The organism is Halorubrum aquaticum (genome assembly GCF_900113615.1).
Lineage (GTDB): Archaea > Halobacteriota > Halobacteria > Halobacteriales > Haloferacaceae > Halorubrum > Halorubrum aquaticum.
Genome location: NZ_FOPZ01000001.1, coordinates 333,590 through 388,333, shown reverse-complemented (window position 1 = coordinate 388,333; position 54,744 = coordinate 333,590). Strand labels below are relative to the sequence as shown.

Below are 54,744 nucleotides of genomic sequence, written 5' to 3'. Positions count from 1 at the left end.
TGCCACCAGGTGTCGACGACGGGCGCGTCTCCGCCGCCGACGTGCTCGCGGTACCACCGCCACGCCTTCGGCGTGATCGACTCGCCGACGGTCCCCAGGAGGCGGATCGACGAGAGGTCGTGGGCGGCGGGGTACTCCGCGCCCCACTTCATGAACGAGCGGATCGCGGTCGGGGAGGTGTAGAAGACGCTGACCGCGTTGCGCTCGATCAGGTCCCACACGCGGTCGCGGTCGGGGTAGTCGGGCGACCCCTCGTAGAGCACCGTCGTCGTCCCGGTCGCGAGCGGCCCGTACACCCCGTAGGAGTGGCCGGTGATCCAGCCGATGTCGGCGGCACACCAGTAGGTGTCGTCGGGGCGCACGTCGAGGACGTTCCGGGTCGTCCACGCGACGTGCGCGAGGTACCCCCCCGTGGCGTGTTCGACGCCCTTCGGCCGGCCGGTGGTCCCCGAGGTGTACATCACGAACAGCAGGTCGGTCGCGTCGCGCGCGACGGGGTCGACGCGCTCGCCGTCGTGTGCGTCCACCAGCGTCCCGTAGTCGTGCTCGTCCGCGCCGAGGGGGGTCTCGAGGGCGTCGCCGAGGCGGTCGACGACGACCGTCGCCTCGAGGTCGGCGTCGGCCTTGAGGCGGGCGTTGTCCGCGCGCGACTTCTGGTTGAACGCGTCCTCCCGGCGGTAGTAGCCGTCACACGTGACGAGGTACGCCGAGTCGGCCGCGTCGATCCGGGTCGCGAGCGCCTCCGCCGACAGCCCGGCGAAGACGACGTTGTGGGGCGCGCCGATCCGCGCACACGCCAGCATCGTGATCGGCAACTCCGGGATCATCGGGAGGTAGATCGTGACCACGTCGTCCTCGCCGACGCCCAGCTCCCGGAGCCCCGCCGCGGCCGCGTTCACCTCGCGGTGGAGGTCCGCGTACGTGTACGACCGGCGCTCGCCGCGTTTTCCGAACCAGCGGATCGCGAGCTGGTTGCGCCGGTCCGCGAGGTGTCGGTCGAGGCAGTTGGCCGCGGCGTTGAGTCGCCCGTCCGGGAACCACTCGTAGAAGGGCGGGTCGTCGTCGTCGAGCACCGTCTCGGGGTAGCGGTCCCACTCGAGTAAGTCGGCGGCCGCCCGCCACGCGTCGGGCCCGTCGGCCGCGAACGAGTCGTACACGTCCGGATCGGCGACGGCGGCCGACTCGCGGAACTCCTCCGGCGGATCGATCGACTCCTCGCCGCCGGACGCGCCCCCCGCGTGCCGGCCGTCGGCCCCGGCGTCGTCCATACGGGTACTCCAGACCGGAGGAAGGTATACTTTGTCCGACCGGCAGGCGATGGCCCGTCGCCGTCCGGGGGAAACCGGGATCCCGACGGACGATCGTGTACTGATTGTGCTTTCGTCCCTAACATTTATTGCCGGATTCTTCGTGTGTTACCACGTGATGAAACGGAGCGGCGAGTACGTCGTCGTCAGGGCGAGGAACGACCACGACGCGATGACCGTCCTGGAGCCCTCCCGGAACAGGACGTTTCACGTGGTCGAGTGCGGCGGCGACGAACTCGCGCGAGTGCTCGACGAGGTCGAACGGGGCGATCCCGTCCGCCTCGAGTTACGGCGGACCGGTCGCCGGGGGAACGCCTGGCGCGTGGAGAGCGCGGACACGGTCACCGAGGGCGAGGACGCGAACTCGGTCGTCGGGCGTCGATAGGCCGGTCGCTCCGAACCGCGTGACCCCCGTGGTGCGGCTCAGATCCCTTCGGTGCTCCGGAGGACGCTCCGAACGTCGCCGGGGGTCGCGTACGGACCGCCCTCGACGCGGTGGTCCGGGAGGATCACCGGGAGCGGGTTCTCGCGCAGGGCCCGCGTCACCAGTTCGAGGTCTTCCGCGTCGTCGTCGTCGAGCCCGACCAGCCGCGTGAGACGGCTCACGGACGCGGACTCGCCGACGGGTAGCTCGCGAAGTGCCTCGAGGACGCGCCGTTGGTCGGTGGGCACGGTGAGCCCGACCTCGACGTCGTCGAACGACTCCGGCTCGCCGTCGAGGGCGTCGCCGATCCGGTCGAGCAGGTCGTGGTCGCTCGACGCGTCGTCCGGAACCGTCCCCGGAAACGACACGGCGATCGCCCGCCCGCCGGCGAAGCCGACCTCGACCGCCCGGCCGATCGCGTCGTACTCGCGCGCGAAGACTCCCGAAGTACCGCTCGTGGCCATACGGTCCGATGCGTCTCCGTGACGGATAAACCGACCGAGGGACCGGTCCGATCGCGGACTCGCTCCCCGCCGATGGCTCCACCCCCCGCAAGTCTTATGTACAGATACGTTCATTAGTGTACAGTAATGGACGACACAGCGGAACTGGATCCGGCGGTACGGTCGATCCTGGCCGCGGCCCGCGATCGAGCGGGGACGGGCGGGCGAGAAACGGACGAGACGGCGGCTTCAGACCGCTCATCCGTCGATCCGCGCGACCTCCGCGCCGCCTTCGAGCGTGCGGAGGCCGACGGCCGCGTTCCCGTGATCGCGGAGGTCAAACCCACCAGTCCGACCACGGAAGGGACCCGCGAGGACGACCCGGTCGAACTGGCCGAGTCGATGGTCGCGGGCGGCGCGGCCGCGCTGAGCGTGCTCACCGAACCGGAACACTTCGGCGGGAGCACGGAAACGCTCGAGCGCGTGCGCGAGGCCGTCGACGTGCCGGTCCTCCGCAAGGACTTCATCGTGGGAGCGTCCCAGCTCGACGCCGTCGAGAGCGACGTCGTCCTGCTCATCGCGCGGTTCGTCGGCGACGATCTCCCCGAGTTGCTCGCAGCCGCCCGCGACCGGGAGTTCCAGGTCCTCGTCGAGGTCCACGACCGCGAGGAGCTCGCCGCCGCCGTCGACGCGGGCGCGACGCTGATCGGCGTGAACAACCGCGACCTCGCCGAACTGGAGGTCGACCTCGGGACCTTCGAGTCGGTCGCGCCGGCGGTTCCCGACGACGCGACGCTGATCGCCGAGAGCGGGATCGCGACGCCCGCGGACGCCCGCCGGATGCGGGCGGCCGGCGCGGACGCGCTGCTCGTCGGCAGCGCGATCATGGACGGCGACGTCGAGGCGAACACGCGGGCGCTGACCCGGGCGGAAACCGACACTCACTCCACCGACGACGCCCCGGAGACACGTATATGAGCGAGACGGGATCCACGACGAACGACGCATCGAAACCCTCGCGGCGGCCGGGTCGCGAGCGCGGCCGCGAGAACGGGAAGTTCGGCCGCTACGGCGGCCAGTACGTCCCCGAGGCGCTGATGCCCGCGATCGAGGAGCTGACCGACGCCTACGAGCGCTACGTCCTCGACAACGAGGACGGGTTCATGGACGAGTTCCGCGAGCGACTGGCCGACTTCGGCGGCCGACCGACGCCGCTCCAGCGCGCGGAGCGGCTCTCCGAGCGCTACGACCGCGAGGTCTACCTCAAACGCGAGGACTTGCTTCACGGCGGCGCACACAAGCTGAACAACGCCCTCGGCCAGGTGCTGTTGGCGAAGTACATGGGGAAGGAGCGCATCGTCGCGGAGACGGGCGCGGGCCAACACGGCACCGCGACCGCGATGGCGGCCGCGCACCTCGACATGCCCTGTGAGATCTACATGGGCGAGCGCGACATCAACCGCCAGCGCCCCAACGTCTTCCGGATGAAGCTCAACGGTGCGGAGGTGAACCCCGTGACCGCCGGCCGCGGGACGCTGAAGGAGGCCATCTCGGAGACGATGCGCGACTGGGCGACCACCGTCGAGAACACCCACTACGTGATCGGGTCGGTGGTGGGGCCGCACCCGTTCCCGGTGATGGTCCGGGACTTCCAGGCGGTCATCTCCGAGGAGGCCCGTGAACAGGCGATCGAGAAGACGGGCGAGTTGCCGACCGACGTGGTCGCCTGCGCGGGCGGCGGCTCCAACACGATGGGGTCGTTCGCGGGGTTCGTCGACGACGAGTCGGTCGCGCTCCACGCGATCGAGGCGGGCGGATCCACCCTCGAGGTCGACGAGGAGGCGGGCGTCGCGCCCAACTCCGCGTCGCTCTACGCCGGCGAGGAGGGGGTGCTCCACGGCGCGCGCACCAAGCTGCTCCAGGACTCCGACGGCCAGATCATGGAGAGCCACTCGGTCTCCTCCGGGCTCGATTACGCCGGCGTCGGCCCCGAACTCGCCTACCTCGTCGACGAGGGCCGGGTCACGCCGGTCGCGGTCGACGACGACGCCGCCCTCGAGGGCTTCCACCGCCTCTCGAACACCGAGGGGATCATCCCGGCGCTGGAGACCGCCCACGCGTTCGGCTACCTCGAGGAGCACGCCGGGGACCTCGGCGAGCGGGTGATAGTGACCGTCTCCGGCCGCGGCGACAAGGACCTCGAGTCCGTGATCGAGGAGACCGACGGCCGCGACGTCGCGGGCGCGCCGGACATGTCGATGTTCACGGGGGGGATCTGAATGTCCGAACGAACGGCGGCGACCGGCAACAGCGAGGCCATCGCCGACGCCTTCGCGGGCGGGCCCGCCTACATCCCGTACCTCGCGGTCGGCGACCCCGACTACGACGCCTCGCTCGCGTACGTCGAGGCGCTCGACCGCGGCGGCGCGGACGTCATCGAACTGGGCCTGCCCTTCTCCGAGCCGATCGCCGAGGGGCCGACGATCCAGGGGGCGGTCGTGCGCTCGCTCGAGGCCGGGATGACGCCCGACCGCTTCTTCGAGTTCGTCGAGGAGCTCGACGTGGACGCGCCGCTCGTGTGTATGACGTACTACAACCTGATCTACCAGTTCGGAGGTAGCGACGGCCCCCGCGCCTTCGTCGAGAAGGCCGCCGAGGTGGGCTTGGAGGGGTTCGTCGTCCCCGACCTCCCCGCCGAGGAGGCCGACCCGTTGCGGGAGGCCTGCGACGAGTTCGGGCTGGACCTGGTGTTCATCGTCGCGCCGACGACGACGGGTGACCGGCTCGAGCGCATTATGAGCCGGGTCTCGGGATACGTCTACGTCCAGGCCCGGCTGGGAACGACCGGCGCGAAGAGCGACGTGGCCGACAGCACGACCGAGAGCCTCGACCGGCTCCGGGAGTACGACGTGCCGAAGGCCGTCGGGTTCGGGATCTCGACGGGCGAGCACGCCGAGCGCATCGTCGCGGGCGGGGCCGACGGGATCATCGTCGGGTCGGCGCTCGTCGACATCGTCGCCGACGGCGTCGAGAACGACCTGTCGACCGACGCGGTCGCCGACCGGCTCGAGTCGCTCTCGCGGGAGCTGAAGGAGGGCGCCGAACGCGGGTACGCGGCGCGGACCGGGGCGGCGGAGTCGCGCTGATCCGCGTCGTCGTGGTGCGAATCGGGGCTGTCGAGTCGCACCGCTCCGTGCCACGGAACCGCGCCGCTCCCCGGCGGGAATGGGAGCCAATACGTCCCGGAACGAAACCGACTTACCTCCCTTTGACACAGGGTCACATAAGACCGATCCACAATGACAGCAGGACTCTCAGCACGACTCGACCGGATCTCCACGAACGATCGATACCTCATCGTCCCGATGGACCACGGGATCACGATGGGCGCGGTAAAGGGACTCGTCGACATCGAGTCGACGATAGACGGCGTCACGAGCGGCGGCGCGGACGCGGTGCTCACCCAGCGGGGGATCGCCCCGCGCGTCCACGACAACAAGAACGGCGCGGGCTACATCGTCCACGCCAACGCCTCGACGACGATCGGCCCGGACGAACAGGACAAACGCGTCACCGCCAGCGCGGAGGCGGCCGTCCGCGCCGGCGCGGACGCGGTCTCCTTCCACATCAACGTCGGGTCGGACTACGAGCCCGATCAGATCGAGGAGCTGGCGGAGCTCTCGGAGGACGCCTCGCGGCTCGGGCTTCCCGTGCTCGCGATGGCGTACGCGCGCGGACCGGGCGTCGACAGCACGGACCCCGAGTCGCTCGGGCACGCGGTCCGGCTCGCCGAGGAGCTCGGCGCGGACGTGGTGAAGACCGGCTACTCCGGCGACGGCGACACCTTCGGGCGGGTCACGGAGTCGACCCGGCTTCCGGTCGTCATCGCCGGCGGGTCGAAGGGGACGGACCGCGAGACCGTCGAGATGGTCCGCGGCGCGATGGACGGCGGCGCGGCGGGCGTCTCGATGGGTCGGTCGATCTTCCAGCACGACGACCCGCAGGGGATCGCGAGCGCGGTGTCCGCGGTCGTCCACGACGACGCCGACGTGGAGACGGCGCTCGACGCCGGCGGGTTCCTCGAGGCCTGAGCGTCCGGGCGCGAGCGATATCGATCGCGGCGTCGACATCACTACCCGCATGTCCCTTCCGCAGTTTTCAAGCACCGCCCCCGTGAGGTTCCGGTAATGACACGCACGGTCTGGGTCAAAGCCGACGGCGCGGTCGGCGACTGGGAGACGCGGAAGCGACGGATCACGGCCGCCATCGAGGCGGGCGCGGACTGGGTACTCGTCGACGAGACGGACGTCGCGCGCGTCAGGGAACTCGGCGACGTGAACGTCGCGGCGTTCCTCGCGGACGCCGACGTCGTCGACGGCGACGACGAGAACGCGGAGGCGGACGCCTACTTCGTCGGGAAGGGCGGCGAGGGCGACGGCACCATCGACCTCCCCGAGGACTTCTCGGGGTCGGCCGACCTCACGACCCTCCGGCGGCGCGACGACCGCGCGCAGGGCGCGTACGTCCGCGTGCTCGGCACGGAGTACGAGGCGTTCGCCGAGGAGGCGGCCGAGGCGGCCGACTTCACGGTGATCGTCGGCGAGGACTGGTCGATCATTCCCCTCGAGAACCTGATCGCCCGCGTCGGCGAGGAGACCCACCTTATCGCGGGCGCGACCACCGCGGCGGAGGCCCGGACCGCCTTCGAGACGCTGGAGATCGGCGCGGACGGCGTCCTGTTGGACGCCGACTCCCCCGACGAGATCCGCGGGGCGGTCGAGGCCCGGGACGCGGCCGACCGCGAGACGCTCGACCTCCGATACGCCGAGGTGACCGCGGTGGAACAGACCGGGATGGCCGACCGGGTCTGTATCGACACCGGCTCGCTGATGGACGACGCCGAGGGGATGTTGGTCGGGTCGATGTCCCGCGGCCTCTTCTTCGTCCACGCGGAGACCGCGGAGTCGCCGTACGTCGAGTCGCGTCCGTTTCGCGTGAACGCGGGCGCGGTCCACGCCTACGTGCGGAACCCCGAGGGCGGCACGAACTACCTCGCGGAGCTGTCGAGCGGCGACGAGGTCCAAGTCGTCGACACCCAGGGGCACACCCGCGAGGCGATCGTCGGCCGCGTGAAGATCGAGAAGCGCCCCATGTTCCGGGTGCAGGCGGAACTCGAGACCGACGACGGGATCGACCGGATCGAGACGCTCATCCAGAACGCCGAGACCGTGAAGGTCGCCACGAGCGAGGGGCGCAAGGCGATCACCGACCTCGAGGTCGGCGACGAGGCGCTCGTCTACTACGAGGACGTCGCGCGTCACTTCGGCGAGGCCGTCGAGGAGAGCATCATCGAGAAGTGAACCCGCGCCGATCCGCCGGGGCGACCGATATCAAAGGTTAATTGTCGGGGGTCCCAGGAACTCCCAGAAGACGAATGGACGCCTCCCCTCCGCCCATCGAATCCGACGACTTCTACCGGACGCTCGTCGAGAACGCCTCGGAGGGGATGTTGACGATCGACGCCGAAAGCGAGATCGTCTACGCCAACCCGGCGGTCGAGGACATCCTCGGATACGCGCCCGACGAGCTGATCGGCAGCTCGAAGATGAAGGTCATCCCGGAGCGACTCCAGCCGGTTCACATGGCCGCGCTCGCGTCGTACGTCGAGACGGGCGATCGGAACATCGACTGGAACGGGATCGAACTGCCCGCCGAACACAAGGAGGGCCACGAGGTCCCCACGCTCATCAGCCTCCGGGAACACGAGTACGACGGCGAGCAGTACTTCACGGGGATCATCCGCGACATCACCGAACGGAAACGACAGGAGGAACGGCTCCGCGACCAGAAGGACCGGCTCGACGAGTTCGCGGACATCCTCGCACACGACATCCGCAACCCGCTCTCGGTCGCGATCGGGTACGCCGACATCGCCCGGGAGGAACACGACCTCCCCGAACTCGAGAGCATCGCGGAGTCGCTCTCGCGGATCGACGACCTCGTCGACGACGTGCTCGCGCTCTCCAAGGAGGGCCGGTCGATCGGCGAGACCGAACCCGTCGACGTCGAGGAGGTCGTCCGCGAGTCGTGGCGGAACGTGGAGACGGGCGCGGCCACGCTGGTGATCGACTCGACCCTCGGGACGGTCGAGGCCGACGCGAGCCGGTTCCGAGAACTCCTCGAGAACCTCTTTCGAAACGCGGCCGACCACGGCGGCAGCGACGTGACGGTCCGGGTCGGCAGAACGGCCGAGGGAGGAGCGCTATACGTCTCAGACGACGGTCCCGGGATCCCCGAGGACGTCCGAATGGAGGTGTTCGAGTACGGCTACTCGACGAGCGAGGACGGAACGGGCTACGGCCTCTCGATCGTGGCGCGGATCGCGGAGGGGCACGGCTGGGACGTCTCGGTGATCGGGAGCGAGGAGGGGGGCGCACGGTTCGAGATCGCGTTCTGAGCCCGGCAACCGTTCCGCCCCCGGCAACGGTTATCCCTCCGCGGCCGCATCGTGTACACATCGATGACCACGATCGGCATCGTCGGCGCGGGCGCGGCCGCGGCGGCGGCGACGCACGTCCTCGACACCGCCGTTCCGGACGCGGAGGTGACCGTTCTCGAGAAGTCGGGCGGGCTCTGCGGCCGGGCCGCGACCCGCCGGAACGACGACCGGGACCTCGTGTACGACTACGGCGCGAACTACCTCAAGTCCGACGACGAGCGCGTCGTCGAACTCGTGACCGGGACGCTCGACGACGAGGGGATGGTCGACGCGACCGAGCCGGTCTACACCTTCGAGGAGTCCGGCGAGGTGTCGCCCGGCCGCGACGCCGACGGACACAAGTGGAGCTACCGCATGGGACTCACCCAGATCGCGAAGCGGCTCTTCGGGGGAACCGACGCGACGGTCCACCGGCGGACCCGGATCGAGACGATCCGGCGGGAGGGGGGCGACTCGGGCGACGGGCGAGGAGGCGACGGGAACGACGACCGCGACGCCGCCTGGACCCTCGTCGACACCGACGGCGAGGAGTGGGGACCCTTCGACGTGCTCCTCGTGAACCCGCCGGCCCCCCAGACCGCCGAGCTCCTCGCCGACGCCGAGTGGGAGTCGCCGGCCCGCGAGGCGCTCCGGGAGGCCGCCGCCGACGTGCCCTATCGCACGGTCTGGACCGCGGTCCTCCACTACTCGTTCCCGCTCGACCGGCCGTACTACGGGCTCGTGAACACGGACAAGGAACACGAGGTCGGCTGGGTCTCCCGCGAGGAGTGTAAGGCGGGCCACGTCCCCGACGGCGAGTCCCTGCTCGTCGTCCAGGCGGGCGGCGAGTGGTCCGCCGAGCGCTACGACGCCGACCCCGCCGACAACGTCGCCGAACTGGCCGGCCACGCCGCCGAGATCGTGGGCGACGACCGGCTTCTCGACCCCGACTGGACGGACCACCAGGGGTGGCGCTACGCGATCCCCGAGGGGGAAGCGGATCAGGGGGCCGTCGACGCGGCCGCGAGCGAGGGGCTGTACGTCCTCGGCGACTGGGTCGCCGGCGAGGGACGGCTCCACGCCGCGCTCGCGAACGGGCTCGACGTGGGCGAGCGGGTCGCTCGGGAGGTCTGAGTCGGCCGCGAACGCTCATTCGGAGCCGCGACGGCTCCGACTAGAGGTCGTACAGCTCGCCGTACTTGCCCTCGACGTACTCGAGGAACGCGTCCGCGGAGAAGTCCCCGCCGGTCGCCCGCTTCACCAGTTCGTTCGTCTCGTAGCGTGAGCCGTGTCGGTGGACGTTCTCGCCGAGCCACTCGCGGAGCGGGTCGAAGTCGCCGTCGGCGATCGACCCCTCGAGGTCGTCGATCTCGCTCTCGGCGGCCGCGTACAGCTGGGCGGCCATGACGGAGCCGAGCGAGTACGTCGGGAAGTAGCCGAAGTTGCCGTGGCTCCAGTGGATGTCCTGGAGACACCCCTCGGCGTCCGTGTCGGGGCGGATCCCGAGGTACTCCTCGTACTTGTCGTTCCAGACCTCGGGCACGTCCTCGACCGCGAGGTCGCCGCGGACAAGGTCGCGTTCGATCTCGAACCGGACGACGATGTGGAGGTGGTAGGTGAGCTCGTCGGCCTCGACGCGGACGAGGTTGTCCTCGTACACCTGGTTCGCGGCCTCGTAGGCGTCCTCGACGGTCGCGTCGGCGGTCCCCGGGAACCGCTCTTTGAACGTCGGGAGGAACAGCTCCCAGAACGCCCGGCTCCGGCCGACGTGGTTCTCCCAGAGCCGCGACTGCGACTCGTGGACCGAGAGGTCACGCGACTCGCCGAGGGGCGTCCCCCAGTGCTCCTGGGGGAGCCCGAGGTTGTACTGGGCGTGGCCGAACTCGTGGATCGTCGAGCCGATCGCGCCGAGCGGGTCGGACTCGTCGAACCGCGTGGTCACCCGACAGTCGAACTGGTTGCCGGCGGTGAACGGGTGCGAGGAGACGTCGAGCCGGCCGCGGTCGAAGTCGTAGCCGACGAGTTCGAGCGCCTCCCGCGCGAGCGCCTCCTGTTCGTCCTCGGGGAAACTCCCCTCGAAGGTGTCGACGGCGAGGTCGCGGTCGGACTCGCGGATCTCGTCGATCATCGGGACGAGTGCCTCCCGGAGCTCGTCGAGAACGGACTCGGCGCGCTCGATGGAGAGGCATGGCTCATACTCCTCGAAGAGGACCTCGTAGGGGTCGCGGTCGGGATCGACGTGTTCGGCGTACTCGCGTTTGAGTTCGACCTGCCGCTCCAGGTGCGGCGCGAACGCCTCGAAATCGTCCTCGGCTCTCGCCTCCTCCCAGGCCGCGAGCGCCTCCGAGCTCGCCTCGGAGATCTCCTCGACGAGTTCGACGGGGACCGCGTCGGCGCGCTCGTGCTCCCGACGGACCTCGCGGACGACCGCGGACCGCTCGTCGGTCAGGTCGGCGTCCGAGAGCTCCGCGAGGAGGTCGGCGGTCTCGTCGTCGGTCAGCATGTCGTGGCGGACCGACGAGAGCGCGGAGAGCTGTTTCGAGCGGGCGGGGGTGCCGCCCTCGGGCATCATCACCTGCTGGTCCCAGCCGAGCACGCCGGCGGCGCTGCCGACCGCGTTCCAGCGTTTCGCTCGTTCGAGGAGGGCGTCGTACGCGTCCGGCGCGTCGGACCCGTCGTCGGATGCGGCTTCCGTTGCCATGTCGCGTGAAACGGTCGGGCGCGTTAAGAAGGACGCGCTCGCGGAACGTCGATTCCGGGCTTCCGAGAGCGCGAGCTATTTGACGCCGGCCGCGAAACGGCGGCACAAGGATGTCCACGGACGAGTTCATCGACATGCGGTCCGACACCGTCACGAAGCCCTCGGAAGCGATGCGGGACGCGGCTCGGGACGCGGAGGTCGGCGACGACGTGTACCGCGACGACCCGACGGTCAACGAACTGGAGCGCCGCGCGGCCGAGGCCGTCGGCATGGAGGCCGCCCTCTACACCCCGAGCGGGACCATGGCCAACCAGATCGCGATCAACGTCCACACCGAGCCCGGCCAGGAGGTCCTCCTCGAGCGGGAGTCGCACGTCTACCGCTGGGAGCTCGCGGGCGCGTCGGCGCTCTCGGGGCTCCAGACCCGGACGATCGACGCCGGCGAGCGGTGCGTCCCGACTCCGGAGGAGGTCGAGCGGGAGATAATCGAGGAGGACCTCCACCGACCGGGGACCGGCCTCCTGACGCTCGAGAACACCCACAACTATCGCGGGGGAGTCGCCGTGCCGAAGGCGCGGCTCGACGCGGCCGCGGCCGCCGCGAGCGACGCGGGCGTCCCGGTCCACCTCGACGGCGCGCGCGTGTTCAACGCGAGCGTCGCGCTCGACACGCCCGCGCCCTCGTTGCTCGAGGAGATCGACAGCGTCACCTTCTGTCTCTCGAAGGGGCTCGGCGCGCCCGTTGGGTCGATCCTCGCCGGCGACGAGACATTCATCGACGAGGCACGGCGGGTCCGCAAGCTGTTCGGCGGCGGGATGCGACAGGCCGGGATGATCGCCGCGCCCGGCCTGCTCGCGCTGGAGAACGTCGAGCGTCTCGCGGAGGACCACGCGAACGCCGCCGCCCTCGCCGCCGGCCTCGATTCGCTCTCCGGCGTCTCGGTTCCGGAGCCCGACACGAACATCGTCGTCGCCGACACCGAGGCGGCCGGTATCGAGGCGAGCGACTTCGTCGGGGCCTGTACCGACGCCGGCGTCGGCTGCGGCGAGTTCGACACGTACACGACGCGGTTCACGACGAACCTCGGGATCGACGCGGACGACGTCGACGACGCGGTCGACCGGGTGAGCGAGGTCGTCGAGGAGCTGTCGGCGTAGACCCGGTCCTTCCTTCGTTCACGTCGTTCCCGTCGCTCGGCGCCCTTGAAATCCTCTTCTTCGGACATGTTCTCGTCCGAAACGGCCGGTCGCTGATGAGTGCGAACTGTTCCGTGAGGAAACTACTAGATGAGAATAATATCTGTATTGGTATACAAGATAGAATGCGTGTATTCAGCATTGAGATCGGACTCCCGACTGCGCCAGTATCCTCTCAATGAATAAGATTATGTTGTATGTTATTGTACCACACATATGGAGTACTTCGTTACGGGAGCCACGGGCTTCATCGGGACGCATCTGGTCGAGCGGCTCGCTGCCGACGGACACCAGGTGACAGCCCTGACGCGTGACCGATCGAATGCCACGCACCTGCCTGAATCGGTGTCCGTCATTGAGGGAGACATCACCGAGAAAGCGAGCATGCGAGCGGAGATAGAGGGCGTCGATGGGATTTTTCATCTCGCCGCTTGGTTTCAGATCGGCCCCGGCCCTTGGAACAGCAAAACGGCCGAGCGAATCAATGTCGATGGTACGCGAAACGTCTTGGAACTGATGGACGACCTTGATATCCCGAAGGGCGTCTACGTGAGTACGGTCGGCGTCTATGGAGACACGGGAAGTGAGTACGTTGATGAATCCTATCGTGCTCCAAACGACTTCCCCTCGGTCTATCAACGAACGAAGTGGCAGGCCCACTACGAGGTTGCCGAACCGATGATCGACGACGGCCTCCCGCTGGTAATCACCACCCTTGGAGCCGTATTCGGGCCGGGTGATCGGGATTACGACGGCACGCCTCGAACCGGGTTCACGGGCCATCTCAACGGTGATCTCCCCATGATACCGAACGAGTTCGTCCTTCCGTGGGATTACGTCGAAGATACCGCCGCAAACATCACGTCTGCAATGGAACACGGTGAACCGGGCGAGGAGTACATCATCGCAAACGAGCCACGGAATATCGTAGAGGTGTTTGATATGGTTGAAGAGTTCACGGGTATTTCTCGCCCACGCGCAGTTCCGAGCGCCCTGTTCACGATACTTGGCTACGGAATGCTGATCGCTGAGCAGTTCACGAAACCTCCAGAGGGGCTCGAAAGCGAACTACTCCGGTTCTTTGCGTCCGGGCGGGTTCTCGTCGATAATTCAAAAGCCGAACGTGACCTTGAAATTGAACATCGACCGCTTGACGAGAGCCTACGCACATATTTGGACTGGGAGCTGACTCAACAGGGACTCGAATCCACAACCCGTCAACTCGTGTAGCGACCGACACCCGCAGTTCATCGACGAACCACCCACCCGTTCCATCCGAACCACCGGACAGCAGATTCCTCCGCGCGCTGAACACACGCTCTGCGTGTTTCACCGACTTTATGATGGGTTCTGGATAGTTTTTCACTCGTTGCGATATGTGTACACCCTGTACCGAGCGGAATCCGTTCCGAACATGTCATCTGCCGAGGATCTCGTGGCGTCCGTCGCTCACGTCGCGATCCACATCAGCCGGACGTTCGATCCCGTGAGATAGAGCCCGACGGCGGTCAGAAGGACGGGCGGGAAGTAGTACAGGAGCCCGTCGCCCTCGCGGGCGCCGAGGACGCTGATCCACAGCATGACGAGGTACACCACGATCTTGAGCCCCACGAGACCGGCGAGCCCGAAGGAGTCGAGCGCGAAGGCGACGATCGGATTCGCCTCCTCGACCGCGGGGACGTACGCGAGGAAGGCGATCGTCGAGACGATGTCGCCGACGCCGTAGGTCGACGTGGCGGCGATCCAGAGGGTGTAGAACTCCTCGGGCCGCCGGAGGTACGCCGGGTGTCGTCGGGTCCGATCGCGGGAGCGTGACACGTCGGCTCGTGGCCGGGACGGAACCTGAAACTGTCGCTCCGCCGCCGCTTCCGGATCGCTTTATGCCGGCCGGCGAGTGTGACGCGTATGGGAACGCCGCTCGAAACGCGGGAGGCACAGGTCGAGGAGGTCCTCGAGAGGCTCTACGAGGAGTACCCCGACTCCACCATCTCGCTCGACTACTCGAACCGGCTGGAGCTTCTGATCGCCGTGATCCTCTCCGCGCAGTGTACCGACGAGCGCGTCAACTCGGTCTGTGCGGAGCTGTTCGAGACCTATGAGACGCCCGAAGAATACGCGAACGCGCCGCAGGAGGAGCTGGCCGAGGCGATAAACTCGATCACCTACTACAACAACAAGGCGAAGTACATCCGCTCGGCGTGTGCGGACATCGCGGAGGAACACGACGGCGAGGTCCCCGACACCATGTCCGAACTCACCGACCTCGCGGGCGTGGGGAGAAAGACGGCGAACGTCGTCCTCCAGCACGGCCACGACGTCGTCGAGGGGATCGTCGTCGACACGCACGTCCAGCGGCTCACGAGGCGGCTGGGGATCACGGAGGAGGAGCGGCCCGAGGCGATCGAGGAGGACCTCCTCGGGATCGTTCCGGAGACGGACTGGCAGCAGTTCACTCACCTCATGATCGACCACGGGCGCGCGACGTGTACCGCGATCAACCCGGACTGTGCCGACTGCGTGCTCGCGGACGTCTGTCCCTCCGCGAAACCCGACGCCGACGTCGACCTCGGGAGCGGCGAGGAGTGGTAGACCGATCGGAAGCGGAACCCGCCCGCGGCCCCGGATATTTATAAAGACCCCGTCGATCGGGGGAGACGGCGATCCCCTTCCCCGCAACGTGGAACGCCCTTCCCCCCTTATGTGTTCACCCGGCGTATCCGTAACTGGAGAGAGACACTATGTCCACCAAAACCACCAACGAGTTCGGCGGGGAGTTCGGCGGGATAACGCTGCTGGGGAAGGCGCACTCGCTGTCGGCGCTGTTCATCGTCCTGCTCCGGGCGCTCATCGGCGGGATGATCCTGTTCGCGGGCCTCGGGAAGGTGAGCGAGTGGCCGTTCGACGCGGCCGGATACCTCGCGAACGTCGACCCCGCGAGCCCGGTCAGCGGCCTCTACGCCGCGATGGCGTCGATGCCGGCGCTCATGGAGATCGTCAACGTCGTCGTTCCGGTCACGCAGGTGCTCATCGGCGTGGCGCTCATCGCCGGAGCGTTCGTCCGGCTGGCCGCCCTCGGCGGGGCCATCCAGATGACGATGTTCTACCTCGGCGGCTGGGCGGGCGAGTTCCTCGCGCTGTTCGACTCGACGCTCATCTACGCGGCCGTGTTCCTCACGGTCGCCGCCTTCGGCGCGGGCCGGATCCTCGGCCTCGACGCCTACATCGAGCGGATCGAGGTCGGCGGGATGCCCCTCATCGAGCGGTTCCCCGCCGCCCGCTACCTCCTCGGCTGAGCCGGGGACGCGCGTACACCGAACCCTCGGGCCGACTCGTTTTCCGGCGGATCGCCTCCTTCTCGTGACTTCCGTTTCCTCGGATGGCGTCGATACCGCCGCAGTCGGGACGTTTTCGAAGCATCATGCTCCCGTCACGAAGTGATTTCCCCCATCCAATCCTTATAATAACGCACGGGCTAATCGCCTCGTAATGGAACTCGGTTCGCGGGACGCGTTCACCCGAACGGGGACGCTCGGCATCGAGGAGGAGTTCTTCATCGTGGACGCCGACGGTCGTCCGACCTCCGGAACCGACGACCTCGTGTACGGCCGCGATCCGCCCGCGGCGGTCCCCGACGGGTTCGACCACGAGCTGTTCAAGTGTACGATCGAGGCACAGACGCCGCTCATCGAGGACCCGGACCGAGCGGAGGAGGCGCTCCGATCGGTTCGGGACGCGCTCGTCGATCACGCCGCCGCCGACGGCTACCGGATCGCGGCCGCGGGACTACATCCGGCCGCGCGGTGGCGCGAGCTGGACCACGCCGAGAAGCCACGGTACCGCTCACAGCTCGACCGGATCCGGTATCCTCAACACCGGAACACGACGGCGGGCCTCCACGTCCACGTCGGCGTCGACGACGCGGACAAGGCGGTGTGGATCGCGAACCGTCTCCGCTGGTACTGTCCGGTGATCCTCGCGCTGTCGGCGAACTCCCCGTTCTGGAACGGCTACGACACGGGGCTGGCGTCGGCGCGTGCGAAGATATTCGAGAACCTCCCGAACACGGGGATCCCCTCGGCGTTCGCGGACTTCGAGGCGTTCGACCGGTTCGAGCGTCGGATGGTCGAACAGGGGTCGATCGAGGACCGCGGCGAGCTCTGGTTCGACGTGCGCCCGCACACCGGCCACGGCACCGTCGAGGTGCGCGCGCCGGACGCCCAGCGCGACCCCGAGCGGACGCTGGCGTTCGTCGAGTTCGTCCACGCGCTCGTCGTCGACCTCGCGGAGCGGTACGACGACGGGGAACCCGGATCAGAACCCGCCCTTCGACGCGAGCTACTGGACGAGAACAAGTGGCGCGCGATCCGACACGGCCACGACGCGTCGTTCGTCACGCGCGACGGCGACGGGACGGTCTCGCTCGGCGAGGTCGTCGCGGAGGAGTGCGACCGACTGGGGATCGACGGGATCCGGGACGTCTACGCGGACGAGAGCGGCACGGAGCACCAACGGCGGATCCGCGAGGAGGGCGGTCCCGACGCGCTCCGTGCGGACCTCGTGTTGGACGACGCCTGAGTTCCGTCGGAACGAAAGCGACGAGAAACCCTTTTCAGCGCGCGGAGCGAGGTTTCGGGCATGACTACGGACGACGACGCCGAACACGGGGACGACACCATCGGCGACGATATCATCGACGACGACATCGTCGGTAACGACGACGGATCGCCGACGGAACGGACCAAAGAGGAGCTCCGAAGGACGCGCGAGCGACTCGGCGAGGGTGCCGACAAGGCCGTCAAGGGCTTCGACGACAACGTCGTGGACCTGCTCGCGTGGCTGCTCGACACCGAGACGCGGGCACGGATATACGTCTACCTCCGGGAGAACCCGGAGAGCACCAGCGACGAGGTCGCCGACGGGACCGGCCTCTACCCGAGCACCGTCCGAGAGGCGCTCGCGGAGCTCCACGACGAGGGAACCGTCTCGCGTGGGAAACGCGAGTCCGACGGCGCGGGGAACAACCCCTACGAGTACGAGGCGATCGCGCCGAGCGAGCTGGTCCGGGGGGTCGTCGGCGACGTCCAGGCCGAGCTCAACGCCGTCTTCAACCTCGACCGGCGGCTGGGCGGGAAGTCGGCCGAGGGGGACGACGAGCCGGTTCAGATCTCCGTGGCCGGAGCGGAGGAGGACGCGGAGGAAGCGACCGACGAGGGCGATCGGAGCGACGACGGGAGCGACCAGGGTGACGACGAGGGCGATCGGAGCGACGACGAGGCCGACGACGACGGACGGTGACCGGAGCGACCGCGACCGAACCGATCGACGCCCCCGCGGTCGGTTCGGGATGATTTAAGTTCCGCCCGCGCAACTCACGGACATGAACGTCGCGCTCGGCGGCACGTTCGACCCCGTCCACGACGGCCACCGGAAGCTGTTCGAACGGGCGTTCGAGCTGGGTGACGTGACCGTCGGCTTGACCTCCGACGAGCTCGCCCCGAAGACCCGACACGTCGAGCGGTACGTCCGTCCCTACGAGGGGCGGAAACGCGACCTGGAGGCCGAACTCGAACCCCTCGCGGCGGAGCACGGACGCGAGTTCGCGGTCAGGAAGCTCGAGGAGCCGACGGGGATCGCCGTCGAGCCACAGTTCGACGCGCTGATCGTCTCGCCCGAGACGAAGGAGGGAGGGAAACGGATCAACGAGATCCGCGAGTCCCGCGGCCACGACCCGCTGGAGATCGTCGTCGTCGACCACGTTCCCGCCGACGACGGCGAGCGGATCTCCTCGACGCGCATCGTCGCCGGCGAGATCGACGAGCACGGAAACATCACTCCCGACCGGGAGGGCCGGGGCGCGACGCGACCCGAATGACGCGACTCGCGCGGACCCTCCTCGGCGAGGTGGGATTCGAGCGCGCCGCCGTCTGGAGCGTGACCGGGTTCGCGCTCACGCTCGTCGCCGTTCGGTCGGCCGGATCGGTTGGGACGGACCCGGTCGCGGTCGCGGCCGCCTGCGCGGTCGTCGCCGCGGTCGGCGTCGCGGGCTTCGCACGGGTCGGCGGCGGACTCCTCCCGAGCGCCCTCCTCGCGTACGGACCGGTTGCGGCGGTCCTCCTCGAACTCGTCGGCCCCCGGATCCGCCTCGTCGCCGGCGGCGGGATCGCGGTCGACGTGGGCGGTGACGCGCCGATCCCCGGCGCGACCGGTGACGCGCTCGCGACCCTCCTCGCGGTGATGGAGCCCCTCGCGCTCGCGGTCGCCGGCACGGTCGTGCTCGCGCTCGTCGGCTTCCTCGTCGGTCGCGGACTGACGGCGGCGACCGGCGGGGACGCGGGGAACGACGATGCGAACTCGAAGGACGACGACGGGTCCCCGACCGCCGACGTCGACGACTGACCCTTCTCACTCCTCGAGCGAGCCGTTCAACACCTTCGCCGCGACCAGCATCGGGTCCCAGACCGGACTGAACGGCGGCGCGTACGCCAGATCGAGGCGTTCGAGTTCGGGAACCGTGAGGTCCGCCTCCAGCGCGGTCGCGAGGGTGTTCACCCGGACGGCCGCGCGGTCGGGTCCGACGATGCTCCCGCCGATCAGCCGCTTCGTGTCGCGGTCGGCCACGAGCGTCACGTCGGTCTCGGCCGCACCGGGGTAGTACCCCGAGCGCGACCCCGCGGTGATCGTCTCGCTCACGGGGTCGAATCCGGCCTCGACTGCCGCCCCCTCCTCGAGAAGTCCGACGCGGCCGCACTCCTGATCGAACGCCTTGACGACGGCCGTCCCGGCGATCTCGCCGACCGGCGTCGGGTCGCCGGCGACCGTCGCTCCGATCGCACGGCCGGAACGGTTCGCCGTGAGTCCGAGGGGCATCCAGGCCTCCTCGCCGGTGACGGCGTGGATCGCCGTCGCACAGTCGCCGGCGGCGTACACGTCCGGCAGGTTCGTCCGACCGTACTCGTCGGTCCGGACCGCGCCGCCCTCGCCGAGTTCGACGCCCGTTCCGGAGAGCAGCTCCGCGTTCGGCTCGATCCCGACGCCGACGACCGCGAGGTCGACGGCGAGTCGCTCGCCGTCGAACGCGACCGCCTCGATCCGGTCGTCGCCGACGAGTCGCCCCACCGGACTCCCCGTGTGGACGGTCACGCCCCGGCCTTCGAGTTCCGTCTCGACCCGCTCGCCGACCGCCTCGCCGAACGGCGGGAGGAGGCGTTCGGAGCGCTGAAAGAGGTGGACGTCGAGTCCACGACCCGAAAGCGCCTCCGCCATCTCGACGCCGACGTATCCCCCGCCGACGATCGCGGCGGTCTCGGGAGCGGGCATGGCCGCGTTGCGGTCGACGCGATCGCGGTCGACCGCCGACACGTCGGCCCGGCCGGGGTCGTACGCGTCGGGCTCGGCGACGTACGCGTCGATCGCCGCCGCGGCGTCCATGTCGTGGAGGGTGAACGCGCCGTCGATCCCCCGCACGTCGAACGGGCCGGTGACGGCGCGGCCGCCGGTCGCGACGAGCAGGTCAGAATACGCCCGCTCGAACGTCTCCCCCTCCGCGGTCCGTACCGAGACGCGCTTCTCCTCGGCGTCGACCCCGACGACCTCGTGGCCGCGTCTGAGGTCGATACCGCGGCCCTCGACCTCGCTCGGCGACAGCGAGAGCAGATTCGAGAGGCGGTCGATCCGCCCCTCGATGAAGTACGGCATCCCGCAGTACGCGAAGGAGATCCAGCGTCCCTTCTCGAAGACGACGACGTCGTGGTCGGGGGCCTCCCGGCGGAACTTGCTGGCGGCGCTCAGTCCGGCTGCGTCGGCACCGACGACGACGAACGGGTCGGTCATGCGAGAGGAGTCGCCGACCGCGGATAAAAAGCCGTCCCCGGCGTGTATCGGCGGCGCATCGCGCCGTTCGGAAGTCGGGTTCCTTCCTTTCCCTTCCCTTAGTTCCCTTACGACCCGTTCCCGCCCTCGGCCGCTCCCTCGACGCCCAATGCGTCGAACAGCTTCCGGCGAACCGCCTCCTCGGTGAGGTGGAGGAGCGTGTCGCGGTTCCCCCCGCTCGCCTCGATCCCGGTGAAGATGCCGAGCGGGATCTCGACGGAGCCCTGCGTCGAGTGGCCGGCGGCGTCGCCCATCTCGGCGAACGCCTCCTGGAGGACGTTCCCGATGTTGAGCCGGATGTCCTTCGAGCGGGCCGCGAGGTAGATGTTGTCGTCGGCGATCCCGAGGACGGCCGTCGTCGTGATCCCCTCCAGGTTCAGGAGGTGTTGGGCGGCCTGTGCGAGCGCCTCGCGGTCGCGGATGAACCCGGCCGTCGAGAAGAGGTGGCTCCCCTGGACCTGCCGGTTCTGGATCGCTTCGGCCAGGACGTCGAGCGTCTCGGGACTCATCGACGGCGACTCCACCTGCTCGAGGGTGTCGTGGTTGGCGAACGGGTGGAGGTACGCGGCCGCGGTGAGGTCCGCCGGCGTCGTGTCGCGTTTGAAGTCCAGCGTCTCCGCGCGGATCCCGTACAGCAGCGCGGTCGCGACCGCCTCGGTCGGCGACTGGTCGAACTCCTGGAGGTACTTCGTGAGGATCGTCGACGTCGAGGAGACGTTGGTCCGCACGTCGACGAACCGGGCGTCCGGCGGCGCGTCCGACTCGAGGTGGTCGATGTAGACGTCGATCCCGGTCTCGAAGTCCATCTCGTCCTCGGCGGACTTCGCGAGGTCGACGGCGGCGACCGTGTCGTACTCCGAGAGCGGCGGCGCGTCCGCTCGCGAGAGCAGGTCGATCCCGAGGAGGTTCACGAACGCCCGGTTCTCCTGATGGCCGACGTCGCCGGAGTAGAGGATGTCGGCCTCGACGCCGAACGCGTCCGCGATCGCCTGGAGTGCGGTCGCCGACGCGATCGAGTCCGGCTCGGGATTGTCGTGGGTGAGGATCGCCATCCGGCCGCCGCCGCCCTCGATGATCTCCGCGAGCTGGCGGGCCATGTACTCCAGTTCGCCGGTCTCGAGCGACTGGAGGGCGCTATCGGCGATCACCGTCGACGGGTTGATCACCACGTCCGCGCCGCGCTCGCGCAGTTCGTCCTCGCTGACCGGATCGGACGCGCGCACGACGACGTACTGGTCGCCGTCGACCTCGCGGATCGCGGAGACGGCCGCCTTGTTGGCCTCGACGTCCGAGGCGAGGATCAACACGATGTCCCGGTCGTCGAGCGCGTCGACGACGTCGGGCTCCGCGATGTCCTGGACGCGGGCGTTGAGGTCCTGGTCCCGCAGCGCCTCGACGCGGCTCTCGTCGCGGTCGAGGATGAGCACGTCCTTGCCGCGATGGGAGAGCGACTCCGCGACCGCGTGGCCGACGCTCCCGCAGCCGAGGATCGCGTATCGCGTGCGTGCCGAGCCGGATGCGCCACTACTCATTGGGACTGGTTTCCGCGGGACGACACTTAACGAGTGCGCTCTCGTCGCGGCCGTTCAGGCGGCCGAAACGCCGGTTTCGACGGGTTCGTGCGGCTCTCCGAACGATCCGGGACGGTTCGTCCGAGAGGAACGCGGATCGTCGTCACCGCCGCGGTGCCCGGCGAATGAAAAGGCCTTTTACCGTGACTCGGATACGGGAGGTCGAGGGCCGGTAGCTCAGTTAGGGAGAGCGACGGACTCTTAATCCGTCGGTCGCGTGTTCAAATCGCGCCCGGCCCGTTCCGTTAATAAAGGATAGAGGCCTCCTAGATGTATTTTTCGGTCGATCCGGAGGTCACTCGGAGGTGGCGTCATGAGCAGCGTCGAGCGGCAGATCGATGTCGATCTCGACACCGACGAGAACGCAGCGAGCGCCGTCGTCGAAGAGCGTCGTGAACTGAACATCTCGGAGCTGTTCAACGCGAACGGTGAGCTTCGTCTCTGGCAGGACAGCGCCGGCTGGAGCGGCTACATTCGCGAGATCGTCGACGACGAGACGCGGTACTACGCGGTGAACACGCGGTTCGACGAAGACGAGTGGATTTCGAAGATCCGCTGCGGTGAGCAGGCGGTTCACGACGCGATCCGACAGCACATCGAGGACAGGCACGCGGGTGGCGTCGGGAACTTCGTGAAGAGGTGTTCGCCGCCATGAGGTACTGTCCGGACTGCGGAGCGAAGCTGACGCGAACCTCGAAGCCCGGCAGCGCGATCCCCTACGACGCGTGTCCCGAGTGTAGCTACGGGGGTGCGCTATGAACGCCGAGACCGCAGTCGACGAACAGCGCGAGGAGATCGCGAACCGTCTCGGCGAACCCGACCAGCTCCAGTTCCCGGATGGATGGACCACGTCCTCCAGCTGGCGGCGCGCACAGGCCGCACGGTCGACGATCGGAGCTGTGAACCCTGCCGAGTTCGACGTGCTGCTCGGCCGTGAGGACGACGAGACGGCGCTCTCACGGCACCGTGTGCTGTTCGCGGTCTACGAGGGTGACCTCGTCGCCGAATGCGACTGCGACGGCTACCGCTTCCGCGGCTGGTGCGCTCACGTTGCGCTACTCTGGTGGCACTGGAGTCGTGACGACCTCGGCGTCACCGACCTCGACACCGGTCGGACGCACCTCTCGCCGCCGTGGTGGCTCACCGTCGACGATGTCGAACACGATCGCGTCGACGCCGAGACGAGTCAGCCGGTCGCGGCCGACGGGGGTGTCGACCGATGACCTCCGTTTCCACTGTTTCGTGTGGAACAACTGGAGCGTACGAGTCGTACGACTCCGCGACCCCGTCGTACGACACCGATTCAGCGATTATTCCGGCCTTCAAGCCGTCTCGAACCGGATTTAGAAAGTCGTACGAGGGTACGGGGGTGCGTCGAAATCGCTGCCCACGTGACGCATCCGTGCGACGGCGCGCGGACTTTATGCGGCGCGCGCGCCGCCGCGCATTATGCGGCCGTGGGCCCGCTCGCAGGCGTTGGGGGGTGGACCGATGAGCGCCGGTGCGACCTACCGGCTTTGGGGAGGGATCTTCGGTCTTCGGAGCGACTGTACCGACTGCGGCCGGTCGAATCCCGCTGAAGCTCCGTGTTGCTGGCGGTGTGGCGGTAGTCTGGAGGTGTCGGCATGAGCCGTTTCGAGTGGCCGGCGGGCTTCGAGCGGACACCGGAAGCGGAGCGCGAGCCGAACCGGAGCTTCGAGGCGTCGCTCGCGACCACGACGCAGGACCTCTCGACGGAGATGGGACGGATGGACGTCGAGAACTGGCGGGCGTCCATCGCGAACGCTCACACGAAGTCGAACGGACTGCCGCTCCACAACGCGAACCCGGACGATCCGGGATTCGTCCTTCGATGGACTGACGACGGCGAGTCGTTCGCGGTGGCCTGCGACGCGTCGCCACGGCTTCGAGACAACGTCCGGACCGTCTACAAGTGGGTCCATGAGACCCGGATGCGGGGGACCCGTCCGGTTCGAACGGGCGACTCCGAATTCGCCGCAGCACGACTTCCGCCGGGCGACGCGAGCGATGGTGATGTCGTCGCAGAGAGTAGTTCGGCAACGCCGGCTCACGAAGTGCTCGATGTCTCTCCGGACGCGCCGGATACAGTGGTGAAAGCGGCCGCACGGTCGCTGAAAGCGAAGAATCACCCGGACAACGGAGGGAGCCGGAAGGCGTTTCAAGAAGTCATTGAGGCGGAGGAGGTGATGCTCAATGAGTGAGTCACGAGTCGCGAAGGCGACGATCCGTGACGAGGGGCTTCTCGCCGCTCTCGAGGAGGCCGAAGAAGAACACGGGTCGCTGGCCGACGCACTGCGGCACGCGGTCGCGACGACGTACGCCGGAGACGACGATGTCGAGACAGTCTACGACAGCGGCCTGCCGGTGAAGGCGGAGGAAGGCCATCGAAAGCTCGTTGAGTGGACCGGAGTCGGCGGCCGGATCGAACTCGGAACGGCCGAGTCGATTCTCGCAAACCATCTGAACATCCAGAAGGAGGCGGTTCGGAAAGTGGTGATCCAGCCGCTGAAGCGCGAGGACGTGATCGCGCTCCACCAAGGGATCCACCACGTCTCGATCGTCGTCGGAAAGAACGACGACGAACCGACCGAGACGGAAAGTCCGGTCGAACCCTCGGCGTCGAAAGAAGCCGTCGCTGACGGCGGCGAGGCACGCGAGCGACTCGACGAGCTGGCGGCGGCCGGGATGGAGGTGGCCGATGGCGACGAGTGATCCGACGCCGGAGACGGCGGCGACGGAACATCCGGCGGTCCTCGACATCGACGTTGTCGGTGACCGGGCACTGGCGAGCGTGGAGAAGGGCGATGTCTCGATTCTCGTCGAAGCGCCGGCGGGGATCTCCGCTGCCGAGTTGGAGCAGACGCTGCGTGGCGTGCCGGAGAGCATCGAGCGGACGACTGAGCGATTCGCGGAGACACCGGCCATGAGTGACGATACTACCAAGAGCGACGAGAGTACCGAGGGCGAAGACGCGACCGACGACGACCTCGGAGGTGGTGTCTGATGGCGGCCGCTGACGCTGAAGACGCGGTTGGAGACGGCGACGCGGCGACCGCAGGAACGGAAACGGAAGCAGTCGACAGTCTGACGGTCGTTATCCGCGCGGAAGTGCTCCAGCAGGTGGTCGACCAACTGCTGACGGTCGTCGACGAGGCGATCTTCCGGATCGGTTACGAGGGGCTGTCGGTCGCAGCCGTCGATCCCGCGAACGTCGGCATGGTCGACGTTGAGGTCGAACCTGGTGCGTTCGAATCAGTGGGTGACGGGATGTTCCCGATCGGGCTGAATCTCCAGCGGCTCGACGACTACATCGGCAGCGCAAGCGGGGATGACCCGGTAACGTTCACGTACCGACCCGAGACGCGGTCGATCGAGATCGATCACACGAACGTCGAAGTCGAGATGTCGGGGATCGACCCGAAGACGATCCGTGACGAACCCGATATCCCGGATATCGATCACTCGGTGGAGTTCACAGCCGATGCGGGTGTGATCACTGACGCAGTGGAGAATGCGGAACTCGTCAGCGACCATGTCAAGTTCGAATCGATGGTCGACGAGGAGGCGTTGGCCGTTCGCGGCCACGGAGATACCGACGAGATTCAGACGGTTCTCGGAGCGGACGAACTGCCGAACGCGACGTTCGACGCGGACGCAGTAGGAATGTACTCGCTTCCGTACCTGGTCGGCGGCTCGACGAGCGGCAGCAAGTACGCGGGAATCCTGAAGCCGCTGAAGAGCGGCACAGAGCTTCGAGTGGAGTTCTCCGAGGAGATGCCCGTGAAGATCTACTACGACTTCGCGGACGATCTCGGTCACGTGATGATGATGCTCGCTCCGCGGATCCAGAGGAAGTGATGACGGTGTGCCGAGCTATCATTACGGTTCGAACCGCGTACAGCGGTACGCTCGGTTCGAACACGCGAAGCCGGGGCACGGGAGCGGAGCAGGCTACGAGCGCTGGCGATCGACCGAATACCGACCGCACACGCCGGGAGAGCGACGCGAAGACGTCTACGTCGCACACCACCGGCTGCTCGCGATCGTCGAGTGCTACCCGCTCGAGGAACCGATTGAGTCGGTCCTCGACGATCTCTCGGAGAAGGATGTCCATCACCGCAACGGGATCAAGTGGGACAACCGGGGAGAGAACCTCGAGCCGGTGGAACATGCTCGCCACGCGTCGATCACGCAGCAAGAGGTCCGAGCGTGGGCCGAAGACGAGAAACGAGAACGGGAACGCCGGGCGGCCGGAATCTCCGACGAGGACATCTGTGACGGCTGCGGTGATGTCGCGGAGCTGCTCGCGACATCGCCCGGATTCGCCGGTGAGCGGTGTCTGGAGTGCGCGAGACGGGAATGCGACGGAGAGCCGATCGAAGTCTGAGAGGGGTGAGATATGACGGTCTACGAGAACGTGAAAGTCCACTTCGACGAGGGCTACGCGAGCGTCTACGAGGAGGTGGAGATCCTCTCGAGCGGCTGGGTCCGCTGCGGGACGGAACCGTTCGGGCCGATGCTGTTCCCGGCCCATCGGATCGAGGAGGTGGATACCGGCTATGAAGGGTGAGAACGACGATAACACCGACTTCCGTCGCTCAGGAGAGTGGATCGGAGAACTCGAAGGAATCGGTATTCGGGATCCCGGCCCGGACGCAGATGGGCCGATCATGGAGTTCCACGGCTCGGAGAGTATGGCCGCGGTAGAGGTGACGACGGAGGAGTTCGTCGACAAGTTGAGCGAAGCGGCTGTCGAGGTACAGCTCGCTCTCGACGAGCAGGGGGACCACAATCTCCGAACCGACGGCGGTGAGGAAGTCGACGGAGGTCTCGAGCGAGTTGAATGCCCAAACGGCTGTACCGACGAGGATCACGACTACGGCAACCAGCAGATAATCGGCGAGTTGCGTAGGGACGGTGTAGAATGGCTCTACTGTAACGTCTGTGGTACTGATCCCGTTCCGGTTGGGGGTGAGGTATGACTCTCGAATCCGTCGAGTGCGACGGATGTGGATGGCTTGGACGCGCAACTCCCACGAACGACGGCAAGATCCCCGATCCGTGCCCGAACTGCGGCTCCGATGACGTTAGGGTGGTGAATGATGTCGAGTGATCGATCCGGAGGCGAGACCGATCGGTTCGAAGCGTACGAGGAGAAAACCGACGAGGTGTGGGAGGGTCTCGAAAAGTCCTACGCGGCAGGCTTCGCGAAGGCGATCGAAGTGTTCGACATCGAGACCGACGCTCCTAGGGACCCGTCGAAACTCAAGGAGACCGAATTCATCGGTGAGTCGCATTACTACTACTGGGAGGGTCGGACGCTCCCGTTGGAGTCCTACCTCCAGAAACAGTTCGGCGTTGGAATCGCCGCCACGGGGGGAGATGATGGCGAGTGAGACGACGAAGGGCGAGTGGAACCCCGGCAGGAAGAATCAGGCTATCCTCTCGCAGATACAGGACGTGCTGTCCTCGGGCGAGGAGCGCACCGTTCGCGACGTCTATTACGCGCTCGAATCTCGCGGTCACAAGTGGGAGTACCGCTATGTGAAGCGGGCGGTCAAGAAGGGACGCCGAGCGGGCTACATCGACCCCGCACAGATCGTCGACGCCTCGCGGACGGCGGAGAACGTCTCGGCGACGGGCTGGCGCGATCCCAAACACTTCGTCGACGACCGGGTCGACAAGGTGTGGAACGACTACTGGGAGGACTTCTGGCGCGAGCAGGAGTCGTACGTCGAGGTCTGGCTCGAGAAGCAAAGCCTCGCGTCCGTCTTCGCGCCCGTCTGTGAGGAGTTCAACGTCCGGCTGGAGGCAACTCGCGGAGATTGGTCGGATTCCAAGGTCTACCAAGCGAGTAACCGACTCATCGAGAAGATCAGCGATGGAAAGGATGTCCGGATCCTCTACTTCGGCGACTACAATCCGTCCGGGTTCCACGCCCCTGTCAGCATCCTCGACGCGATGGGGTACTACGGCATCGACCTCGGTCGGGAGTTCCCGGGATCCGACGACCCGCGTTACTACGACGCCGAATACGGGGCTCCGTTCTGGTTCGAAGGCGGTAACGGTACTTTCGCGCTCGAGCGGAAAGCACTGAACACCGAGCACATCGAGCGGTTCGAACTCCCCGAGAATCCGGTACCATCGTCCTCGGACAAGGACGCGACGATCAAGCGGTCGTTCCGTCGGTACGTTTCGGACGGCCGCGACACCAACGTCGAACTGAACGCGCTGAAAGAGTTCGAACGGGAGTTCCTCGAGGACCTCGTCCGCGACGCGATCGAGGAGCACGTCGACCTGGAGAAGAAACACGAGGTCGAGAACCGAATCCGCGATCGCCGAGAGCAACTCGCCGAGTGTATCGAGATCGACCGAGATGCTCTGGAGGTGACCGATGGCGACGAGTGAGGAGCTCCCGGAGGCGTTCTTCGCTATCGTGGACGGCGTACGCTGTGATGTTGCGCACTTGTGGAGCGAGTGGCGGCAGCGGACGGCCTACGGCCGGGTTCGGCTCACACCGCTACTTGTGGTGTATCCGTTCATCGCGACGTTCTACCTCGTAGCGGCGGGATTGATGTACGGACTCTTCCGTGGAGCAGAGATCGCAGTAGCCGTCTGGCAGCGACTGTGCGACACACGAGAGCGTCTCGAGCCGGAGGTGTACGATGGCGAGTGACGAATCTACCGGGAGCATCGATCGAAGCCGGACTGCGATCGCCCGTGAACACCTACTCGGTGCGACGGTCTGGGCCTACGGTGGTGGAACGGCACGGGTTCGGCCGTGGACACAAATGAGGCAGTTTACGAAACTGCGGAGGGTGTGACAACGGCTAAGACGAGTTTGGGATTCTTGTTATAGAAACCCAAACTCACCGCTTCACTTCGCTGTACCACTTATAAACAACCCACCTCGAAACACATAGAAATATGGAAACCCAAACTCAGGAGAAAGCGACCGTCTGGCTGAAGCCGGACCAGGTCGACGAGATGCGAAGCGCGACCGTGGAAGTGAGCGCGACGTACCTCGCGGCTCGCAACGACGCACTGATCGCGACGCTGTACGACACGGGGCTTCGCGTCAGCGAGGCGATCGCGCTCGACGTCGACGACCACCTAGACCTCGACGACGGGGTGATCGCGTTGCCGGCGGACCTCCAGAAGGACTACCCGACCGATCGGTCGCCGAGCTACACCGAGATCGAGCTCGCCGACGAGACGGTGCGAACGCTCCGAATGTACCTCGCGAGCCGGTGGAAGGACACTGCGGCGCTCTGGCCGTCGCGGCAGGCCGACCGGATGTCGACCGAGTCGGTTCGGAACGTCGTGCGAGACGCGGCTGTCGCGGCCGACGTGCGTCCGCTGACGCTCACCGGCCGAGGAGACCCGGCGGACGTGACGCCGCACACGCTGCGGCACAGCGTCGCGTATCGGATGCTCAACGTCGAGGAGGGGAACTCGTTCTACGACGTGCGGAACCGGCTCAGACACGCGAGCATCCAAACGACAGAACGCGTCTACGACCACATCGACCGCGTCTGACCTGGGTCGGTGTCCGGCCATTCGCTATTTTCCGAGATATCGGATTCTAAGATCGGTCGGTACCGAACCTCGCGCGGCCGCTCTCAGCGAACCCCCTGCGCGCGCGTATATAAGAGAAGGGGAGGGGGAGGGGGGTGAGCCGTGCGATCGAACGTGATCGAGGGTCACCTCGAGATCTCTCCGGATCACGATATTCGTCGTTTCGAGATGGGCCGGTTCGGCGTCTCTGCTGCCTGCCGAGAATCTGACCCACGCCCGCGCGTATATAATGGGAAGTGAGGGGGAGGGGGTAGGGAACGGACCGAATCGCCAGGAACGATGTAGTCTCGTCTGTAGGTGGACGGTGTGGTCGGCTCGCCCCGCAGAGTGAACGGTAACCGCCTGGAGATGCGCGAAACGTTTACCTATGAACGCTCTAGAATTATGAATAATGAGTAAGACAGAGAATACAAACGACTCTGAAAAAGAGATCGTCGCCGTCACCAAGCACGGTCAGGCGACTATCCCGAAGCGGTTCCGCGAGAAACTCGGGATCGAGGCCCCCGGAAAGGTGGTGTTTCGGGAGACCGAGGACGGAGAGGTGATCGTCGAACACGTCCGTTCGCCGAGCGAGATGCGCGGGTTTGCCGCCCGAAGCGAGGCGAGCACGGACCGGTCGGCGACCGAGATCCTCAACGAGAAGCGCGAGCAGGACCGCGAAGAGCGCGAGGCGGAGTTCTCGACGGAGGAGTGATGACGCTGCCTGACTGTGTCGTTTTCGACGCCGAGCCGCTGATAGCGCACGCCGACAACGAACCTGGCAGCGAGGTCGTCGAGGAGTATCTCGACGCGGTCGCCGTCGAGGACACCACCGGCTACGCGAGCTACGTGAACTTCACCGAAGTGCGGTACACGCTCGCTCGGAAGTACGACCGCGACACGGCCGACGAGTATCTCGACTGGCTGATCGACCTCGGCATCGAGCCGGTAGATGTCGCCGACGCATGGCTAGAGGCGTCGGAGTACATTCTCGGGTACAACCCGGCACTCGGCGACTCGTTCGCGCTGGCGACCGCCGACCACGTCGAGGGGACGCTTCTGGTCGGTGGTGACGACGACTACGACGAGATCGCCGACGTGCCGATCGATCGATTCCGCGATGGATCTGCGTAGTCGCAGTTCGGCCGTTCGAATTGCTCGCGAGCCGCGAACCGACGATTCACTCGTTGTGAAGCGTTTGTCGAGACTGGAAGTGGATTTTTGATTCTATTGAAATCCTCAACCAGTGATAGAATCGGTGTGCGAGATACAGAGAGTATATTCAGCAGTTGATGGATGACTGCTTCCGAGCCTTTGACCAGATGCGTCAGAAGTGGGACGAGGGACACTCCTCTGATGGAGTCACGTATGGGAGATGACCATACTGAAAGTCTGTCGAACCACCAGCGACACCTTCGGCGAAAGTTACGTAGCGTGAGAGAGTTCGAAAGTTTTGATATCCAACACAACCGTGCTGTCTCGTCGGTCATCAACTGAGGTACACGGGGTGTTTCCCAGATACGGCATCACTCGTTCAATCCCTCCATATAATCCTATGACAACCGGGCGCTATAGAACAGTAATTAGGACGAAATCATCTAACCTAGTTGTTATTTTTCGGTAAGTACTTGTGTTATCTCTAACTATTTCTGTTTATGCCAGACAAGGAACGTCTCACCGAAATATTCAATACATTCGAAAAGGAAATAAAAGAAGCGACAAATACTGACGAAGATGAATTTGTTCCAATACTAGGACTCTCAGAAGAGGATATCAAAGATTTACCGGAAGAAAACAAACAAATATTTTATTCAGACGAAATTCCTACGTCATACGAAGAGGATAAACCAAAATACATTAATGTTCTATCGTACATTATTGACAATGGCCCAGTAACAAAGGAAGAAATACAATCAGAACCACCCGGTTCTGAAATACCCACACATAAAATCAATTGGATAATGAGAGTTCTTACTTCTAGGCAATTAGTAGAAGAGGAAGGTGACGATATAAAAATATCAAGGATTCTATCAAAAAAATTGGAATAATTAGTATCCACTTCACGGAGATATTCCCAGATAGCACCGATCTCGAAGTTAGTCCCACTCAGTCGTCGAAGGCTCGGTCAACCAGCTCGTCTGACTCCCAGTTCTCCTCTCACGGAATGTGCTGTATCTCGAATTGCTCGAACTCGTCAACTCTTGTACGCGGTCACGTAGTGGACGGAGTTCTGGCTGTTTCACTTCATACTCACCACGAACTTGCTTCACAATTATCTCGGAGTCACCTCTCGCTTCAACCCCGGAACATCCCCTGCTCCGACACGACCTCTAACCCTCGGATGAGGGAGTGGCACTGGATTCGGTTGTTGGCTGATTCCCCGAAGTGTTCGCTACCCCCTCCGGTTCAGCCGTCAGTCTCTATAATGTACTCGACAGCTACAGGATGGGATTCGGACGAGCGCCATCGTTGAGCTTTGCTACTCCTGAATCATGTGACTATAAGCTCTATACTGACCGATTCTACCTGTTCTATTTGTAGCTTATTCTGTGCTGATTATGCGCTCTGTATTCAGCACGCCCGCAGAAACCTACCACCGGGCGAGGATTTCAACAAGGCCGTTTTTCGGAATCTGACGACCGCTCGCTCAAGATGCCGATCTCTCTCGCGGTCGTGACGCTTACGCACGCGCGGGTGGGGAAGTGAAATCATAGGGGGGGACCCCCTCACGTTACGAACCACCGTGAAACGGTGACGACGACGAGCTCGCTCGTCGATCGGCTGAAGCGAGCGAACTACTCGATGTCGAGGACAGTTCGGGTGACCGGTCAGCGAACGGATCGACGAGAGAAAACGAGCGGAACTACAGATCGGCCTTCGAGGCGGGAATCGAGCGGCCGGTCGATCGCTTCGACGGCGAGTCGTTCGTGGGATCCATCTCGCCGAGCGGCTGGAGCATGACGACGCCGTCGTCTGAGGTGGTAACGTGTAGGTGCGCGCTCATCACGCTGCCATCGTCCTCGTCGACCAATCCCCACTCGCGGAGGGCGTCTTTCGGGATGACGATGCTGCCGCTTCCGTTTCCCTGATCGTTCAGCTTTCGGATCTCTCCGGGCATCGTGTACACGTCGTCACGGTATAACTTGAAGACACGGGGTAAATGTACTTTTTAGACCTATTCAGGCGAACAAACACGACAATAGCAGTGATTTTCTGGTCGTGCGATCGGTAATACGGGTTCAACCAGTCGTAAAAGGGGAGGCGTGCTCGCTACAGGTCGGCCTTCGAGGCGGGGATCGAGCGGCCGGTCGATCGCTTCGGTTTCGAGGAGTCGTCGTCGGAACCTCCAGGAGTCGGACCGATCGGCCTGACCTCGATGGCGTCGTCGGACTCGTGGATGTGGAGGTGTGCGTCGGTCAACTCGTCGTCGTCATCGATGAGACCCCAGTTCCGGAGCGTGTCGCGAGGGATGGTGACCCCGCCGCTTCCGTTGCCGAGATCTCGCAACTTCCGAATCTCGCTCGACATCGACTACACGTTGTCACGACCGAACTTGAAAATACGGGGTTAATGTGTTTATTCGATGTATTCTCATTCACAAACACGACAATAAACTTGATTTTTGAGTCTTTGATCGGAAGTGAGATCGCTCCCCGGAGGTTCGATGATCACGCGGCAGAGCGGTGAGCGGGCGCTCGAATCGGGTGAGGTGCGCGATCGGCTCGGATCAGACCGAGGTTGATCGGAACGGGTGGAGAACCGTGGAGCGATGTTTTATGCCGCCTCAGGTGATACTCGCGGGTATGGCACAGTCGTCGGTTCGGATCGTGACCGAGGTTCACGACGAGCCGCATATCGAGGGGCGGCGCGTGACCGTCCGGCGGATTCAGGGGCTCGTCGAGGGGGCCGGGAAGTCAGCCGAGGAGGTGGCCGACCAGCTCGAGCTCGACGTGGCGGACGTGTACGGCGCGCTCCAGTACTACCACAGCCATCCCGACGAGATGGCGGCGGTCGAGCGCCGGCGGGCGGAACGCGAGGCTGCGGCACGGGAGGCGGGCGCGGTGTCGCTGTCGGAACTGAAAGACGACGACAGTGCGTAACCGGATGGAGTACCGAGTCCTCGTCGACGAGAACACGAGTCCGCGAGTCGCGGAGGCGCTCCGCGGGAAGGGGATCGCTGCCGAACACGTCCATGAGGCACTTTCCGAGGGAGTCGACGACGACTCGATCGCGACGTTCGCTCGTGAGGGTGGCTACCTCGTACTCACCCACGACACTGATTTTCTCGACAAGGAGACACGAGGGAACGTTCCGGTCCTCTACTACGCCGATGACACGATGGATACCTACGCGATCGCCGACTGCGTCGCGGAGGTGATCGAGTGGGTACCGGAGCCGACTGATCTGCCGCCGGTCGTGAACGTGAATGAGTGGAACTGAACTCCGTCGCTCAGCCCTTCGAACAGACTCGGGTTCGAACGTCTTTCGACGGGGGCGCGATCGCGGCGACGACAGATACGCACACGTATAGATAGGGGGGTCACTCCCGGTGCGTACGGCACGCGGCGGCGGCGCGTGGTCGCTCGTGTCGGTGTGACCCAGCGTTGGTAATCGCTCCGTCAGTTCTCGCTACCGGCGTTCGAACACTTCGAGAGCCTCACTAAGTCGAGAAATGTACTCGTCGGGAGGGAACCGCCACCAGACTTGGCCACTCATGTGAGCTAACGGAAGTACGTGGGCGTCGATCGGCTTGGAAATCTGGTGGAGCGTTCCGTGAATGGACATGATGCTGTCGGGGTCAGCATTCGTATCTACCACGGGTACGGGTGTGGTAGATCGTCGTAGCGCCGGCCACGCGTTGCCGCCGAAAGTGATCACTAGTTCCGGGTCCAACGCTCGGAGTTCACGTTCGAGCAAACTCTGATACGAGGCACGCTCGGCAGCAGTGCCGAATCCGTCGACGCGATACTTCACGACGTCGCCGAGATAGAAGTCTCGATAAAAGTCTCCGGACGCGACGTAGTGATGCCAGCCGTTCGGGAGTGAGATGAGTCCGTGACTAGCGAGCGTCTCGAAAAAGCGCTCCGTGAAATCGGCGTTTCGCCCGGTCAGCCAGCTCTTCCCGAACTCGCGGTAGACGCCGATCTGTTCGCGAGGAGAACATTCGCCCGCAAGCGGGTTGTGAGGACGTAGTTCCGACAGGTGGCGTTCGTGGAGGTTTCCCGGATCCTGTACGAGGAGGACGATGTCCGGGTCGTCAGTTTCCCAGTCGTAGTAATACGTGTAGGAGAGCCGGCGACAGACCTCTTCCCGAATCGGAAAGCCGGCGTCCGACAGGACCGTCTCAACACTGTCGATAGCCGTCTCCTGTAGCTCTTGTAGCGCCGGCTGCGTCGGTTCGTCGATCTCTGAGAGCAGCTTCCGAGCGGTCGTTTCGTCCATCTTTCTCAGGACAGTGTCTGGCTTGTGAATTGATACTTCTGGTCGAGTCAAGCGAACGGCATGACCATTCAGATGGCGACGTTCGAACGGAAAACACGGAAGCCCGTGAGCAGATCGAGACTGTCGATGGGACGGCCAACACTAAATACGGCTCGCCGGACAAAACCTCACTACGTGACGACGCTCAACGAATCCGACTACTACGCCGCCGACTGGATGGGATTCGAGTGGTCGCCGTGGCGGAGCCCGAATCCGGCCGCCGGCGAACTTCGCTCGGATCATCGACGGCTACAAGCGGTCGAACAGGCGCACTGATGGTTTCACGGGTGGCGAGCTTTCGAGGGGGAGACGGAACCGAACACGGCACCAAGCGTCGGCTCGCTGCCGTGGACGGACACTGACGAGCCGACGAGTCGATCGTGGATGAGGCTCGAGTGGACGGCTCCGGAACCGCTCTCGAACGCCTACGGACTGCCGACCGATTCCGGCGTGTCACGGGATGAACGAGGACGGCGAGGTCCACGGGCCCGGTGCCAACGCCTTCGATCGACTCACTCGATGGCGGCCACCATCTCGATCTCCACCGTGATGTCGATCGCGAGCGCGGCGACCTCGACGGTGCTCCGTCCGGGGTAGGGCTCGGGCACCCGGTCGCGGTACACCCGGTTGAATCCCTCGATGTCGTCCATGTCGGTCAGAAACGCCGTGGTTTTCACGACGTTCTCGAGGGAGGTCCCGGCCGCCTCGAGGACGGCCTCGAGGTTGTCGAACGTCTGGCGGGTCTGTTCTTCGATCGTCTCGCCGATCACTTCCCGAGTCTCGGGGTCCTTCGGGATCTGGCCGGCCGTGTAGACGGTGTCCCCGTGGATCACGCCCTGTGAGAAGGGGAAGTCGCTGTCGTAGCCCGCATCCGTCGTGACGTGTCGTACCATGGGAACTTCACTCACGTGTGAGACATACGCTTTGGGGTCCGAGTCGTCGATGGACCCCTCGAGATACCCGAAACATGAGTCCGCTACCCGTCGAACACGACGCCGGAGGAGCGTCCGGGATGTCGGTCTCACACCACCATCTTGATACGCCGACGGCCCGCATGCGGATCCCGTGAGTACCGTCGAGATCCTCGGAACCGCCCAGGACGCCGGCGTTCCGCACCTCGGATGCCGGTGTGGCAACTGTGAGGCCGCACGCGAGGCCCCCGGACGGACGCGATACGCGAGCGCGATCCGATTGGAGGACGGCGGTCGGTACCTGTTCGACGCGACGCCCGACGTTCGCTTTCAACTCGCCGATGTCCCCGACGGCGCGTTCCTGACGCACGCCCACCTCGGGCATCTCACCGGACTCCTGTACTTCGGACGGGAGTCGGTCGACGCGGACGAGCTTCCGGTCTACGCGACGCCCGGCCTCGGCGACGTGATCAGGGAGAACGAACCGCTGTACTCGCTCGTCGAGGACGGGAACGTCGACCTGCGGTCGATCGACGAGGACTCCGCCGTTCCCCTTACCGAGACTTCGGTCACGCCGTTCCGCGTCGACCACCGCGAGACGCTTCCGACCGGAACGCTGGCGTATCGGATCGACGGCCCGAACCGATCGCTTCTCTACGTGAGCGACGTCGACTCCCTGACGGAACGTGCCGAGTCCCTGATCCGCGACGTCGACGTGGCCCTCGTCGACGGGACCTTCTGGAGTCGGGACGAGATCGACCGCGTCGATGACGTTCCGCATCCGACGGTTCGGTCCTCGATGGACGCCCTCGCGGACGCCGACACCGAGGTCCTGTTCACCCATCTGAACCACACGAATCCCCTCCTCGATCCGGGATCGGACGCGCGTGAGCGGCTGGAGTCGGCGGGGTTCCGCGTCGCCGACCGCGGCGACTCAATCGACCTGTGAACGTTCGGAACCCACTTCGGGACGTTACAGCGCGTACTCGTGGTACTCGCCCTCGCAGGGCGGTCCGCGCTGTCCGAGTATCCGACGTTCCTGAAGGTCGATGACGAGGCTGGCGTTGGTCTGTCCGTGTTCGACCTCGGGGAGCGACTCGTCGACGTGGCTACAGATGCTCGACGGCCGGCCGAAGTGGTCCCGGAGGGAGTCCCGGATCGCCTCGGAATCGATCCCGCGTTCCGTCGAGTCGTCGCCCGCAGCGACGTTCTCGGCGGCTTCCGCGGCGAGCAGCCGTCGGAGACGCTCGGCGCGGTAGAGCGTGCTCGGGCCGCGGCGCTCGTTGACGCTCTCGACCGCGTCGGTCTCGAAGTGGTTCGAGTGAGTGAGGACGCCCTCGTCGGGATGGATCGGGTTGACGAGTTCGGGGGCGGCCTCGAGGTCGATCAGTTCGCCGTCGGCGTGGCCGACGAGGACGTTCGCGGAGCAGACGCGGTCGGTCTCCAGTATCGGCCGGAGCGCGTCGTCGTACCGGTCGGCGTCGAGCACCTCGCGGAACCGGACGTGGTAGGGTTTGCGGAACCCCTCGCTTCCGTCGTCGGCGGAGATCAGACCGTTGACCGCGATCCCGATGCCGTGTTCGTTCACGCCGATCTTCCCGCCGACGATGCCCGCCTCCGTCATCGCCAGCACGTCCGGCGCGTCGTCTCGGCGCAGCTCCATCAGGAAGAGCGTGTCCTCGATCGGGGCGAGCCAGTCCCAGTTCTGGCCCATGTAGGTCGTCCCGTCCGCGGTCGCCGACGGCATCACTCCGAAGCTGGTACAGCCGTCGACCGGCGGTTCGGGTTCCGCCACGGTCCCGGTCGTGGCCGCCTCGTTCTCCTTCTCCGTCTGTGCCTTCCACGCCGGATAGATCACCTCCCACCGGACGTTGAGCATCGTCACGTCGACGAGGGGGACGCCGCTTCCCTCGGCGATCCCGCGCATCTCCGCGGCGTACTCGGGGCTCTCGCGCTCGATATACTCGACGTACTCGGCGGCGTGGTTGCGCATCGCATCGACGTCGACGCCCTCGTGGGAGAACCGCTCGCGATACGTCTCGACGTTGGCGGCGACCTCCTCGGCGAACCGCTCGCCGTGTTCGATCCCGCGCTCGCGCGGCGTGCCAGACAACACCACGCGCTCGAATTCGGTCATGGTCGGAGTGCGTTCCCCTGTATGATAAACCTTCGAGTGGGGGAAGCCCGTTCGGGGCCGCCGACCTTCCACGGAGGTGCCGGCGACCCCCACGGCTTTGTCGCTGGCGGACGACGCGTCCGTATGACCACGGAACACGTCGATCCGGACGACACGTTCGACCTCGGTGACGGGCTCTCGGTCGCCAGGTTTGGATTCGGAGCGATGCGGCTCACCGGCGAGGACATCGTCGGGACTCCGGAGGACGAGCGGGCGGCGAGATCGGTCCTGCGCCGGGCGGTCGACCTCGGCGTCGACTTCGTCGACACCGCCGACTCCTACGGACCGGGCGTCAGCGAGCGCCTGATCGGCGAGGAACTCGACGCGGACGACGACGTCGTGGTCGCCTCGAAGGCCGGACTGCTCCGGAACCGCGACGGCGACTGGATCCCCCACGGTGACCCGGACTTCCTCAGGAACCAGGTCCTGTGTAGCCTCGATCGCCTCCGGACCGATTCGATCGACCTGTATCAGCTCCATCGACCGGATCCGGACGCCGACTTCGAGGAGTCCGTCCACGCCTTCGCCGAGATGAAGGACGCCGGCCAGATCGACCGCGTCGGCCTCTCGAACGTCTCCGTCGAACAGTTGGAGGCCGCGCGGGAGGTCGTCGAGATCGCGACGGTCCAGAACCGCTACGACGTGGGCAACCGCGACGAGGAGGACGTCCTTCGGGCGTGTGAGGAGTACGGGGTCGGGTTCATCCCGTGGGGTCCGATGTACGCGGTCGAGGAGGACGGCGCTGCGGGCGTTCTGGAGGACGTCGCCGACGGCCACGGCGAGGGGACCACGCCCCGACAGGTCGCGCTCGCGTGGCTGCTCGATCACTCGGACGTGACGCTCCCGATCCCCGGAACCTCGAGCGTCGAACACCTCGAGTCGAACGTCGCCGCCTCGCGACTGGAGCTGGCCGACCGGGACGTCCGGAAGCTGGACGGGATCGATCCGCAGGAGTGAGCCGTCGGGGGCGTCCGATCCACGCGTCAGTCGGACGCCGAACGCGTCCGATCACACGCCGAACGTCGCCCGCAGCATGTCCCGCGTCCCGGGACCGAGCCCGACGGCGAGCACGGTGATGAGCAGCAACAGCGTGTACCGCGGCGACTCCTCGTAGAGCTCGCCGTTGAACACCCAGACGACGAAGGTGGCCGCGGCGAGTTTGACGAAAAGGAACGGCCAGGCGTCGCCGGTGACCGCGAGCACCGACTCGGGCAGCAATCGACCGGTCCAGTCCACGACCAGCTCGTTGACGACGTGTTTCGGGAAGAGGTTCCCGGTCCCCGTCAGCGCCGGCATCCAGTCGAGCCCGATCACGTTCGCGACCCCGTCGATCGCGTGGCCCCAGATGATCACGAACCCGACGAACCCGGTGCCGCGGTTGATCGACGGCTCGAACCGCTCGATCAGCTTCCACGTGATCACCGCCGACGCGCTCGCGATGAGGAGGATCAGGCCGACCACCTGCGGGTAGAAGGCCACGTAGTCGGTGGCGACCGCGAGGTACGCCAGGTAACCGACCGAGGCGGTCAGCGCGACGACGCCGGCCCCGAACAGCGGCGGGGCGTAGTCGTCGACGATCCCCCGGTCCTCGAGGGCGTACGCCGCGATCACACAGAGGAGCGTCACCCCGAAGACCGTGAAGTAGATGAACGGGCTGATGATCAGCGCGCTCAACGGGAAGGAGATCAGCGGCTCGACGCCGGCGCGGATCGCCGCGATCCCGGCGTCCTCGACGGTGCGGAGCGCGCCGCCGAACAGCATGAACGGGAACAGCGCGTAGAAGAACCGGAACTCCGTTGCGATGTCGAGCCGACGGAGGAGGAAGACGACCCCGATCAGCATCGCGAGCAGGATGACGACGTAGCTCAGCGTCGAGACGGTGGTGTAACCGGGGTACGCGACGACATCTCCCGCCGCGACCGCGTCCGTACACGCGGCCGCGCTCGTCAGCAACTCCGTCCCGCCGTCGGCGGGGCGGACCGCACACTCTGCGACCTGTCCGTCGGCGGCGACCGGTCCCCAGAAGTACCGCCAGAGGAACCGGTCGTAGACGACCCGCGGGAAGACGACGGACCCGACGACGAGGACCGCGGAGACCGCGGCGACCGCCGCCGCCCACGCCCGCTCCGCCGAGATCCCCGCCCGATCCTCGAACCGTGCGCTCATACCAGGGGTTCGGAGGGTTCCGGAGTTGAGGGTTCCGGTACCGGACGGCTCGCTGACCCGCCGGTACCGGACTGAGACGCCGGCGGCACGGTCAGACCGGCGGTCCCTCGGCCTCGTAGTCGGTCCCGAGGATGATCATGGTCTGTGACCGCGAGAAGCCGCCCATGTTCGCGATCCGGTCGAACATCAGCTCCCGAAGCCGGTCGGTGTCCTCCGCGACCACCCGGAGGATCACGTCCCACTCGCCGGTGGTCAGGTGGATCTCCCGGACGCCCTCGATCTCCCGCAGGCGCTCGAGGGCGTCCTCCTCGCGACCCTGCTCGACGCGGAGCCCGACGAGCGCGCTGACGCCGTATCCGACCGCCTTGGCGTTCACCGACGCGTGGTATCCCTCGATGACGCCCGCGTCCTCCATCCGGCCGACACGGTCGTGGACCGTCGCGCTCGACATGTCGATCCGGCGCGCGATCTCCGAGAACGGGGTCCTGGCGTCCTCCTGGAGGATCCGAAGGATCGCCCTGTCCGTGTCGTCCAGTTCCATGACACGTGGTAGTCGCCGAGGGACTTTGAACTTGCCCTCGCCGACGCGACGGCCGCACTACCGCCCCCGTGGAAGGTTCGGCAGTCGAAGTCGGTGAATTAAGTGCCCTCCCCGTGATCGGGGAACGATGCCCTCCAGACGCACGCTGCTCGGACGACTCGCTACCGTGGGACTCCTCGGAACGTCGATCGCCGGCGTCGCAGGCGGTTCGGCGGCCGACACTGCCGAGACGAACCGCTCGACCGATCCGTACCGCTCGACCGATCCGTACCGCTCGACCGATTCGATCGCCCCGTATCACGCGGGTCGACTCGCCCACGGCGACACCGTCGTCACCGCGGTCGTCGACCCCGCGGCCGTCTCGACGGTCGGCCTCCCCGAGCCGTGGTCGACCCGGCTCTCCGCCGCGATGGCCCACACGGACGTCTCGCTCGCCGACGTCGACGCCGTCGCCGGGAGCGTCGCGCTCTCCGGGGAGGACATCGAGGGGGCGGTCGTCGTTCGCGGGTCCTTCGACCCGGACCGACTCGCGGCCGCCGTCGAGGACCGTGGACGCTGGTCGACCGCTCGAACCCGACGGGCCGACGGACCGGCCCGTCGGTTCCGCGGTCGAGAGGAGCCGTACGCGGTCGCCGTCGGCGGGACCGAACTCGTCGTCGGATACGCGCCCGGCGTCGACCGGGCCGTGGCCCACGTCGACGCCGCGGCCGGTCGATCGCCCGACGGAGAAAGCGCGGCCGGCGACGGAGGAACGATGACCGGCGACGGAACGGTCGGATCCGGTTCGCTCCCGTCGCTGCTTGCGGGCGACGCCGCGGTGTACGCGGACCTCGGGGAAACGGGTCGGAGCCGGCTCCGGTCCGCACTCTCCGGTGCGCCGGACGCCCTCGAGGCGACGGTCGAGGCCGCCGGATCGATCGGCGTCTCGCTCGGCGTCGGCGGGGGCGGCGACGGAACCGACCTCCGGTACGCGGCGACGCTCGACCCGACGCGACTCACGCGCGACCGCCTGCGCCGGCTCTCCGGCGGCGTCGACTCCGAGGGAGCCCTCGACGACGCGACGGTGGGATTCCGCGGGCGGACCGTCGTCGTCGACGCGACGCCGACCCGCGAGGACCTGTTCTCGGTCCACGACGACCTCTACTCCGGCCACGGGAACCCGTCGTCCGCCGACGACGACGCGATCTGAGCCGAGTCCGGGCGGTGGATCCCGACGGACCCCTCAGGTCCCGTCGGCGGCGAACGACCCCTCGCGAATCGCTCGCTCGGCCGCCTCCAGCGCCGCGTCGGGATCGAAGTCGTCGACGACCGCCCGGAGCTCCGCGGGCGGCGCGTCGGCCAGGTCGCGGGCGTGCGCCGTCACGTTCGGGACGGCCCTGAGGACGTTGTCGATGATCGGGACCGCGGCGGTCCGTGGCGACCGGCTCCCCGGGTTGAGGTCGATCACGACCTCCGTCTTGTTCGCGGCCGCGAGCGCCTCCGCGCGGTCGCCGTCCTCCAGCGGAACCACCACCACGTCGGCCGCGCCGATCCCGTCGGCGTCGACCGTCCCGCGCGCGTGCTTCAGTCCGGGGATCTCGCCGTCGCCGGTCAGCCCCTTCACCTCCGCCGCGCCGTGCTCGCGGAGGTGGTCGGCGATCGCCTCCATCCGTTCCTCGGTGCGGTTGAAGAGGTTCACCTCGAGGTCGGCGTCGACGACGCGGGCGAGTTCGACGGTCTCTTCGGGGACCAGCGCGGCGACGTTCCCGTTCACGGAGAACACCGGGTGGTCCGCGGCGAGCAGCGTCGCGGCCGCGGCCCGCGCGGCCGCATCGGCGCTCGGAAGGGTACGCTCGCCGAGCAGGTAGTCGAACGCCTCGCCGCGCCCCTGTGCGATGAGACCCTGTTTCGAGGTGATGCCCTTCTCGACGCCCGCCTCGATGCGGTGTCGGGTGAGAAGCGACGCGTATCTGGGGTGGTCCTCGGGGATCTCCGTCCCGGTCATGGTTCCGATCGACGCCGCGACGAGTAAAGTGGTCCGTTACCGCGGGAACCGATCCAATAACTAAGTCGATCGAACGCGTACTCCCGGCCGTGATGGATCGGACCGGCAAGTACACCGTCGTCAAGGCGTGTAACGACCACGGAACCATCACGCTCCGTGAACATCCGCGAAACGGGACGCTGTACGTCGTCGAGTACGACGACCCGGAGCTCAGAGAGGAGCTCTCGGAGCTGGACGCCGGCTCGATCGTCCGGCTCGACCTCCGGCGGGCCGGCCGTCGCGGAAACGCCTGGTGTGCGGAGGCGGCACGGCCGGTGGAGGCCCCGTGACCGGCACCGACGGCTCACGTTTTTCACGGCACCGTCCTTTCCTTGCGTATGAACGGATGGCAGCGGCGGGTCGTCGGCTACTTCTTCATGCTGTTTCTGGCGCTGGTCGGGACGGCGGTCGCCTATCGATGGGGGATGGCGACCTACGAGGGACGCCCGCAGACGTTCCTCGACTCGCTTCAGTTCACCGTCGAGATGTTCACGACCACCGGGTTCGGCGGGGACGCCCCGTGGGACAGCCCGCAGATGCAGGCGTTCATCGTCGTGACCGACCTGTTGGGAATGGCGCTTCTCGTCGGTGCGCTCCCGGTCGTCGCGACGCCGCTTCTGGAGGCGGCGTTCACCGAGACCGCCCCGACGACTCTCGAGAACGGGGTCTCCGGGCACGTGGTCATCTGCTCGTACACCACGCGGGCGGAGGTCCTCATCGAGGAGTTGGAGGCACACGACGTCCCCTACGTGGTCGTCGAGTCCGACCGCGAGCGCGCGGACGAGCTGTACGGTGACGGCCACCGGGTGATCCGTGCGGACCCGGAGTCCGCCGAGGGGTTGACCGCGGCGCGGCTGACCGAGGCGCGGGCCCTCGTCGCGGACGTCTCCGACCGGGTGGACGCGAGCATCGTCCTCGCCGCCAAGGAGCTCGCCGAGGACGTCTCCGTCGTCAGCGTGGTCGACGACCCCGAGTTGGAGCGGTACCACCGGCTCGCCGGGGCCGACCACGTCCTCTCGCCGCGGCCGCTGCTCGGTCGCGGGCTCGCCGCGAAGGTGACGACGGCGCTCCGGACGGAGCTCGACGAGGCGGTCGCGATCGGCGAGGACCTCCGGCTCGCGGAGGTGTCGGTCCGCCACGGCGGGGAGCTTGCCGGGTCGACGCTGGCGGACAGCGGGATCCGCGAGCGCGCCGGCGTCAACGTGGTCGGCGCGTGGTTCCAGGGCGAGTTCGACGCCTCCCCGTCCCCGGACGCGACGCTGACGCGCGGGACCGTGCTCCTCGTCTCCGGGCGCTCCGACCAGCTACAGCGGCTCGTCGAGATGACCCAGTCGTCGGTGCGCCGGTTCGCCGCGGGACGGACGGTGATCGCCGGCTACGGGCAGGTGGGCCGGGCCGTCGCGGCGGAGCTCGACGACGCCGGGATCCCGTACACGGTCGTCGACGCCGATGCGAGGGAGGGCGTCGACGTGGTGGGCGACGTCACCGAGCCGGAGACGATCTCGGAGGCTAGGGTTGCGAACGCCGACACCGTCGTGATCGCGCTCCCCGACGACACCACGACCGAGTTCGCCACGCTCGTGATCCGCGACACCGCGCCTGACACGGAGATCGTCGCCCGCGTCGACGAGGAGTCCAACGTCTCGAAGACCTACCGGGCGGGTGCCGACTACGTCCTCTCGCTCGCGACGGTGACCGGACGGATGTCGGCGTCGCGCCTGCTCGAGGGCCGCGACGTGCTCTCGATAGAACAGCAGGTGGAGGTGATCAGACTCGAGGCACCCCGGCTCGTCGGCCGGACCCTCTTCGAGGCGGACGTCCGGGGCGAGACGGGGTGTACGGTGATGGCGATAGAGCGGGGCGAGGAGGTGATAACCGAGATGGGCCCGGAGACGACCGTCGAGCGGGGGGACGAGCTCGTCGTCGTCGGGACCGACGACGGGATCCGTGCGTTCGAGCGGGCGTTCGTGTGACTGCGGAGCGGGCCCCGTTTACGCCGGAGCGTTACGGGTCCAACCCGTACAGTCCGGCACGAACGAACACGAGCACCGGAATGATCTCCAACCGACCGATCCACATGTTGAGAACGAACATCGCCTCGGCCAGCCGTGACATCGACGGCCCGGTGATCCCCGACGAGAGTCCGACGTTCCCCTGCGCGCTTGCGACCTCGAACAACGCGTCGGCGTAACTGAAATCCGGGCCGGCGACGTTGACGAGCACGAGGCTGCCGAGGACGAGGGCCACGATCCACAGCAGGGTAACGATCGCGGCCTCGCTGAACTCCCGTTCCATCGTTTCACGATCCAGCGTCCGGTCGCCGATGCGGGCGGTGACGACGGCGTTCTTCGGCAGGAACACGCGGGAGAACTGCCAGACGATGCCCCGAGCGACGGTGTACCCCCGAACGATCTTGATGCCGCCGACGGTGGATCCGGCGGCCCCGCCGAGCACCATCGCACCGACGACGATCAGCTTGCCGCCGGCAACCCAGCGACCGATCGGGGCCGACTGGAATCCCGTGGCCGTCATCGCGCTGATCCACTGGAACGTCGAATCCCGGATCGCGTCGAGTCGAGCACCGTCGAGTAGCGGAACCGGGAACGGCAGAAACGACTGCGTCGCGAACGCGCCGGTGGTCCGCGGAACGGACGCGACGTTCTGGATCGAGAGCGCGATGACGCCGGCCGCGAGCAGGACGAACAGCCACCGGGTCTGGAGGTCCGATACCAGTTCGCGAACGTCGCGGTCTCGGAGCACGACGTAGTGGATCGGGAACGCGATGGCCCCCAGGACCATTATCGGCAACAACGTGGCCTCGACGAGCGGGGAGTCGTACGTCGCGATCGAGTTGTCGGTGACGGAGAACCCGCCGGTCGTCAGTCCCGTCATGGCGTGGTTGAGTGCCTGCCACGCGACCTCCCCCGTGGAGAGAGACTCCGCGTACGCGCCGTCGCTCGCGCGGATCGCGACGAACAGCATGGAGAACGCCAGTACCGTGTACCCGACGACGAGCTTCCAGACCGTCCGGACCGTCGAGACGACGCTCGGGTGGATCTTCTCCTCGCGCGCCTCGCTCCGGTAGAGCGCGTAGCTCCCGCTTCCCGGTCGAGAGAGGATCGAGACGGTCAGGACGATGACGCCGACGCCGCCGACCCACTGAATGAACGACCGCCACCACTGGACTGCGCGGGGAAGCGACGGCTCGTGGACGGCCATCGTCAGACCGCTCCCGGTCCACCCGCTCATGCTCTCGAAGAACGCGTGAAGCGGGTCGCGGAAGTACGCGAGACTCGAGAGCGTCGTGGTTCCGGCGACGCCGACCGGCTCCCACGAGCTCGTATCGGTCGCCGCGGGAACGAACGCGTCCATGGCGGCGGGCGGCGTCATCCATGCCGTCAACAACAGCGGAAGCGATCCGAACGCCGCGACCGTGAGCCAGCCGCCGGCGGCGATGACCATCCCGTGTTTCATCTGTGGGTCCGGTGCGTCGTCGAAGGTTCGGTTGGCCGCCCCACCGACGGCCGCAGTCACCCCGGCCGCGGTGAAGAACCCGAGCGCGGCGTGGAACTCCCGGAATCCGAGGGCGATGACGGTGGTGACGACCATGAGTCCGGCTTCCATCAACAACAGCGAGCCGACGTCCCGGCTGATGATCCGCAGATCCGTCGGGAGCAGGCCGTCGCGTCGTCCGGACATCTCAGCTTCGATCTCCGGTGTGTCCGAAGACCTCCGCCACGTCCGGGGTCACGCCGCGTCCAGAATACACCGTGAGGAGGTCGTTCGCTTCGATGCGAGTGGTCCCACGGGGAGTTATCGGGCTGTCCTCGCGGTCGCGTTCGATCGCGACGATCAGCGTCTCCTCCTCGATGAGCCCCTCCTCGTCCGCCTCGCGTAACGTCTTGCCCGCGATCGGCGCGTCCGACCCGACGGTGATCTCGAACACCTCCGCCTCCTCACCGATGTGCATAAAGTCGACGACGGACGGTCGACTCACCGCCCGATAGAGGTACTCCGCGATCAGGCTCTGTGGGTTCTGCATCGTGTTGACGCCGATCTTCCGAAACACGTTCATGTGCTCGGGGTTGTGGACGACCGAGACGATGTTCGGTATCGAAAGCTCCTGTGCGAGCAGACAGACCATGATGTTCGTCGCGTCCTGATCCGTCGTCGAGATGAGCGCGTCCGCCCGCTCGGCACCGGCGTCGCGTAGCGTCTCCTTCGTGGTCGCGTCGTCGTTGATGACGAGACAGTCGTACCCCCTCGACGCCCGCTCGGCTCGCTCCTCGTCGCGTTCGATGACGACGACCTCGTTGCCGCTGTCGGTCGCCAGTTCGACGAGCGGCGTTCCGATGTCCCCCGCGCCGACGACGATGAGATACATTCATCCCTCGGTTCAGAACCGACGATTGAAAGCCTACCGCTCCGTGCCGAAAGCGGGGGTTCGATCGGTCTCAGCGTCCGCCGAACAGCCGCTCCCAAAGCGATCGCGCGGACGGCCGCTCCGAGAGCAACACCGGCGTGTCGAGCGTCTCGATGGTATCGAACGCGAGCGATCCGCGAACGATCCGCGAGAGCAGCCCGCGCTCGGTCGCACCGACGATCACGAGGTCGTACTCCTCGCCGAGACGGCCGATCGTCCGTTCCACGTCGCCCGTCTCGATTCGCAGGTTCGCGTCGTCCAGTCCGTGTCCGTCCGCCCAGCCGGAGAGGAACTCGTGTCCGGCCTCCTCCTCGCCCGGCTCGGCGACGTACAGAAGCGAGACGTCCACGTCGAGCGTGTCCCGGAGCGCCCCCGCGACCTCCGCGGAGAGGTCGGAGGACGGTCCGCCGGCGGTCGGGACGAGCACGTCGGAGAGGTCCAGCCGCTGCCCGTCGAGGACGAGGAAGTCACACGGGAGGTCGTGGGTGATCTCGTCCAGCGAGCCCTCGACGCGTCCGCCGGCGAACCGGGTCCCACCGTATCCCATCACGACCGTGTCCGCGTCGTTCGTCCGCGCCGCGTCGAAGACCTCCTCGATCCCGCGGTGTGAGAGGATCGTCTTCGTCTCGATCGGTACGTCGAACGCCTCCGCGTCCGCCGCCGCCGCGGCGAGGAGTTCCTCGGAGGACTCGTCGAGGCCGGCTCGGTTCTCGGACGCCGTCTCGAGCGACGTCTGGTCCGGGACGGTGACGATATGGGTCGCGAGGACGCGACCGCCCTCGTGTTGGGCGATCGCACCGGCGAGCGTGATGAGTGCGCTCTCGGTCCGCGGGTTCGACACGGCGACCATGATCGTCGGGCCCTCGTTCCCGGTCCCGTTCGGCGCGACCGCGTCCGCGGCTCCGACCACTCGATCGGGGAGATCCGCCTCCCGGCTCCGGATGTGCTCGGAGAGTACGCCCTGTTGGTCGGTCTTGTTGCGGGCGTAGATGAAGTACCACGCCACCGCGACGACGACGAACGCGCCCGACAGCGCGATCTCGATCCCGTCCATGAACGCGACGAGCCCGAGCGACAGGACCGCGCCGAGTATCGGCGTCAACGGGTACAGCGGCACCGTGAAGTCAGGGTCGTACTCCGGCACGTCGGCCTCACGAAAGACGATGAGTCCCACGTTCATCAACGCGTACACGATGAGGTGGAGCACGCTGGCGGCCTTCGAGAGGATCTCGATGTCCTGTCCCAACAGCGCGATGAAGACCACGATGAGTCCGCCCGTCACGAGGATCGACCGGTAGGGGGTCGCGTAGTTTGGGTGGATCTCGTTGAGCCAGTTGGTGACGATCTTGTCCCGGCCCATCGCGAAGTTGATCCGGGCCGATGCGAGGATCGAGGCGTTCGCCGACGAGGCGGTCGCCAGCAGCGCACCGACGGTCATCACCGCGGCCGCGCCGCCCGCGATGCCGGTGACGGGACCGATCGACTCGGGAAAGGCCACGCGCGCCGCCTGTGCAACCGGCGCGTCCTGACTGAGCTCCGGCCACGGGACGACGCCGAGCATCGTCGTCACGAGGATCGCGTAGATCACGGTGACGATGCCGACGCTCCCGATGATGGCGATCGGGAGGTTCCGCCCGGGGTCCTTCAGCTCCTCCGCGACCGTGGCGATCTTCGCGTACCCGAGGAACGAGACGAACACGAGCGCGGTGCCGGGAAGGATCGCTCCGTAACCGCCCGGAGCGAGTCCGCCCTCGTTGCCCGCAAGCGTCGCGTAGTCGAACGAGAAGAAGCCGGCGACGGCGAACACCGCCAGGATCGAAAGCAGGAGGGTAACGATCACCGTCTGGATGCCGCCGGTCTCCTTCGCGCCGACGTAGTTCACGCCGATGAAGATCGCCCCGGCGACGAGCGCACCGACCTGTATCGGGTTGAGCCCCGGGACCGCCGGGAGCCCGACGAACACGGCGAGGTACTGGCCGAAGCCGATACAGTAGAACGCGGAGGCGAACGCGAGCCCCATCCAGTCGCCCATGCCGGCGATCGACCCGAACATCGGACCGAGCGACTTGTTGATGTAGTAGTAGCCGCCGCCCGCCTTGGGCATCGCGGTGCCGAGCTCGGAGACGGAAAGCGCGTTCACCATCGCGATCACGCCGCCGACGACGAACGACACGACGACGATGGGGCCGGCACCCCCGTCGGCATTGACGGCGACGCCGGGGAGGACGAATATCCCCGCACCGATCATGGTGCCGATCCCGATCGTCATCGCCGAGATCAGCCCCAAGTCCTTCGCCAGCTCCTCGTCGCTCATTCTCCTTCGTCCACGCGCGGGAGCGCGATCACGGGCCGATCCGCGTTCGTGACGAGTTTCAACGAGAGGTCGCCGGAGAGGAACTGCATGAGCCGGTTCCCGCCCCGGGACCGGTAGGCGATCGCGCTCGCGTCGACCTCGTCGGCGGCGTCGAAGATGGCCCCGGCGACGTCGCGGGCGTAGGCTGTATGTTCGTCCGCGTCGGGAAACACCGTCCGAACCGCGGCGTACGACTCCGCGGCCAACTCCTCGGACTGCTCGACCGGCGTCTTGTCGGGTACTCCTCCGCCTTTCTCGACGACGTGGAGGGCAGTCACTCGATCCGGGTGATACGGTTCGAGCGCCTCCGCCGTCGCGAGCGCGTCCTCCTCGTGGGCCACCGGGAGGAGCACGTGGGCGAGCAGGTCCTCGGATCGCGGTCCGGATTCGGTCATATCAGCCGGTTACATCCTCCTCTCATAAGAACTGTTCCTTCGAGAGTGAGCGGAGACCCGATGATCAGCTCTCGACTCGAAAACAATGGTGCGTGGACCCGATCACGCTATTTATTCGATCCCGTTGAAAAATACTGAATACACGTGAACGACTGGTCGATCGTGTACACACCCCCCGTTTCGTGATCGAATCGACCGACCGAACCGGCCGAGTCGGGCCCTCCACGCGATAATGGGGAAGCAGCTGGAACGTGGCCCGCGGTCCGCGGAGTCGTTATATGTCTCCGAGATAGAGTCCTCGAACATGCCTCGTTCCCCAGAGGACCCCACGCCTCCGGAGGGGTTACCCGATCGACTCGTCGCCGAATTGGAAGACCTCTCGCCCGAGGACCTCCGCAAGACGATCGTTCACGCCCGGGAACTGCTCCGGTTTCACGAGGAACGGGACCTCCCGATCGAACCGGAACCCGGCGAGGACGTCGTTCGGATCACGGAACACGAGGGATACACGGAGGTCGTGAAACGGCTCCCCTGTGAGGACGGCTGTGACGACTGTCCCCACGGCCCGTACGTCTACCACGTCACCGAGGAACCGCAGCCGGATGGCGAAACGAAGGTACACTGGTCGTTCATCGGCGAGGTCAACGTCGACGAGGACTAAAGAGGCGGGAGAGGCGTCGCCCCCGTCTCCTCGACGCGGGGCGTCACCGGCCGTCGATCGCCGAGATGAACACCGCGAGCACCGGCACGATCTCCAGCCGACCGACCCACATCAGGAAGACCATCAGCAGCTTCGACGCGTTCGAGAAGAACTCGTAGTTCCCGAACGGCCCCAGCCGGCCGAATCCCGGTCCGATGTTCCCGATCGTCGCAAGCGACGCGCTGGTCGACTCCAACACCGACAGCTGGATCCCGATCCGGGCGGTGTCGAGCGCGATGAACACCGCCGAGAGCGCGAACAGCAGAAGGTACAGGAGGGTGAACACCATGATGCCGCGGATCGCGTCCTCGTCGACGACGCTCCCGTTGAGTCGAACCGGCTGAACGACGTCCGGGTGTGCCGTCGTGAACAGCTCCCGCCGGATCGTCTTCGCCACGATGATCCACCGGACGATCTTCACGCCCCCGCCCGTGGAACCGGCCGATCCGCCGATGAACATCGCGAACATCAGGAGGATCTGCGCGTCCGTGTTCCACTGGGCGAAGTCGGCCGTCGCGTATCCGGTGGAGTTCAGAAGCGACCCGATCTGAAACGCGGCCTGTCGGAGCGAGTTCTCGGTCACGCCCTCCGTCGCGCCGCCCAGTTCGATGGGGGGTGCGGCACCGCGGAACAACAGCACCGCGAGGACGGCAGTCACGACCGCGAGCGCGCCGGCGTAGACGCGGAACTCCGCGTTCTCGAGCATGAGTTCGGCCTCGCCCCGCAACACGTGCCAGAACAGCGCGAAGTTGACCCCGGCGACGACCATGAAGGGGATGACGACCCACTGGACTGCCGCCGAGAACGCCGCGATGCTGTCGGCCTCGGGAGAGAACCCTCCCGTGGGCAGCGTCGTGAACCCGTGCGCCACGGCGTTGTACAGCCCCATGTTCGGGGCCATCCCGAGGAGGTGAAGCCCGTACAGGATCGCGATGTAGACGACGGTGAACCCGAAGTAGATCAGCCAGAGCGCACGCGCCGTCTCGGCGATCCGCGGCGTGAGCTTCTGGAGTTCGGGTCCCGGCGCTTCCGACTCCATCAGTTGGGCCCCGTTGACGGCGACCTCGGGGAGGATCGCGATCATCAGGACGATGATACCCATCCCACCGAGCCACTGGGTGAGTTGGCGCCACATCAACAGGGCGTGGGAATGCCGGTCCGTGCTGATCTCGCCGAGGACGGTCGCGCCGGTCGTCGTGAACCCGCTCATCGACTCGAACAGCGCGTTCACCGGCTCCGCGACCGTCGACGCCGTCCCGTACCCGGCGAGCAGGTACGGGATCGTGCCGATGAGCGCCGCGGCGAGCCACGCCAGCGAGACGAACAGCAGCGCCTCGCGCGGGCCGAGGTCGGGATCCCGGTCGACTCGCTCGACCGTGAGACCGATCGCCGCGACGAGGGCCATCGAGACGAGGAACACCCACACGTCCTCGCCGTAGGCGACCGCGACGGCGAGCGGAACCAGCATCGTGACCGCGAGGTACTTGATCCCGACTCCGAGGAGTCCGACGCTCGCCTTCCAGTTGACGCCCCACGACATAGGAGTTCGATCTATCGGGGAGTCGGCGGTTCGCTGTATTAACCTGTCGAAGGGGACCGTCGGCCGACGCGTCGTCTCGCTCAGGACGTCCAGAACGCCCTCGTGAACAACACGAGCACGGGGATGATCTCGATCCGGCCGATCCACATCAGGACGATCATCACGCCGCGGGTCGTCATCGAGAAGGACGCGAACGTGCCGTAAGGGCCGGCCTCGCCGAAGGCGGGCCCGATGTTGAGGAAGGTGGTCGCGGCCGCACCCATCGCCTCGAACTCCGTGACGCGAAGCCCCGCGCGCTCGGCGTCGACGACGATCACGACGGTGAGGAGGAAGAAGATCACGATGCTCAAGAGCAGGTACGCGTAGATGTCGCGGATGACCTCCTCGTCGACCGGTTTACCCGTGACCCGAACCGGCCGGATCGTCTCCGGGTGGATCGCGGTGTAGAGGTCCCGCCGGAACGCCTTGAGGGCGACGAGCCACCGCAGCGACTTGATCGAACACGTGGTCGACCCCACCATCCCGCCGATGAACATACACGCGAAGAGCATGTGTTTCGCCGCGGGGGCCCACAGCACGTAGTCGGTGCTGGCGTACCCCGTCGTGGTCACGATGGAGGCGACGTTGAACACGGCGTGTCGGAGCGTCCCCTCGACTCCGAACGCCGTCGCGGGGTCGAGAAAGAGCGCGAGCGCGACGACGGACGAGAAGAAGCCGAGCGCGCCCAGATAGAAGTGGAACTCCTCGTTACGCAACAGTCGCATCGGCTCGCCGTTGATGAAGAAGTAGATGAGCACGAAGCTCGTCGAGCCGATCACCATGAACGGGACGACCGCCCACTGGATGACCGGGTGGAACGCGCCGACGGAGAACGGCTCCGGCGAGAACCCGGCGGTCGCGACGGAGGTGAACGCGTGTGCGACCGCGTTGTACATGTCCATCCGGGGATCGAACGCCAGCCCGAGCAGGAAGTAGGTCGCGATCGCGAGCGCGGTGAGCCCGAGGTAGAGGCTCCAGATGAGCTGTGCCGTCCGGGATATCTTCGGCGTGAGCTTGTTCACGTCCTGGGTCTGTGACTCCGACTCCATCAGCTGGGCGCCACCGACCCCGATCTCCGAGAGCACCGCGGTCGCTAAGATCAGAATTCCCAGCCCGCCGAGCCACTGGATCACCTGCCGCCACATCAGCACGGATCGGGAGTGGAGCGAGAAGTCACGGAGGACGGTCGCGCCCGTCGTCGTCAGCCCGCTCATCGCCTCGAACATCGCGTTGACGGGGTGGGCGATCGTCCCGACGCCGGCGACGACGAACGGGATCGCGCCGACGGCGGCGACGAGCAGCCAGATCAGCGCCACCGCGAGGAACGCCTCGCGCGGACCGAGGTTCACCTCCAGGTCCCCGAAGCGCCGGAACAGCGCCCCGAGCGCGAGGGTGACGGCGATGGCGGCGAGGAAGGGAAGCGACGGCTCGGCGTAGTAGACGGAGAGCAGGAGCGGGAACGACAGGGGAACGACGAGCGCCGCGAGGACGTCGCCGGCCAGTCCGACGCTCGCCTGCCACCCGACCCGGATCCTGGATCCCGCCACGGACTCAGGCCATGGAGGCGATCTCGCTCACGGAGTCCGAATCCACGAGCAGGATGACGTGGTCACCGGGCTCGAGGACGGTGTCTCCCCGCGGCGTGACGAGCGCGTGGTTTCGGGTGATCGCACCGATGACGAACCGCACGTCGATCTCCTCGACGAGTTCGGCGATCGACCGCCCGGCGAACCGGCACCCCTCGGTGAGCTCCAACTCGAGGACCTCCGCCTGGTCGTTCTCCAGCACCGCGATGTTCTCGGCGATGCTCTCGTAGGTGAACCGGGTGATCTCCTCGGCGGTGACGGTGCGGGGGTTGATCGCGATGTCGATGCCGATCTCCTCGAAGACGGTGACGTAGTCGGGGCTGTCGACGACCGCGATCACGCGGTCGACGCCCATCCGTTTGGCGAGCACCGAGACGAGCAGGTTCTTCTCGTCCGAGCGGAGCGCGGTGACGACGATGTCGGCCTCGTCGACGTGCTCCCTCGAGAGGAACTCCGTGTCGGTCGCGTCGTGTTCCATCACGATCGTGTTCGGGAGGTCCTCCGCGAGCGTGCGCGCGCGGTCGGCGTCCCGCTCGATCAGCCGCGGCGTGAACTCCCGCTCCTCCAGGAGCCGAGCGGTCTGATACCCGATCTCGCTGCCGCCGACGATCACGATCTCGTCGGCGCGGTCGGGCGTGGTTTCGGGCGCGACGTCGTTCGCGAACGACTGGACGCTCTCGGGGCTCCCGATCACCACGGCCCGGTCGCCCGCCCCGATGTCGGTGTCGCCGCGCGGGATGATCATCTCGCCGTCGCGGAACAGGCCGACGAACGTCAGCGACTCGAACCGGTCGGCCTCCGAGACGGTCTGTCCGGCGACCGGGCTCTCCGCGGCGATCTCGA

Annotated in this window: 62 protein-coding genes and 1 tRNA gene (2 of these 63 only partly in view); 42 read left to right on the top strand and 21 right to left on the bottom strand. The window is 66.5% G+C overall.

The features are described 5' to 3' along the window. Positions 1-1,268 carry the 5' portion of an acetate--CoA ligase gene (acs, locus tag F3H10_RS01935; protein ID WP_149783168.1) on the bottom strand. Its footprint begins 691 nt before the window's first position, so only the first 1,268 of its 1,959 coding nucleotides appear in the window; its start codon is at positions 1,266-1,268; the stop codon falls past the left edge of the window. A 157-nt stretch (positions 1,269-1,425) separates the two neighbouring features. Here acs and F3H10_RS01930 point away from each other — a divergent pair, with 157 nt between their 5' ends. Further along, positions 1,426-1,692 carry a hypothetical protein gene (locus F3H10_RS01930; protein WP_149783167.1) on the top strand — a complete coding sequence of 89 codons (267 nt, stop codon included), beginning with the start codon at positions 1,426-1,428 and terminating at the stop codon, positions 1,690-1,692. A 38-nt stretch (positions 1,693-1,730) separates the two neighbouring features. Here the strand turns inward: F3H10_RS01930 and F3H10_RS01925 are convergent, their stop codons facing one another. Next, positions 1,731-2,195, bottom strand: coding sequence for an MGMT family protein (locus F3H10_RS01925; RefSeq protein WP_149783166.1), 465 nt, complete (start codon positions 2,193-2,195; stop codon positions 1,731-1,733). Between the two features lie 126 nt (positions 2,196-2,321). Here F3H10_RS01925 and trpC point away from each other — a divergent pair, with 126 nt between their 5' ends. The 7 genes from trpC to F3H10_RS01890 all read left to right on the top strand — a co-directional run bounded on the left by trpC (position 2,322) and on the right by F3H10_RS01890 (position 9,786). Then, a complete protein-coding gene (gene trpC, locus F3H10_RS01920) occupies positions 2,322-3,152 on the top strand; it encodes an indole-3-glycerol phosphate synthase (RefSeq protein WP_149783165.1) in 831 nt (276 codons plus the stop codon). Further along, on the top strand, positions 3,149-4,453 hold the full coding sequence (trpB, locus tag F3H10_RS01915) for a tryptophan synthase subunit beta (RefSeq protein ID WP_149783164.1): 1,305 nt from the start codon (positions 3,149-3,151) through the stop codon (positions 4,451-4,453). The genes trpC and trpB overlap by 4 nt, the downstream gene beginning before the upstream one ends. Then, positions 4,454-5,320, top strand: coding sequence for a tryptophan synthase subunit alpha (gene trpA, locus F3H10_RS01910; RefSeq protein WP_149783163.1), 867 nt, complete (start codon positions 4,454-4,456; stop codon positions 5,318-5,320). 153 nt (positions 5,321-5,473) lie between these two features. Next, positions 5,474-6,265 (top strand): 2-amino-3,7-dideoxy-D-threo-hept-6-ulosonate synthase, encoded by a 792-nt coding sequence (locus F3H10_RS01905; RefSeq protein ID WP_149783162.1) that lies wholly within the window; start codon positions 5,474-5,476, stop codon positions 6,263-6,265. 96 nt (positions 6,266-6,361) lie between these two features. Continuing rightward, positions 6,362-7,534: a 3-dehydroquinate synthase II gene (locus tag F3H10_RS01900; protein ID WP_149783161.1), complete on the top strand. Its 1,173-nt coding sequence runs from the start codon at positions 6,362-6,364 to the stop codon at positions 7,532-7,534. 74 nt (positions 7,535-7,608) lie between these two features. Continuing rightward, a complete protein-coding gene (locus F3H10_RS01895; RefSeq protein WP_149783160.1) occupies positions 7,609-8,631 on the top strand; it encodes a two-component system sensor histidine kinase NtrB in 1,023 nt (340 codons plus the stop codon). Positions 8,632-8,694: 63 nt separating this feature from the next. After that, on the top strand, positions 8,695-9,786 hold the full coding sequence (locus F3H10_RS01890) for an NAD(P)/FAD-dependent oxidoreductase (RefSeq protein WP_149783159.1): 1,092 nt from the start codon (positions 8,695-8,697) through the stop codon (positions 9,784-9,786). 40 nt (positions 9,787-9,826) lie between these two features. On the opposite strand, the gene F3H10_RS01885 is transcribed toward F3H10_RS01890, so the two are convergent. Then, positions 9,827-11,353: a carboxypeptidase M32 gene (locus F3H10_RS01885; protein ID WP_149783158.1), complete on the bottom strand. Its 1,527-nt coding sequence runs from the start codon at positions 11,351-11,353 to the stop codon at positions 9,827-9,829. A 110-nt stretch (positions 11,354-11,463) separates the two neighbouring features. On the opposite strand from F3H10_RS01885, the gene F3H10_RS01880 reads away from it, so the two are divergent. Next, on the top strand, positions 11,464-12,510 hold the full coding sequence (locus F3H10_RS01880; RefSeq protein WP_149783157.1) for a threonine aldolase family protein: 1,047 nt from the start codon (positions 11,464-11,466) through the stop codon (positions 12,508-12,510). A gap of 255 nt (positions 12,511-12,765) precedes the next feature. Beyond that, complete coding sequence (locus F3H10_RS01875; RefSeq protein WP_149783156.1) at positions 12,766-13,779, top strand: NAD-dependent epimerase/dehydratase family protein; 1,014 nt, start codon at positions 12,766-12,768, stop codon at positions 13,777-13,779. Between the two features lie 219 nt (positions 13,780-13,998). Here F3H10_RS01875 and F3H10_RS01870 read toward each other — a convergent pair whose 3' ends face one another. Beyond that, positions 13,999-14,367: a hypothetical protein gene (locus F3H10_RS01870; RefSeq protein WP_149783155.1), complete on the bottom strand. Its 369-nt coding sequence runs from the start codon at positions 14,365-14,367 to the stop codon at positions 13,999-14,001. A gap of 87 nt (positions 14,368-14,454) precedes the next feature. Here F3H10_RS01870 and nth point away from each other — a divergent pair, with 87 nt between their 5' ends. The 6 genes from nth (at position 14,455) to F3H10_RS01840 (ending at position 18,945) form a co-directional block, all read left to right on the top strand. Next, a complete protein-coding gene (gene nth, locus F3H10_RS01865) occupies positions 14,455-15,138 on the top strand; it encodes an endonuclease III (RefSeq protein WP_149783154.1) in 684 nt (227 codons plus the stop codon). A 149-nt stretch (positions 15,139-15,287) separates the two neighbouring features. Next, complete coding sequence (locus tag F3H10_RS01860) at positions 15,288-15,842, top strand: DoxX family protein (RefSeq protein ID WP_149783153.1); 555 nt, start codon at positions 15,288-15,290, stop codon at positions 15,840-15,842. Positions 15,843-16,035: 193 nt separating this feature from the next. Next, positions 16,036-17,124, top strand: a complete 1,089-nt coding sequence (locus F3H10_RS01855; RefSeq protein ID WP_149783152.1) for a glutamate--cysteine ligase — start codon at positions 16,036-16,038, stop codon at positions 17,122-17,124. 60 nt (positions 17,125-17,184) lie between these two features. Further along, on the top strand, positions 17,185-17,844 hold the full coding sequence (locus F3H10_RS01850) for a winged helix-turn-helix domain-containing protein (RefSeq protein ID WP_149783151.1): 660 nt from the start codon (positions 17,185-17,187) through the stop codon (positions 17,842-17,844). Between the two features lie 82 nt (positions 17,845-17,926). Further along, complete coding sequence (locus F3H10_RS01845; protein ID WP_149783150.1) at positions 17,927-18,421, top strand: phosphopantetheine adenylyltransferase; 495 nt, start codon at positions 17,927-17,929, stop codon at positions 18,419-18,421. After that, a complete protein-coding gene (locus tag F3H10_RS01840; protein WP_188127842.1) occupies positions 18,418-18,945 on the top strand; it encodes a hypothetical protein in 528 nt (175 codons plus the stop codon). Before F3H10_RS01845 ends, F3H10_RS01840 begins: the two co-directional genes overlap by 4 nt. A 6-nt stretch (positions 18,946-18,951) precedes the next feature. On the opposite strand, the gene F3H10_RS01835 is transcribed toward F3H10_RS01840, so the two are convergent. Together F3H10_RS01835 and F3H10_RS01830 are read right to left on the bottom strand one after the other, a co-directional pair. Then, a complete protein-coding gene (locus F3H10_RS01835) occupies positions 18,952-20,379 on the bottom strand; it encodes an FAD-dependent oxidoreductase (RefSeq protein WP_149783149.1) in 1,428 nt (475 codons plus the stop codon). Positions 20,380-20,486: 107 nt separating this feature from the next. Next, entirely contained in the window at positions 20,487-21,950 is a 1,464-nt protein-coding gene (locus F3H10_RS01830) for a DHH family phosphoesterase (protein WP_149783148.1), read from the bottom strand. A 205-nt stretch (positions 21,951-22,155) separates the two neighbouring features. On the opposite strand from F3H10_RS01830, the gene F3H10_RS01825 reads away from it, so the two are divergent. The 17 genes from F3H10_RS01825 to F3H10_RS01750 all read left to right on the top strand — a co-directional run bounded on the left by F3H10_RS01825 (position 22,156) and on the right by F3H10_RS01750 (position 31,615). Then, positions 22,156-22,229: transfer RNA gene (locus F3H10_RS01825), tRNA-Lys, on the top strand. 73 nt (positions 22,230-22,302) lie between these two features. Next, positions 22,303-22,644, top strand: coding sequence for a hypothetical protein (locus tag F3H10_RS01820; RefSeq protein ID WP_149783147.1), 342 nt, complete (start codon positions 22,303-22,305; stop codon positions 22,642-22,644). A 100-nt stretch (positions 22,645-22,744) separates the two neighbouring features. Beyond that, positions 22,745-23,212 (top strand): hypothetical protein, encoded by a 468-nt coding sequence (locus F3H10_RS01815; protein ID WP_149783146.1) that lies wholly within the window; start codon positions 22,745-22,747, stop codon positions 23,210-23,212. Positions 23,213-23,614: 402 nt separating this feature from the next. Next, positions 23,615-24,211 carry a J domain-containing protein gene (locus tag F3H10_RS01810; protein WP_149783145.1) on the top strand — a complete coding sequence of 199 codons (597 nt, stop codon included), beginning with the start codon at positions 23,615-23,617 and terminating at the stop codon, positions 24,209-24,211. Beyond that, complete coding sequence (locus F3H10_RS01805) at positions 24,204-24,722, top strand: hypothetical protein (protein WP_149783144.1); 519 nt, start codon at positions 24,204-24,206, stop codon at positions 24,720-24,722. Before F3H10_RS01810 ends, F3H10_RS01805 begins: the two co-directional genes overlap by 8 nt. Continuing rightward, complete coding sequence (locus tag F3H10_RS16220) at positions 24,709-25,014, top strand: hypothetical protein (RefSeq protein WP_149783143.1); 306 nt, start codon at positions 24,709-24,711, stop codon at positions 25,012-25,014. The genes F3H10_RS01805 and F3H10_RS16220 overlap by 14 nt, the downstream gene beginning before the upstream one ends. 104 nt (positions 25,015-25,118) lie before the next feature. Continuing rightward, a complete protein-coding gene (locus F3H10_RS01795; RefSeq protein WP_223174171.1) occupies positions 25,119-25,868 on the top strand; it encodes a beta clamp domain-containing protein in 750 nt (249 codons plus the stop codon). Between the two features lie 7 nt (positions 25,869-25,875). Continuing rightward, positions 25,876-26,397, top strand: a complete 522-nt coding sequence (locus tag F3H10_RS01790; RefSeq protein ID WP_149783141.1) for an HNH endonuclease — start codon at positions 25,876-25,878, stop codon at positions 26,395-26,397. A gap of 12 nt (positions 26,398-26,409) precedes the next feature. Continuing rightward, on the top strand, positions 26,410-26,580 hold the full coding sequence (locus F3H10_RS15900) for a hypothetical protein (RefSeq protein WP_188127841.1): 171 nt from the start codon (positions 26,410-26,412) through the stop codon (positions 26,578-26,580). Then, entirely contained in the window at positions 26,570-26,992 is a 423-nt protein-coding gene (locus F3H10_RS01785) for a hypothetical protein (RefSeq protein ID WP_149783140.1), read from the top strand. Before F3H10_RS15900 ends, F3H10_RS01785 begins: the two co-directional genes overlap by 11 nt. A gap of 120 nt (positions 26,993-27,112) precedes the next feature. Continuing rightward, a complete protein-coding gene (locus F3H10_RS01780; RefSeq protein ID WP_188127840.1) occupies positions 27,113-27,406 on the top strand; it encodes a hypothetical protein in 294 nt (97 codons plus the stop codon). Then, positions 27,396-28,418 (top strand): hypothetical protein, encoded by a 1,023-nt coding sequence (locus tag F3H10_RS01775; RefSeq protein ID WP_149783138.1) that lies wholly within the window; start codon positions 27,396-27,398, stop codon positions 28,416-28,418. Before F3H10_RS01780 ends, F3H10_RS01775 begins: the two co-directional genes overlap by 11 nt. Then, complete coding sequence (locus F3H10_RS01770) at positions 28,405-28,686, top strand: hypothetical protein (RefSeq protein WP_149783137.1); 282 nt, start codon at positions 28,405-28,407, stop codon at positions 28,684-28,686. The genes F3H10_RS01775 and F3H10_RS01770 overlap by 14 nt, the downstream gene beginning before the upstream one ends. Positions 28,687-28,937: 251 nt before the next feature. After that, positions 28,938-29,549 carry a tyrosine-type recombinase/integrase gene (locus tag F3H10_RS01765; RefSeq protein ID WP_149783136.1) on the top strand — a complete coding sequence of 204 codons (612 nt, stop codon included), beginning with the start codon at positions 28,938-28,940 and terminating at the stop codon, positions 29,547-29,549. Between the two features lie 430 nt (positions 29,550-29,979). Then, on the top strand, positions 29,980-30,282 hold the full coding sequence (locus F3H10_RS01760) for an AbrB/MazE/SpoVT family DNA-binding domain-containing protein (protein ID WP_149783135.1): 303 nt from the start codon (positions 29,980-29,982) through the stop codon (positions 30,280-30,282). Continuing rightward, positions 30,282-30,701: a PIN domain-containing protein gene (locus tag F3H10_RS01755; RefSeq protein ID WP_149783134.1), complete on the top strand. Its 420-nt coding sequence runs from the start codon at positions 30,282-30,284 to the stop codon at positions 30,699-30,701. Before F3H10_RS01760 ends, F3H10_RS01755 begins: the two co-directional genes overlap by 1 nt. A 521-nt stretch (positions 30,702-31,222) precedes the next feature. After that, positions 31,223-31,615 carry a hypothetical protein gene (locus tag F3H10_RS01750; protein WP_149783133.1) on the top strand — a complete coding sequence of 131 codons (393 nt, stop codon included), beginning with the start codon at positions 31,223-31,225 and terminating at the stop codon, positions 31,613-31,615. Positions 31,616-32,430: 815 nt separating this feature from the next. Here F3H10_RS01750 and F3H10_RS01745 read toward each other — a convergent pair. Both F3H10_RS01745 and F3H10_RS01740 read right to left on the bottom strand, forming a co-directional pair. After that, positions 32,431-32,685: a hypothetical protein gene (locus F3H10_RS01745; protein WP_149783132.1), complete on the bottom strand. Its 255-nt coding sequence runs from the start codon at positions 32,683-32,685 to the stop codon at positions 32,431-32,433. Between the two features lie 152 nt (positions 32,686-32,837). Continuing rightward, entirely contained in the window at positions 32,838-33,095 is a 258-nt protein-coding gene (locus F3H10_RS01740; protein WP_149783131.1) for a hypothetical protein, read from the bottom strand. A 275-nt stretch (positions 33,096-33,370) separates the two neighbouring features. On the opposite strand from F3H10_RS01740, the gene F3H10_RS01735 reads away from it, so the two are divergent. Together F3H10_RS01735 and F3H10_RS01730 are read left to right on the top strand one after the other, a co-directional pair. Continuing rightward, on the top strand, positions 33,371-33,667 hold the full coding sequence (locus F3H10_RS01735) for a DUF433 domain-containing protein (RefSeq protein ID WP_149783130.1): 297 nt from the start codon (positions 33,371-33,373) through the stop codon (positions 33,665-33,667). A gap of 4 nt (positions 33,668-33,671) precedes the next feature. Next, positions 33,672-34,007: a DUF5615 family PIN-like protein gene (locus F3H10_RS01730; RefSeq protein ID WP_149783129.1), complete on the top strand. Its 336-nt coding sequence runs from the start codon at positions 33,672-33,674 to the stop codon at positions 34,005-34,007. A 189-nt stretch (positions 34,008-34,196) separates the two neighbouring features. On the opposite strand, the gene F3H10_RS16215 is transcribed toward F3H10_RS01730, so the two are convergent. Then, positions 34,197-35,009: a uracil-DNA glycosylase family protein gene (locus tag F3H10_RS16215; RefSeq protein WP_223174160.1), complete on the bottom strand. Its 813-nt coding sequence runs from the start codon at positions 35,007-35,009 to the stop codon at positions 34,197-34,199. 174 nt (positions 35,010-35,183) lie between these two features. On the opposite strand from F3H10_RS16215, the gene F3H10_RS15895 reads away from it, so the two are divergent. Further along, a complete protein-coding gene (locus F3H10_RS15895; protein ID WP_188127839.1) occupies positions 35,184-35,324 on the top strand; it encodes a hypothetical protein in 141 nt (46 codons plus the stop codon). A gap of 236 nt (positions 35,325-35,560) precedes the next feature. On the opposite strand, the gene F3H10_RS01715 is transcribed toward F3H10_RS15895, so the two are convergent. Continuing rightward, positions 35,561-35,941: a RidA family protein gene (locus tag F3H10_RS01715; protein WP_149783128.1), complete on the bottom strand. Its 381-nt coding sequence runs from the start codon at positions 35,939-35,941 to the stop codon at positions 35,561-35,563. 172 nt (positions 35,942-36,113) lie between these two features. On the opposite strand from F3H10_RS01715, the gene F3H10_RS01710 reads away from it, so the two are divergent. Further along, positions 36,114-36,908 (top strand): MBL fold metallo-hydrolase, encoded by a 795-nt coding sequence (locus tag F3H10_RS01710; protein ID WP_149783127.1) that lies wholly within the window; start codon positions 36,114-36,116, stop codon positions 36,906-36,908. A gap of 24 nt (positions 36,909-36,932) precedes the next feature. Here the strand turns inward: F3H10_RS01710 and F3H10_RS01705 are convergent, their stop codons facing one another. After that, positions 36,933-38,096, bottom strand: a complete 1,164-nt coding sequence (locus tag F3H10_RS01705; RefSeq protein WP_149783126.1) for a C45 family autoproteolytic acyltransferase/hydolase — start codon at positions 38,094-38,096, stop codon at positions 36,933-36,935. Positions 38,097-38,219: 123 nt separating this feature from the next. On the opposite strand from F3H10_RS01705, the gene F3H10_RS01700 reads away from it, so the two are divergent. Beyond that, positions 38,220-39,092 carry an aldo/keto reductase gene (locus F3H10_RS01700; protein WP_149783125.1) on the top strand — a complete coding sequence of 291 codons (873 nt, stop codon included), beginning with the start codon at positions 38,220-38,222 and terminating at the stop codon, positions 39,090-39,092. A 51-nt stretch (positions 39,093-39,143) separates the two neighbouring features. Here F3H10_RS01700 and F3H10_RS01695 read toward each other — a convergent pair whose 3' ends face one another. Both F3H10_RS01695 and F3H10_RS01690 read right to left on the bottom strand, forming a co-directional pair. Then, entirely contained in the window at positions 39,144-40,301 is a 1,158-nt protein-coding gene (locus tag F3H10_RS01695) for a DUF63 family protein (RefSeq protein ID WP_149783124.1), read from the bottom strand. A gap of 91 nt (positions 40,302-40,392) precedes the next feature. Beyond that, positions 40,393-40,842 (bottom strand): Lrp/AsnC family transcriptional regulator, encoded by a 450-nt coding sequence (locus F3H10_RS01690; protein WP_149783123.1) that lies wholly within the window; start codon positions 40,840-40,842, stop codon positions 40,393-40,395. Positions 40,843-40,969: 127 nt separating this feature from the next. On the opposite strand from F3H10_RS01690, the gene F3H10_RS01685 reads away from it, so the two are divergent. Then, a complete protein-coding gene (locus F3H10_RS01685) occupies positions 40,970-42,031 on the top strand; it encodes a hypothetical protein (RefSeq protein WP_149783122.1) in 1,062 nt (353 codons plus the stop codon). Positions 42,032-42,064: 33 nt separating this feature from the next. On the opposite strand, the gene F3H10_RS01680 is transcribed toward F3H10_RS01685, so the two are convergent. After that, positions 42,065-42,826, bottom strand: coding sequence for a 4-phosphopantoate--beta-alanine ligase (locus F3H10_RS01680; RefSeq protein WP_149783121.1), 762 nt, complete (start codon positions 42,824-42,826; stop codon positions 42,065-42,067). 92 nt (positions 42,827-42,918) lie between these two features. On the opposite strand from F3H10_RS01680, the gene F3H10_RS01675 reads away from it, so the two are divergent. Next, positions 42,919-43,155, top strand: coding sequence for a hypothetical protein (locus tag F3H10_RS01675; protein WP_149783182.1), 237 nt, complete (start codon positions 42,919-42,921; stop codon positions 43,153-43,155). Between the two features lie 48 nt (positions 43,156-43,203). After that, positions 43,204-44,838, top strand: coding sequence for a potassium channel family protein (locus F3H10_RS01670; protein WP_149783120.1), 1,635 nt, complete (start codon positions 43,204-43,206; stop codon positions 44,836-44,838). A 31-nt stretch (positions 44,839-44,869) separates the two neighbouring features. Here the strand turns inward: F3H10_RS01670 and F3H10_RS01665 are convergent, their stop codons facing one another. From F3H10_RS01665 to F3H10_RS01650, 4 genes are all read right to left on the bottom strand, one after another. Beyond that, positions 44,870-46,564, bottom strand: a complete 1,695-nt coding sequence (locus F3H10_RS01665) for a potassium transporter TrkG (protein ID WP_149783119.1) — start codon at positions 46,562-46,564, stop codon at positions 44,870-44,872. 1 nt (position 46,565) lies between these two features. Continuing rightward, entirely contained in the window at positions 46,566-47,249 is a 684-nt protein-coding gene (locus F3H10_RS01660) for a potassium channel family protein (protein WP_149783118.1), read from the bottom strand. A 70-nt stretch (positions 47,250-47,319) separates the two neighbouring features. Further along, on the bottom strand, positions 47,320-49,602 hold the full coding sequence (locus F3H10_RS01655; protein WP_149783117.1) for an amino acid permease: 2,283 nt from the start codon (positions 49,600-49,602) through the stop codon (positions 47,320-47,322). Further along, positions 49,599-50,036, bottom strand: coding sequence for a universal stress protein (locus F3H10_RS01650; protein WP_149783116.1), 438 nt, complete (start codon positions 50,034-50,036; stop codon positions 49,599-49,601). Before F3H10_RS01650 ends, F3H10_RS01655 begins: the two co-directional genes overlap by 4 nt. Before the next feature lie 304 nt (positions 50,037-50,340). Between F3H10_RS01650 and F3H10_RS01645 the strand changes: the two genes are divergently transcribed. After that, positions 50,341-50,697: a hypothetical protein gene (locus F3H10_RS01645; RefSeq protein ID WP_149783115.1), complete on the top strand. Its 357-nt coding sequence runs from the start codon at positions 50,341-50,343 to the stop codon at positions 50,695-50,697. A 43-nt stretch (positions 50,698-50,740) separates the two neighbouring features. Here the strand turns inward: F3H10_RS01645 and F3H10_RS01640 are convergent, their stop codons facing one another. The 3 genes from F3H10_RS01640 to trkA form a co-directional block, all read right to left on the bottom strand. Continuing rightward, on the bottom strand, positions 50,741-52,276 hold the full coding sequence (locus F3H10_RS01640) for a TrkH family potassium uptake protein (RefSeq protein ID WP_149783114.1): 1,536 nt from the start codon (positions 52,274-52,276) through the stop codon (positions 50,741-50,743). Positions 52,277-52,356: 80 nt separating this feature from the next. Next, positions 52,357-53,862: a TrkH family potassium uptake protein gene (locus tag F3H10_RS01635; RefSeq protein ID WP_149783113.1), complete on the bottom strand. Its 1,506-nt coding sequence runs from the start codon at positions 53,860-53,862 to the stop codon at positions 52,357-52,359. Positions 53,863-53,866: 4 nt separating this feature from the next. Continuing rightward, positions 53,867-54,744, bottom strand: the 3' portion of a protein-coding gene (gene trkA, locus F3H10_RS01630; protein WP_149783112.1) for a Trk system potassium transporter TrkA. Its footprint extends 460 nt past the window's final position; only the last 878 of its 1,338 coding nucleotides appear in the window; its start codon lies off the right edge, out of view; it ends in the stop codon at positions 53,867-53,869.

What these genes read in the sequence shown, in the direction of transcription:
- F3H10_RS15900 (WP_188127841.1), top strand. Translation starts at nt 26,410, where the DNA reads ATGACGGTCTACGAGAACGTGAAAGTCCACTTCGACGAGGGCTACGCG.
- F3H10_RS01730 (WP_149783129.1), top strand. Translation starts at nt 33,672, where the DNA reads ATGGAGTACCGAGTCCTCGTCGACGAGAACACGAGTCCGCGAGTCGCG.
- F3H10_RS01685 (WP_149783122.1), top strand. Translation starts at nt 40,970, where the DNA reads ATGCCCTCCAGACGCACGCTGCTCGGACGACTCGCTACCGTGGGACTC.
- F3H10_RS01690 (WP_149783123.1), bottom strand. Translation starts at nt 40,842, where the DNA reads ATGGAACTGGACGACACGGACAGGGCGATCCTTCGGATCCTCCAGGAG.
- F3H10_RS01845 (WP_149783150.1), top strand. Translation starts at nt 17,927, where the DNA reads ATGAACGTCGCGCTCGGCGGCACGTTCGACCCCGTCCACGACGGCCAC.
- F3H10_RS01850 (WP_149783151.1), top strand. Translation starts at nt 17,185, where the DNA reads ATGACTACGGACGACGACGCCGAACACGGGGACGACACCATCGGCGAC.
- F3H10_RS16215 (WP_223174160.1), bottom strand. Translation starts at nt 35,009, where the DNA reads ATGGACGAAACGACCGCTCGGAAGCTGCTCTCAGAGATCGACGAACCG.
- F3H10_RS01890 (WP_149783159.1), top strand. Translation starts at nt 8,695, where the DNA reads ATGACCACGATCGGCATCGTCGGCGCGGGCGCGGCCGCGGCGGCGGCG.
- F3H10_RS01780 (WP_188127840.1), top strand. Translation starts at nt 27,113, where the DNA reads ATGTCGAGTGATCGATCCGGAGGCGAGACCGATCGGTTCGAAGCGTAC.
- F3H10_RS01735 (WP_149783130.1), top strand. Translation starts at nt 33,371, where the DNA reads ATGGCACAGTCGTCGGTTCGGATCGTGACCGAGGTTCACGACGAGCCG.
- trpA (WP_149783163.1), top strand. Translation starts at nt 4,454, where the DNA reads ATGTCCGAACGAACGGCGGCGACCGGCAACAGCGAGGCCATCGCCGAC.
- F3H10_RS01810 (WP_149783145.1), top strand. Translation starts at nt 23,615, where the DNA reads ATGAGCCGTTTCGAGTGGCCGGCGGGCTTCGAGCGGACACCGGAAGCG.
- F3H10_RS01770 (WP_149783137.1), top strand. Translation starts at nt 28,405, where the DNA reads ATGGCGACGAGTGAGGAGCTCCCGGAGGCGTTCTTCGCTATCGTGGAC.
- F3H10_RS01705 (WP_149783126.1), bottom strand. Translation starts at nt 38,096, where the DNA reads ATGACCGAATTCGAGCGCGTGGTGTTGTCTGGCACGCCGCGCGAGCGC.
- F3H10_RS01885 (WP_149783158.1), bottom strand. Translation starts at nt 11,353, where the DNA reads ATGGCAACGGAAGCCGCATCCGACGACGGGTCCGACGCGCCGGACGCG.
- F3H10_RS01775 (WP_149783138.1), top strand. Translation starts at nt 27,396, where the DNA reads ATGGCGAGTGAGACGACGAAGGGCGAGTGGAACCCCGGCAGGAAGAAT.
- F3H10_RS01925 (WP_149783166.1), bottom strand. Translation starts at nt 2,195, where the DNA reads ATGGCCACGAGCGGTACTTCGGGAGTCTTCGCGCGCGAGTACGACGCG.
- F3H10_RS01875 (WP_149783156.1), top strand. Translation starts at nt 12,766, where the DNA reads ATGGAGTACTTCGTTACGGGAGCCACGGGCTTCATCGGGACGCATCTG.
- F3H10_RS01665 (WP_149783119.1), bottom strand. Translation starts at nt 46,564, where the DNA reads ATGTCCGGACGACGCGACGGCCTGCTCCCGACGGATCTGCGGATCATC.
- F3H10_RS01745 (WP_149783132.1), bottom strand. Translation starts at nt 32,685, where the DNA reads ATGCCCGGAGAGATCCGAAAGCTGAACGATCAGGGAAACGGAAGCGGC.
- F3H10_RS01760 (WP_149783135.1), top strand. Translation starts at nt 29,980, where the DNA reads ATGAGTAAGACAGAGAATACAAACGACTCTGAAAAAGAGATCGTCGCC.
- F3H10_RS01905 (WP_149783162.1), top strand. Translation starts at nt 5,474, where the DNA reads ATGACAGCAGGACTCTCAGCACGACTCGACCGGATCTCCACGAACGAT.
- F3H10_RS01820 (WP_149783147.1), top strand. Translation starts at nt 22,303, where the DNA reads ATGAGCAGCGTCGAGCGGCAGATCGATGTCGATCTCGACACCGACGAG.
- F3H10_RS01680 (WP_149783121.1), bottom strand. Translation starts at nt 42,826, where the DNA reads ATGACCGGGACGGAGATCCCCGAGGACCACCCCAGATACGCGTCGCTT.
- F3H10_RS01835 (WP_149783149.1), bottom strand. Translation starts at nt 20,379, where the DNA reads ATGACCGACCCGTTCGTCGTCGTCGGTGCCGACGCAGCCGGACTGAGC.
- F3H10_RS01830 (WP_149783148.1), bottom strand. Translation starts at nt 21,950, where the DNA reads ATGAGTAGTGGCGCATCCGGCTCGGCACGCACGCGATACGCGATCCTC.
- F3H10_RS01670 (WP_149783120.1), top strand. Translation starts at nt 43,204, where the DNA reads ATGAACGGATGGCAGCGGCGGGTCGTCGGCTACTTCTTCATGCTGTTT.
- F3H10_RS01880 (WP_149783157.1), top strand. Translation starts at nt 11,464, where the DNA reads ATGTCCACGGACGAGTTCATCGACATGCGGTCCGACACCGTCACGAAG.
- F3H10_RS01840 (WP_188127842.1), top strand. Translation starts at nt 18,418, where the DNA reads ATGACGCGACTCGCGCGGACCCTCCTCGGCGAGGTGGGATTCGAGCGC.
- F3H10_RS01765 (WP_149783136.1), top strand. Translation starts at nt 28,938, where the DNA reads ATGGAAACCCAAACTCAGGAGAAAGCGACCGTCTGGCTGAAGCCGGAC.
- F3H10_RS01640 (WP_149783114.1), bottom strand. Translation starts at nt 52,276, where the DNA reads ATGTCGTGGGGCGTCAACTGGAAGGCGAGCGTCGGACTCCTCGGAGTC.
- F3H10_RS01750 (WP_149783133.1), top strand. Translation starts at nt 31,223, where the DNA reads ATGCCAGACAAGGAACGTCTCACCGAAATATTCAATACATTCGAAAAG.
- F3H10_RS01805 (WP_149783144.1), top strand. Translation starts at nt 24,204, where the DNA reads ATGAGTGAGTCACGAGTCGCGAAGGCGACGATCCGTGACGAGGGGCTT.
- F3H10_RS01785 (WP_149783140.1), top strand. Translation starts at nt 26,570, where the DNA reads ATGAAGGGTGAGAACGACGATAACACCGACTTCCGTCGCTCAGGAGAG.
- F3H10_RS01930 (WP_149783167.1), top strand. Translation starts at nt 1,426, where the DNA reads ATGAAACGGAGCGGCGAGTACGTCGTCGTCAGGGCGAGGAACGACCAC.
- F3H10_RS01695 (WP_149783124.1), bottom strand. Translation starts at nt 40,301, where the DNA reads ATGAGCGCACGGTTCGAGGATCGGGCGGGGATCTCGGCGGAGCGGGCG.
- F3H10_RS01675 (WP_149783182.1), top strand. Translation starts at nt 42,919, where the DNA reads ATGGATCGGACCGGCAAGTACACCGTCGTCAAGGCGTGTAACGACCAC.
- F3H10_RS01740 (WP_149783131.1), bottom strand. Translation starts at nt 33,095, where the DNA reads ATGTCGAGCGAGATTCGGAAGTTGCGAGATCTCGGCAACGGAAGCGGC.
- nth (WP_149783154.1), top strand. Translation starts at nt 14,455, where the DNA reads ATGGGAACGCCGCTCGAAACGCGGGAGGCACAGGTCGAGGAGGTCCTC.
- trpC (WP_149783165.1), top strand. Translation starts at nt 2,322, where the DNA reads ATGGACGACACAGCGGAACTGGATCCGGCGGTACGGTCGATCCTGGCC.
- F3H10_RS01855 (WP_149783152.1), top strand. Translation starts at nt 16,036, where the DNA reads ATGGAACTCGGTTCGCGGGACGCGTTCACCCGAACGGGGACGCTCGGC.
- F3H10_RS01660 (WP_149783118.1), bottom strand. Translation starts at nt 47,249, where the DNA reads ATGTATCTCATCGTCGTCGGCGCGGGGGACATCGGAACGCCGCTCGTC.
- F3H10_RS01715 (WP_149783128.1), bottom strand. Translation starts at nt 35,941, where the DNA reads ATGGTACGACACGTCACGACGGATGCGGGCTACGACAGCGACTTCCCC.
- F3H10_RS01645 (WP_149783115.1), top strand. Translation starts at nt 50,341, where the DNA reads ATGCCTCGTTCCCCAGAGGACCCCACGCCTCCGGAGGGGTTACCCGAT.
- F3H10_RS01700 (WP_149783125.1), top strand. Translation starts at nt 38,220, where the DNA reads ATGACCACGGAACACGTCGATCCGGACGACACGTTCGACCTCGGTGAC.
- F3H10_RS01900 (WP_149783161.1), top strand. Translation starts at nt 6,362, where the DNA reads ATGACACGCACGGTCTGGGTCAAAGCCGACGGCGCGGTCGGCGACTGG.
- F3H10_RS01650 (WP_149783116.1), bottom strand. Translation starts at nt 50,036, where the DNA reads ATGACCGAATCCGGACCGCGATCCGAGGACCTGCTCGCCCACGTGCTC.
- F3H10_RS01655 (WP_149783117.1), bottom strand. Translation starts at nt 49,602, where the DNA reads ATGAGCGACGAGGAGCTGGCGAAGGACTTGGGGCTGATCTCGGCGATG.
- F3H10_RS01860 (WP_149783153.1), top strand. Translation starts at nt 15,288, where the DNA reads ATGTCCACCAAAACCACCAACGAGTTCGGCGGGGAGTTCGGCGGGATA.
- F3H10_RS01755 (WP_149783134.1), top strand. Translation starts at nt 30,282, where the DNA reads ATGACGCTGCCTGACTGTGTCGTTTTCGACGCCGAGCCGCTGATAGCG.
- F3H10_RS01815 (WP_149783146.1), top strand. Translation starts at nt 22,745, where the DNA reads ATGAACGCCGAGACCGCAGTCGACGAACAGCGCGAGGAGATCGCGAAC.
- F3H10_RS16220 (WP_149783143.1), top strand. Translation starts at nt 24,709, where the DNA reads ATGGCGACGAGTGATCCGACGCCGGAGACGGCGGCGACGGAACATCCG.
- trpB (WP_149783164.1), top strand. Translation starts at nt 3,149, where the DNA reads ATGAGCGAGACGGGATCCACGACGAACGACGCATCGAAACCCTCGCGG.
- F3H10_RS01895 (WP_149783160.1), top strand. Translation starts at nt 7,609, where the DNA reads ATGGACGCCTCCCCTCCGCCCATCGAATCCGACGACTTCTACCGGACG.